Source organism: Clostridium pabulibutyricum (assembly GCF_058242705.1).
Genome location: NZ_JBZAYZ010000011.1, coordinates 1 through 57,671, shown reverse-complemented (window position 1 = coordinate 57,671; position 57,671 = coordinate 1). Strand labels below are relative to the sequence as shown.

Sequence of the window (57,671 nt, the reverse complement as noted above, 5' to 3'; positions counted from 1 at the left end):
AGCCATAGACAAGACCATCGCAGATCCTGTTTTCTCTGTAAGGTAAAAAATGATCGCCATTTGCAGGATGGCACTAGTGATTAATGATACTGCCTGCCCTGCCCATATTGTATAAAACTTAAGTTTCCAATTGTTGTATTTTTCCATTTATATCATCTCCTGCATATTATTTTGCTTGAATTTCTATTTTGAATAGCATTCTAGGCAATAAAAAATGCAGGTCTATGTCCACAATGTGGCTTTTGGTCTGCATACATACAATTTGGAAACATTCATATTAAAGACATAATTAAATAAAGGTATAGTTAAATAACTTATATCTCACCGTAACTAATGAATGCTCAATATCGTATAAATAAGCACAACAAAAAAGCCTATCATCGGGGATAGATTCTGCTTTTTTTATTGCCAGCTTATCTTAAACGCATTGAGGCTGTCATAGTTTCGGTTCCTCCTAAACTCTTATTTGTATCAGCATATATTTTAACACAATAAGTTGTATTAAACAACGTTTAAAATTGAAAAAAAGCCACGGACAGTACAACAAACATATACATCCCAGGAAGATAATATTGATTTAATTATAGATTACCTGAATATACCGATAAGCCATGCTTAATACAATAAACAAATAGTTTGCCACCGGTAGTTATAGGAAACCTACAAGTTGGACTTTGTTCTGGGTACAAGCGATTTAGAAATACTCTGTCACTTTTAACATAGGCCACAAAAGAAAGATAATGATCTTTGGTCATTGGATGGTCAAAAGTGACAAAGTAATCAGTATCTATTTCCTCTACCGTGATTTTTGGTGCAATAGTTGCAACAGTAGGCAAGATACGTTCTAACTTTCTTCCGCAGCAGAAGATAGAGGCACTTCCTGTGCTCACCAAAATATTTCCACAGGAAGGACAAACGTAAAAACGTACTTTATCAATATTGCCGCTATCCGGCTTATTTGATGTGATTTCACCCTCCATCATCTGTTTCATATCAACACCCAAAATAGTAGATAGTTCTGGCCACAGCGATAGGTCAGGACATCCTAAACCACATTCCCATTTTGAAACAGTTTTATTTTGAATACCCAGTGCATCTGCAATATTTCTCTGGGTAAGGTTTTTTTCCTTTCGTAGCTTGGCAATTAAATTGCCTATTTTCACACAATCCATGCCACCACCTCCATTTCTGCTTAGTATATCATACTACATGAACCTTGCGATTACTTGTACCAATCTTGCTGGAAGCTGCTTCAAATCGGTTATATCCAGTGTGTTTTCAGCACCGTAAAGTTCTCGGATAGCCTCCTTATCCTGTCCAATAGCTGCAGCTAGGAACTGGATGCCTTTTCGCCTAAATTCCTGCAAAGTATCTTTCATATCATACGCTGCCTTTTCACCTGAATAATCAGGCATAGCCTTAGGCTGCCCGTCACTGATGCTGATTATTAATTTGGATTTTTGGGGCGCATTAAGCAATCTATCGGAAATAATGCGCAATGCCATACCATCCCGATTGTTGCTGCGAGCCTGAATGTTCATAAGAGCATATTTTTCATTTGCATCTTTGCTTTCAAAGTCTACATAGGCATAGACAGACATTTGCTCCAGCTTGGAGCGGTCTGCTGTATCCCCGTAAACCATTATCGGAATGCCACACCCTTTGCAGAATTCGTATAAGGCGACAGCTGCCTGTTTTGCTGCATCCAAACGACCAAAGGCTGACATTGACGCTGATTCATCAATCCTGAGAGCAACCGCAATAGAGGGTTCTTCCTCAGGCGGACGCTTGCGGGCAAATGTGCGAAAATCCATAGAGGCAACCTGATCCGCGCAAAATTTTGTGCCATACAACCTCGATTTCGCGAATTCAGCAGATAATTCATGCTCCAACAGCGGATTTGTTTTTCTGATTAATTCCCGAATAACTGGCATCAAAGTTGTCATCATACGGTTATACTCTTCCCTGTTCTGGTAGGTAACTTCCGGACGATGGACAATCAGCTTAATATCTTCATGGACACTTCCTTGAACACTTTGCCGTGCTTCCCTGTTCAACTGTTTACGAAATTCTTTTTTTTGTAATTCGGTTGTATCTGATTTATCGAGCTCATGATAGAATGGAGTGCCATTTTCCCCATTATCATTGCTTGAAATATCAGTATTTTCATCACTGCTCGTATCAGAATGCCCCTCACTGTCTTCTGATTTTCTCAGACGCACTGCATTTTTATCAGCTTGATCTGTCTTGGCAGAGAATTCTCCGTTTTCGGAAATATTAAGTTCCATTACTTCAGGATTTTCTCCGTCTTTTTGCGATTGACATATGTGATCCATTTCCTCAAGCTTTTCTGTCAAGCCATGACTAGCCAGTGCCTGCTCTAAAATAACAAGCTCCTGCGGATCGGTCGTGATTTTGTATAACACCTTATAATATAAACTTTTTTGGATTGAGGCACCACTTTGAACGGCATCCACCCAAAAGATATAAGAACGCATACCGGCCACACCTTTAATGGCATTGGCGCGGGCTGTCTCATCCAGCACCATAATCGTTTCAGCTAAAAGAGATAGTACAGGTTCAGATTCATAACCGGTCTTAGCTTTAACCCGCTCCATCATCACTTCTTTAGGCGGTAAATCTAGTTTTTCTGCATGCTGCACTCGATCTCGCAAAGCTTCATTTAAGGGCCGGAAGCCATTGTAACCGCGGTTTGTTGTGATAACCGCAATAAAATCAGGGTGACGATGCGCGATACGAGTTGGCAAGTTTAGACTGCCATCTGGTTCTAATGCGGAATTTAGCGCCATTAAAACAGCAGCATCCCGAATCACTGTCGGTTCCTGAATCTCCAAGAGCCATCCATTTTCATATGCACGAACAATTTCAGAAGGATAATAGCGATATTCAACCTTATCAGAATGACCATCTTCTTCTGACAGCACCGGAAGAATCGAACCCAGGACATCGGATTTATCCATATCTGCAAAACAGGTTACTTTCGTATAAGGCAGGTTAAAATCAGCAGATAAAGCTTTGGCAATCTGGGTTTTTCCCGAACCAGCATCCCCTTCCAGCAAAATGGTGCTAATTTTCATTTCACCGCGATTCCAATTTCGTACGATCTCTTCATATATTCGTTTTTCTGCTTCACTTTCAATATGTGAAGGCGGCTTTTTCCAGACAAGCGACTGTTCCTCTTCAGTCAGCTGCCTGTCCGGTGACAAAATACAAGTCTTTTTCATTGTTAGTAACACTCCAACTCTTCTAGTATGCGGCTAAGCACTCGTTGACGTTCTCCAATTATTTCTCCTAAATCATTTAAACTTTGGGCAAATGCTTTGATGTCCTCATTGATATTTTGATTGTCTACACACACTTCTACTGGTAATACCCCACCTTGTACTCCAACTCGTTCCACTGTGGGTTTTTCCGGGTCATATAAAAGGGGGAGTCGGTAAGCCTCCTTGAAGTAAAGCAATGTCCTGGACAAAAAAATCATCAAATCAAATATTTGATGGATGGGCAGCTCCTGGGCCAAAATCAATTCACCATCTTTATCATTTTTCCAAATCTGTGCGGCAATCTGCATTTTTTTATTTTCTTCCAGCATAGGCGCACCTAGCGTTAAACGTTTGATGTCAGATTGATAAGTATTTCTGCCATCTATACGGTCATAATCATTTGACACCATAACAACTTTTTCATTCATCGCCATATCCTCCTTGCATTTGGATCAGCAGCGAGACACTGTTCTCTCAAACTTTCTAATTTTGCTGTATGATCTTCATGTGGGTCATCATACTTTAACACTTTAATAACTGATAGTTCAAAGCCTTCAGAGCCATATTTGTTCCAGAGTTCCTGTAATCGTTTATTAGGATGCCAGTTGGCTGCCAATTTCATATTAGTGCTGTTAAAGTCTGATTTTGTATCTTTGGAGATACCCAAAAATACCTCGCCAGTTTCTTTACAACGGTAAGATATTACTCCCATTTCAGGATGTCTGTTTTTATAGGCTTCTAAAAGCTCTTTTTTTCTTTTTGTATCCATCATTTTCACCTCGACTCTAGTATAAAACAATGTATCTCAAAATATAATCCACGCTCCGTAGACCATATGAATGCAGAATTTTCCAATAGACAGTATTTTATAAAAATAGTAGCTTGTGCAACTTGCCGTTAAGTTTTTTTCAATTTCCTGTATGACATAAGCATTATAAAAACGAAAAGCCGCCAATCAAGAGCTGTTTCCCTTAATCAGCGGCAAGTCTTATATCTAATTTTCTATATCTATTGCAATACTTGACTTAAATTCCACCTCAATTCTGTCATCATGCACCGTAACCCTTTCAATAAGCCACCTTACTAATTGCTCATCATACTCCTCCAACTCACAGGATTGTTCATTCAAGAAATCAGTCATTTCAGCGATTCGTTGCCTTTTTCCTTCTCGCTCTGCATTTTCAACTAGTGCATTTTGCTTCAATTCACGAAGCCGATAAATTTCATCAGCCACATCTTCATAGTCATTCTTGGACTTTGCTTGGATTAGAAGCTGTTGTTGCAATTCTTCCAATTTGCCATCAATATCAACGGTGGCATTATCATTTTCTTCATTAAGTACGGTGGCTATATTTTTCTGTAACGTTGAGAGGAAGGGTTCTTTGTTAGCCAAAAGTTCGTTAATAGCCTTGACCACTGCTGTCTGTAATATTTCCTCGTTTATGGTAGAGGCCGTACATTCAGACCCTTTTTCCTCCAAACGGCTGACGCATCTCCAAACAATAGACTTGTAACCTCGGTTATTCCAATGTACCCGTCTGTAAATATTACCGCACCGTTTGAAACCGCGAATTTTCACGCGCTACCCCACGCCCGTTTCCGGGGCAAAAAGTGGTAGAGATTTAGCCCCCCCTACCGCATAAACTGCAGATAATCTCAAAAGTTAAGCTAATCTTAGGATTTCGTGAGATTTTTTGCATCTATATAAAACCGTTAATCGGCATAGTTTTCAAATTTGAGTATTAACCCTTTTTTAGAAAAGAGGTGAGTGTTTTAATTTATCTGTCAGTCAAGCGAATGATCTGACAATTAGCTGTTATTCTGTCTAACAGAGTCTGACAAAGATGTTTGTCTTCCACTACATCTAACCATGTAGATATTTCTCGATTGGTAACAAAAATGATACTTCTTGTTTCATTAAGAAAAGTAACTGCTCGATAAAAAGCCTGCAACTCTGACCTGGTTGGTGCTAGATAAAATACATCATCAATAATAATCAAGTCGCATTCCCGCATATAGGAGAAGGTTGCGCCTGCTTTTAGGTTTATATCTTTGTTCTCTACGATAGATACAAAAGTATCAATGGATGCATAATAAGTTTTATGTCCCTTGTCGATCGCTGTTTCTCCAAGATGAACAGCAAGACTAGTTTTGCCTGTCCCGCATTTACCAAGCAGAATAACGTTTTGTTCTTCATTGAGCCACGTCAGATGGGATAATTGTTTTATCTGCCATTCCAAACCTTTGTTTAAATTCGATAATTCAAATACCTTGTTGGGAAGTTTGCTTGCCCTCCTTAGCTTGATCTGTTTTTGTCTGGCTCGTATCTCTAGTTCTTTTTGTAATATCATCTGAAGATAATCTAGGTTGGACAGTTTCTCATCATTCAAATCAATATATCCCCTGGCAATATTCCATAGATTTAGCTTCTTAGCCAACTCGCGGATTTCAGTTATATCAGCCATCGATTTCCCTCCTTATCTCCTTGCTACGTGTCAGATGGTTGAAATACTGTTGATTTGGTAAGAACTTCTTTGCTATGTGCTCACCATGCTTATACATCATGTAGGCCAAAAGTTCATATGCATTGCAGCGTTCAATCTCAATGCAGTATCTTATCCCGTCAAGCATTTGCTCCATCGAATAAAACTTCGTCATGCGATTTAAGCGAATGCAATGGCTATTAGAATATTTTGGTTGTTCCTGTTCCATGTGCTGTATAAATTCCTGAGCGATTTCATGCTCTGCAAAATATTGTTTTATAAGAGCATGAGAAACCCTGTTTCTGTTATTATTTCCTTCAGGTTTGAATATCTGTCCAGTATCTTCTGTTGCTGGATACTTAGCTAATAATTCATTAGTATCAGTATCATAAAATAGAAGTATTTCACCATCATCCTCAATACGTATACGTTGATGTGCATCCATCACACCGACATCAATCTGATAACGATTCCCTTTATAGCTGACCACTCCATTGGAATCAAAGGATGCTACAGTACTTGATACCTCTGAATATGGTTTAACATGAAAAAGCTGTTTTTGTTCATCAATAAACATTTCTCGTGGCACTTTTCTAGTCACAGTATGAACTCGCCCGTTGCCTTCTCTATCCAACCATGCAAGAGCTGCACTATTAAGACTGTCAATTCCGGTGTACACCCTCCCCTCTAGAAAGCTTTGCTTGACATATCCAATTACCTCTTCTACCTTACCTTTACTCTGAGGATCTCTTGGCCTGCATAATGAAACACTGTAGCCAATACGCTTAACATATTCTTCAAAGGCCGGTACAAATATAATATTACCTAGATTTTCGCTAACCACATAGACCCGATCAAGATCATATAGAATTGTCTGTGGTCTTCCTCCAAAATATTGAAATGCATAGTTATGAGCTTTTATGGCTGTTTCGGTCGTGAAGGGATCCGGTGAAAAGTAAACAAATTTCATTCTGCTATAACTCAGAACCATACAAAAGAAATATACCCTTACAATTCTTCCATACATATCTTTAAGTTTATATTGACCAAAATCAGCCTGAGCTTCATATCCTGGTGGCGAGACTTCACGTGGCGAGATTTTCCGCTTACTGGTATGCTGATACCCGTGCTGTTCCCTTAAAGCTTTCATGTAGCGATAGAAAGTAGCTCGTTTAACTTGTAAATCAGGAAAGGCTTCAATTAATTTAAGATAAATATTGGTATCTCGGATTTGTGGGCATATTTTCAATTGCTCTAATATGTACTGTCGATAATTATCCATATGGTGCTTTTCCTGTTCAACTTCCCTGGCATAATCTTCCTTACTCATATTCCAGTATTTACTGACAGAAGTATAGGTGATCCCCAGCGCTTTAGCAGTTTTGGTCTGGGCAAGTCCGAGTTCTTTGTATTCTTGGATTTTTTGGTATTGCTCGATACCGATCATGTGTTTTCCTCCTTTAGTTTGTTATTAAAGCTAGAATACATGTAGCAACGCAAACATAGGCATCACCTCCCCGGATGCTTTTTCACTAAAATAAGGCTTTTGGGTCATTTACTGACTTCAAAAGCCTTATTTATAACTCAATATTAAATTATTATGTTAACATAGCGCTTATATATTTGGTAAGACAATAAATCTGGTATGTTCATATAAGTCGAATTTTTTGAAATATTGTTCTCCTTTAATATTTGTACTTTTATACAACAGATTAGCTCTTGAGTCAGTCTAGAAGATATCTAATTATCTCTCATATATACAATCTTGTATGGTGTACGGTCAGAACAGTAAATCATTATACATTCATACACCTTATCCAGCCCTTCTTGAGAAACTCTCTCTTCTCTTTTTTATCTAATACCTCCGAACAACTTTCCCAATCTATATGTTCAACTCCCATATTGTACCTATTCTCAAATGGATGTTTTTCGGGTACATTATCTATTATCTCAAGAGCCTTCTCTTGCTCTCCTATGGCTACATTTATCCATACATCTTCGAGAACATCTGGCAATTGTCCAAATACATTATATATATTTCTTAATCTCTGAGATAATAAGTTATGAACCCTGTCTTCTACTGAATCTTTATATCTCATATTATAGACAAAAATAGTATCATGCACTTGTCCAATCCTTTGTATTCTCCCTTTCCTTTGCTCTAATCTTGTAGGATTCCAAGGTAAGTCAATGTTAATTAATGACCCAAGAGTTTGTAAGTTTAAGCCTTCACTTGCAGAATCTGTTCCAACAAGTATCCTCAAGTCTCTACTTTTTACCATTGCTTTTAGCTCTTCTTTATCTTTTCTCTTAAATACTCCATCTATAAAAATACCAGACTTATCTCCTCCTGCATATAAGCCTATAGTTTCTCCATCAAACTCCTTTGAAAGATTCTCAGCTATCCATTTTGCAGTATCAAAGTATTGAGAAAATATAATTGTACCCCTTTCAATCCAATTTTCATCTCGGAGTAGCTCCACTGTTTTATCATACTTAGGGTCTGTTGCTTCACTGGTTTCAAGAGCTCTTACATACCTTTCTAATAGTTCTGTTTCCATAGGTGTAAGATTTTTTATATCAGATTCAATTTTAACCTCTTCTTCTTCCTCTGCTATCTCCTCCGATATTTCATCAAAGGATGTATTCCAACTATTCAACATTTTTAATCCTGTGTTTTTCCCTGCTTCTATAGAGCTTCCTAATTTGCCCCTACTGGCTCAATATTAATTGCAGAACGCTCTATTTCATTTTCAAGTTCCTTAAAAGATTTTTGTAAAAGTTGGGAGCCTTCTTCATATGTAGCTTGTAAGTCAGAGACAACAATACAAACATTATGAAGTTCTGCTTTGCCTACTGCATTAAACAAATTTGCAAGAGCTGTCGTTGTAATATCTGCTACTGTACCTGTTCCTACCGGTATTGTTTTTGCATTTTGTAGATAAGGTGGAAGCTCATCAAGTAAAATTAAAGTTGGAGTATCACTTTTAAGTAAGTTAATCCAAGCGGATTGTCCTGGAGCCATTAAAGGTGTATAAAAGGTATTAAACAACTCTTTTTTACCAAGTTGTTCTGCTATTTCTCCCCATATTCCGAATTCTAAATAACTTTCCCTTCCTGTATAAGCTACTACTCTTATGTCTGAATCTACATTGGCATACTTACCATTTAAAATACTTTTTCTTATCTCTTTGTTTTTCGCGAGGACTCCAAGTGCAACCATATTGTGCGTTTTTCCCCCGCCCATAGCTTGAGTTAGTTTAACCAGACCACTTGATGCTTTCCCTTCAAATCTCTTAAATGCAGTATCAAATAATAGTTCCATTCCTTCTGTAATAAAAGTTTCTTCAAAAAATTGCTTGCCGTCTATGGAACCGTCCAGTAAATTACTTAGGTCAAGTGTATCGTCTCTTTTTGTCTCATCAAATACACTTTCCCTTGGCTTACAAGCTTCAAATAAGGTTTTCATTTTTATTTACCTCCTAAGTAACGTCTAATATTAATTCTGTTTTTTATCCAATATTGATTTGAAAATCATTCTCTTAAAAAAACATCAATTTTAAATCATAATTATAATTAATAAAACGCTTAATACTTGAGCAACATCTTTCTGAGTTTTATTATCATCAATCTCTTTAGGAATAGAATTTCTCCAATGTAGCCCTCCCGATATCTGCAATGGTTGGCTAGGCATTCATTTCCTAGTTATCATGTTGTGAAACAAGCATTAACTCCGTTTGGTATCATCCATTTCCATGATATCACAGACGTCGCATTTTAACGCTATACAGATTTTTTGTATTATTTCTGTACTAACATTTTCATTTTTACCAAGCTTTGTTATCGTAGCAGAACTAATACCTGCAAGCTTCTGCAAGTCCTTCTTTTTCATATCTCTATCAATAAGAAGCTTCCAAAGTTTTTTATAACTAATTACCATTGTAATCACCTCTATCTATGTATAATTACATAATATCATTGGCCTCATTATATTGCAAATAATTTCTTTACATCCGCGCGATTTTTGATTTCTACTTAGCATTTATAATTCTAAACCCAGTATAGGACAAGTTTATAAGATATTACATCCATCTTATTATCTCAACTCTAACAAAATCATCTATTACGGCAACTCAATTTAACCGTTTACGGCTTAATTTTGACCAAAAATATACCCCCGATATGTTCCCATATACACATATCGAGGGTATAAATTGAGTTGATAGAATTGCTATCACTTTATGATACCCAGAATCTTCAATGCTTTTCGATCTTATATCTTAGACATACGCAAATAGCTTCTACATGCACCAACCTATCTGGATTGATGTTTTATGCTGATTCTTACTTTTTCTACTACATTTTTTCTTTTTCTTAGTGGAATCGTGCTTCTTTATACTACATCTAATATTAGTTGCGAATTATAACATCTGTTTGGAGCTTAATATTGGTATGCCAGAAGTTATATTCATCTAGCTTTTGGCTTGCTTCATTATAAACTGGTTTTGTTCCGGTCGGATCCTTAATAGTTACAATGAGACAGAACTCTTGGCTTGGTACAGTACCTTCCATTTGAGACTTAACTTCTATGTGATCTCTGTAAAGACCTTTTATATTAAGATACCAATTCTTGTCCTTCGTTAAGTACTTAAGCTTGTTACCATCAGTCATTTCAGATAAGTCGACTGCATACTTCTTGACAGGATAATACTTATCTCCATACTTAATCAGTAATCTTTCTTTAAGAGCAAATTCATCCGTATTGCTTCTCATTTTCTTCTTGCTGTAATAATTTTCAAGAAGCACATTCTGAGAACCATCTCGTCCTACTGGATTAAGAATATTTCTTTTGGATGTGTCCCTATCCTTCTTAGCATCATATGTACCCATTTTAATATCTACATTAGATTGGCAATACTCTGCTCTCTGTGTCGAGTCAAGAATTGGGTTGTATACCAAGGTTACAATGATTTGTCCCGTAAAGTAATCTCCATCCACAAGACATTCAGGCATAGGAAAGTCCATTATATCAATGTACTCACCCTTTGCAATTTCATCACGCAAGATCAAGGTAACTTCGTGAGGTGAATTATATAAAATTTCTCTTACAGACTGTGGTTTCCCGAATCCCACTTGATTTACTCTTTCAGTTACTGGAACTCTTAGATTTTCTGAATAACTTGCAGAATGGACAATCAAGGCCTTGATTAATAAGGGATCAAACTCTTCTTCCATTTCTTGATGTAAACCTGCCGCGAGTGATGCAATACGAGGTGTAGAATAACTTGTTCCCACTGATTGACAGATTGCACCATCCAATCCGAATGATCTCACCCCTGTTATAACCATCCTTCCTGAAGCATCTACACCAGCATTTCCGCCATAATGTACTATTTCTGGTTTAATGATGTAGGATGGTCCACGGCCAATTCTTGTAAATGGTGATGGATTATCAACCTCAGCTAACTCTAGTGCGGATTTTTTATGTGCAATAGATCCGACCACTATAGATCTTACACTGTCAGCGCCTTGATGGATCTTTCCTTTTGGATGACCCGTCTTAAAATTTTTACAGTTTCCCGCAGATTTACAGATTAAAACTCCATACTGATCCTGCAAAGCATCTAGTGCAACAGCAAAATCGGAGAAGCTATATTCATCCACTTCATTGATAATGCTAATTGACAGATTCCACACTTTCACATCTCTGTAATGGGCTTTGACAGCCTCTTGGATGTTTCGAATTAACTCATCTTCTTCGATGCCTTCCTTATCAGTATCTGGATAAACACAAGCATCCAGAACTTGAACACCCTCAGTACCGACCCACTTTTTGCCTTCCAAGTGATCACCATAGATAACTACTCCTGAAACAAAAGTTCCATGATCTTTTTTTACATAAGGTTCTGGATATGCAGTATATCGCTCTTCTACAAGCCATGGTTTCACATGAGGAATATCAGCTATTCCGTTATCTAAAATGCCCACTATCGCATACTTTTTTCCTTCTTTAGGAGTTAAAATGTTAAGCGTTGCTTCATCTTTTTCCATATCAAGAGCAACTGTATATTTTGGCATAGGCTCGATGGAAAAAATAGCTTCAAAGATTTCATTTTTATTAAGAGTCATAAACTCATCAAGTTTAACACCCTTAACATTGTAGACTACATGGCTTGGTGAATAATTGGTTCTGATTACTTCGTGGCCAATTTGCTTCATTGATCTTTCAAAGTAGTTTCTAATTGCTGTATTTTGCTCGTAATTTTGAAAATCAATGAGTTTAACTTTATAGTCAACAGACTCAGCAATTTCGCTCTTGGCAATTATAGGTTCAAAGTCAGATATGTTTTCAATTGCAGATATTGCGTGGGCATATCGCTGAGTATTCTTTAAGCGCTCAAGTATTTTATCTACTTCTCGAGAGTCATCTACTTTGATAATTAGCTCATCTTCATCCGCCAATCCTAATACATTATTATCTGTACCAGTCCTAAATAAGTTGCTCACTTCACGTCTATGGGTTTTTGCCGTTGCATCGTCGATAATTCTAGTCTTGAAAACGAATGGAATTAAAGAGTTATCCCTTTCCTTCTTTAACACTTTCGTCCTAAACTCCTGAAATGTATCAACAAAAACTCTGGACTTGATCTGTAGTTCTTCTGGACTTAATACGAATTTAGGTGGATCTCCTCCTCCACCAGCTTCAACTCTCATATTGTCTACTTCTCTTTTAGCAAAAAATTTAATTGGTAATCTTTCATCAGCCATTTTTACACCGCCCCTTCTTTCACTCTGGAGAGTTCGCTACATCTCTCACCTTCCTAATCGAAAAATCATAGTTATCGCAAATTTCCTTTTGTGTCACCCCATATTGCAACAGGTATTTAATAAAATCATTCTCACTGATAATCTTATGGTTTCTATATAAATACACTTCATGCAATATATCCCAATTATGAGTCATATCCTTTTTGTTTATGATGGATTTCTTTATTGCGTTACTTACTACTGTTTTGACATCTGCATGGCTAATACCATCTAAGGCGGCTGCCAGCATTTCCAGTTTCTTTTCATTCTCCATCACATTACTGTTTGTATTCTTTGTATACAACTTGATCAGCTGCATGATCTCTTCTTTGTTAGGCTTCTCTAATGTAATAATCTTAGAGAATCTTCTCCAAACAGCTGGATCCAATAATTCATGATGATTGGTTGCTGCAATTAAAATACTGTTTTGACTAAAATCATCAATATTTTGAAGCAAGCTGTTCACAACCCTTTTTAACTCTCCCAGTTCATGCTTGTCATCCCTAAGTTTTGCTACAACATCAAATTCATCAAGGAATAAGATACAGTCTCTTTTCGAAGCATAGTCGAAAATTCTCCTGATGTTCTTTGCTGTGCTTCCTAAGAGTGATGAGACCAGACCATCAAGTCTAACGGTCACAAGTGGTAACCCCGTCTTATATGCGATAAATCTTGCCACCGTTGTTTTCCCACACCCGGGTGGACCATACAATAACAACGAGCTAACCATATCAATTCCAGCTCGTAAAATCTCATCCCTTTGCCAATAGCTTTTAATAAATTCATCGATCTCATCATGAACATAATGTTTCAATATCGGTACCTCAAATGATTTATCCGGGATAAAGACATCCACCATTTCCATACGGCTTTCAGAATCCACTGGCTTAGTAGAAAAATCATCTAAGGAGGCCATTCTAGTTTTTTTATTCACTAATAGAGAGCGTATTTTCTTGGCTAGAGAATCATCACTAGATTTTTCCAGGTTCTCTGCTAGAACTTGGGCATAATTATATACCTTCTCTTTATCACCAATCATTCCACCTTCAATAATTTTCACAATCTCTGTGTACATTTTTCATTCCTCCAGACATACATATTTTAACCCACTGTCGTTCATTTTGTCAATGTATTTGTTATTATTATAAGCATTTTCGTTATTTGTAATCCGTTTTTGTTATTTTAACTCCGTTATCTGTAATTTCGACTCGGTTTCGTTACTTTTTCAGGAGTCAGTCATTCCTCAAAATAAAAACAACCAAGAAACCTTTTTCAATAAAAGCTTCCTAGTTGATCCATTTACACACTTAGATTGATGTGTATTGCTGATATCTATTCATAACATCTTCTGGTATGGTAAATTTCAGATTTTCTTTTTCATCAAAGGCCTTATCACCAGTTTTCTAATATAACTGTAGAAAACTTCTTTTCTCTCACATATAAATTTACCTAATACAGAATTACTCTTCGACCCCTAACAAAACTCTAGCAATTCTTTACCTTCATCAAACTCTCTCTTAATTCTTTCATCAAATCCTATAATTTGGGGATTATGATGGTATTGGTAACCCTGACATTTCCTTCTACCCCTAAGCTCCATATATCCATTTCAGCCATTCTCATTAAAAATTCTGCACGTAATAAAAAAACACTCTCCAAAAAGACTCTAGTACATCTATATCTTTTTTAGGTATTGCTCAAAACAAGTGAGTAGAAATCTCCATAAGTCTTCTGATTCGCTCTATCAATATATCGAGGAATGTTAAGATTAAATCTTTGGCTTTGATTGATTTCACTGTAAGGAATTATTCTCGAATATTTAGAAATTAATATAAATCCGTTGAAACAGTCCATAATTTTTCGGATATCCAGTTCACATATCAAAGCAGTATATACATTTCTCTTTTCACAAAAATCCAAAATTAGTGCACGCACCATTCAGTTAGGTATTATTTACATCCATCCTATCTCCTCAACCCTACTAATTTATCTATTCTGTCCACTCACCCCTACCTAATCTCAGACTCATTTTTACCACAAAAAAACACCCTCGATATGTTTCCACGTACCAATATCGAGGGTTTAAATCGAGTTGACAGATTTACTTTTATTTTATGAAACCCAGTATTTTCAATGCTTACGAGCTTTATTTCTTAGACATCAAGACTACCGTCTCAACGTGCGCCGTCTCCGGGAACATATCAACAGGCTGAACTTCAACCACCTTGTATCCAAGAGTTTCCATAATTCCAAGATCCCTCGCCAGAGTTCCAGGGTCGCAGGATACATATACCATCCTGTCGGGCTGCATCTTGGCCACTGCATGAAGCAAACTTTCATCGCAGCCTTTTCTAGGGGGATCCACAACCACAACATCCGCCTTGATTCCACGTCCTATCATTTCAGGAATAACAACCTCGGACTTTCCTGTAATAAACTCTGCATTTGAAATCTTGTTGACCCGTGCATTTTCCTTTGCATTCTCTATGGCTTTCTCGACTATCTCAACACCATACACCTTTTTTGCTCCATTTGAAAGAAAAAGAGATATGGTGCCTGCTCCGCAGTAGGCATCAAACACCACATCCGATTGTTTCAAGTTTGCATATTCAAGTGCCTTTTTATACAAAACTTCAGTCTGTACAGGATTTACCTGAAAAAACGAAAGAGGCGAAATTTCAAATTTCAGTTTTCCTATATAATCACTTATAGTATCATTTCCAAATAAAATATTACATTCTTTTCCAAGTATTACATTCTCTCTTCTTTTATTCACATTCTGTACTATACTCTTAACATCAGGAACTTCTGACACAATGGCATCCACAAACTCCCCTGCATGTGCAAGTTGTCTTGATTTCGTAACAAGCACAACCATGACTTCCTCCGTTGAAAAACCTGTTCGCACCATTATACTCCGCAAGTTTCCCCGACCTGTTTTCTCATCATAAATTGCTACTTTGAATTTGTATATCCAATTCCTTGTAATTTCTACTATCTTGTCTGCAGTTTCATCCTGTATCATACAACTCGCCATGTCAATGACTTCATGGGTCCTTCTTGCATAAAATCCTATGTTAACCTGTCCTTTTTCACATTTCACTGGAAGTTCAACTTTGTTTCTGTATCTATAGGGATTATCCATGCCTATGGTATCGTGAACCAGAACATCTCCCATATGAATTTTACCTATTCTTTCAAGACAATCCACAACTCTTCTCCTCTTGAAATCGAGCTGTACCTCATATGACATATGCTGAAGCTGGCATCCCCCACATCTTTTATAGATAGAACACACCGGCTCTGTCCTTTCCGGTGATGACTTCATTATTTCTTCAATTCTACCATAAGCAAATTTCTTGCTCACCTTGACTATCTTGACTTTTATTTTTTCACCTTGAATAGCTCCCTGAACAAATACGGTAAACCCGTCTATTTTGCCTACTCCCTCTCCTTCATAGCCCATTCCATCTATATCCATAACATATTCCATGTTCTTTTCAACCATATCTAAAACCACCTGCCAAATTTAATAAGTTTACCCAAAAAAATAGCACCCAATATAAAAAAAAGGTGCATAAAATATAGAATCAGTTGTCTCTTCTTTTCTTTGACTTAATTCTAACCATATGTTATCATATTATACATTATCTTTGTATAATATTTCAATTAATTTTTTATTAATTTTAATTTAGGTAAATTCGAGGATAACCTTTGTACAGGATTATCCTCTATTTCAAGCTACATTACATTCGTTCTTCCGTTATAAACAATTCCCCTTGTAGTATCCATAGTTACAAAAGCTCCTGTCTTAAGAACCTCCATAGCACCACCGGCACTGCATATTATAGGAATTTCCTTTGTTATGCATTCAATTGCCATATGTGACGTAAGTCCTCCATCTTCAGCTATTACACCCGAAACCCTGTCGAGAACTGCTATATATCCCTTATCCAAATTTTTTACAACCAGTATGTCATCCTGCTCAATAACTTCTTCTGCTTCCTTTGGATTATTTACTATTTTCACAGTTCCATATCCAGGTCTTACCCCAGCTCCAGTTCCACTTACAAGTATGTCGCCTACTACGTGAACTTTAAGCATATTTGTAGTTCCGGAATAGCTTACAGGTATTCCTGCCGCAATTACAACAAGATCTCCTTTTTTTACATAACCTGTTTTTAATGAAATCTCAACAGACTTTTCTATCAATTCATCTGTGGAATCAAATTTTCTTGCAAGTATAGGAAATACTCCCCAGTTAAGTGCAAGCTTTCTAGCTACTCCTTCACTTGGTGTAACTGCAATTACAGGACACGAAGATCTGTACTTTGAAACCATCCTTGCTGTATGTCCGCTCTGTGTAGCTGTTATAATTGCAGTGGCCTTAAGTTCAGCTGCCGTTGCACATGCTGCATAACTTATAGCATTAGGCACATTCTGCATGTGAGCTTCCTTCTTTTTCTCAAGAAGTCGTTCATATTCTATACTTGATTCTACAGACTGTGCTATTCTTGACATTGTACGAGCTGCATCAACTGGATATTTTCCATTTGCCGACTCGCCGCTTAACATTATTGCATCTGTACCATCAAGTATAGCATTTGCTATATCTGAAGCTTCTGCTCTTGTAGGTCTCGGATTTCTTATCATGGAATCAAGCATCTGTGTAGCTGTTATTACAGGTTTTCCTGCTTTGTTGCACTTTTTAATTATACTCTTTTGTATGAGAGGAACTTTCTCGATTGGAATTTCCACTCCCATATCTCCTCTTGCAACCATGATTCCATCGGAAAACTTTATTATTTCGTCTATATTGTCTACGCCTTCCTGATTTTCAATCTTCGAGAATATGAGTATATCCTTTCCTCCATTTGATTCAAGGACCTTTCTTATTGTAAGGACGTCCGATGCCTTCCTTATAAAGGAAGCTGATATCATATCAACTCCAACTTCACATCCGAATTTCAAATCTTCCTCGTCTTTTTCAGTAGTAGCCGGAAGTTTTATAGAAACACCTGGAACATTAACTCCCTTATGGTTGCTTATAACTCCAGTATTTTTTACTACACAGTTAATGCTTTTTCCCTCTACATTTTCGACTTCCATGCCTACAAGTCCATCATCTATAAGTATGCTATCGCCTTTTTTTACATCTTTGTAAAGTCCATCGTAAGTTATGTAACATTTAGTTTGATCACCGACAATTTCATCTCCACAAACTACTGTAAACTTTTGGCCTTCTTTTAGTTCAATTTTATCCTTGTTGAAATTACCCGTTCTTATTTCCGGTCCTTTTGTATCAAGTATGATAGCTATTGGCTTATTATATTTTTTTCTAAGTTTTTTTACCCTGTTTATTCTTTCTTTGTGTTCTTCATGATCTCCATGGGAAAAGTTATGTCGTGAAGCACTCATTCCTGCTTCTATAAGTTTTGACAATATTTCTTCGGTATCACTAGCGGGACCTATTGTAAAAATCATTTTAGTCTTTTGCATAGCTTACTCTCCTTATCAAACTAAATTTTATCAACCATCTATTTTATTATAAAACATTAGCTAGGCCAATGCATTAGCTATTTCATATAATTTATCATCAAACCGTTTGGTTTCTTCAAGAGCCTCGTCAATATCAACATCTATGACCTTTCCTCCTCTTACTCCAACTACTCTTGAGGATTTGCCCTCTTCTATAAGTTCAACTGCCCTGAAGGCAAGCTTAGATGCTAAAATTCTATCCTGGCAGGTAGGACTTCCACCTCTTTGAATATGTCCAAGTTTTGTAGCCCTTGCTTCAATACCAGTAACATCTTCAATTTTTTTGGCAAGCTCTTCCGCTCCGCCTATTCCTTCTGCAAGTACTACGAGATTGTGCATTTTTCCTTTCATTTTTCCCTCGAGTATGTTTCTGCAAAGTTCATCCTGATCGTATCCTTTTTCAGGGATTATTATATTTTCAGCTCCTCCTGCAAGTCCTGCATAAAGAGCAATATCTCCGCAGTTTCTGCCCATAACTTCAACAATACTTACACGTTCATGGGAAGTAGACGTGTCTCTTAGCTTATTAATTGCATCAAGTACTGTATTTATGGCAGTATCAAAGCCTATAGTATAATCTGTATAAGCCAGATCATTATCTATAGTTCCCGGTAATCCTATAGTTGCTATTCCAAGTTTCGATAGAAGCTGAGCCCCTCTGAATGAACCATCTCCACCTATTACTACAAGGCCGTCTATACCAAATGTCTTCAATATATCAGCTGCTCTTCTTCTTCCTTCTTCAGTCTTGAACTCAGAACATCTTGCCGTTCTTAGTATTGTTCCCCCACGCTGGATTATATCCGCTACACTTTTTCTATCCATTGGAGTTATTTCACCATTTATAAGGCCATTATATCCCCTAAGCACGCCCATAACATTAAAACCTTTGTCTACTCCAGCCCTTACAACTGCTCTTATGGCAGCATTCATTCCTGGAGCATCCCCTCCACTTGTTAAAACAGCTATTGTTCTCATTATATTTATACCTCCTATGACCGCATGGACAATTTTTGTCCCACACATATCATGACATCTTTGTTGACATCTACTAATTATGTTCTTTATTATAACACAAATTCGACCCTATTTCACTATTTCACAAGTTTTAATTTGCAGAAAACAATGACACATATGTTTACTTATTTTTACGAGTAGTTTAGCCATAAAACACTAAAATTATTCACTTTAAAAGACCTATATAAGTTTTACATTTTTTTCTCCAAACATCTTCTCTATATTTGCAACAACTTCATGCTCGTCTTTAACCCACAGCTCGCTGTCAAGCCTGAACTTATGTCTTTCATTTTTAGTACATATGTATATAGGGACATTTCCCCTATGTTCAGTCACTGCCGTCTTCAGATGCGATATGGCATCCTTTATCTGATTTTCACTTTGAATCAAAATATATAATTTTTTAGTGTCTATCCTCACCATCGGTTCCATTGTGTCACACAAAACCTTAGGTTGTTCCTCCTCACGCATGCTGACTCTTCCCTTTACTATTATGAGTGAATCTTCATGCACAAGATTCCTGAACTTCTGAAATACCTTTGGAAATATTATAAGCTCTACAATTCCATATAAATCTTCGAGGCTCGCAAAAGCCATCATGTCATTGTTCTTTGTAATCTTACGTGAAAGCTCCGATATTATTCCACCGATTATGACTTTATCTCCATCCTTGACTTTCGATTCGGTAATAGTACCATCTTCCAGAGTAGTATTTGCAACTATATCTGAAATCTTTATGCTTGTTTGGAGCTTCAATGTTTTCTCGTACTCGTCAAGTGGATGTCCTGACAAGTAAAGTCCTGTCATTTGCTTTTCCATGGAAAGCAAATCCCTCTTGCTGAATTCCTCCATTTCAGGATAGCGAATTTTTAAATTATCATCCTGAACCGTAGAAAAAAGACTTATCTGCCCCTTTATATTTTTCTTTCTGGAATTTGTAATTCCCTCAATTACCTTTTCATGTACGGCAACAAGTTTTGACCTGTATATTCCAAAGCAATCAAATGCTCCAGACTTTACAAGACTTTCAACAACTCTCTTGTTTATAGCTGAAACATCTATACTGCTGCAAAAATCCACAATATCTTTAAAATGTCCATGCTTTTTTCTTGATTCAACTATGCTGTTTATAATATTCTCGCCTACATTTTTTACAGCAGAAAGACCAAATCGTATACTGTTACCACTTACTGTAAACTTTGCAAAGCTTTCATTTATGTCCGGAGGAAGAACCTCTATGCCTAAATCCTTTGCAAATCTTATATAATAAGCAACCTTTTCACTGTCACCTTTTACGCTGTTAAGCATTGCAGCTGTATATTCAACTGGATAATAACACATCAAATATGCAGTCTGAAAGGCAACAACTGCATAAGCTGCTGCATGTGATTTATTAAAAGCATAAGATGCAAAATCCATCATAGAATCAAATAATTTATTTGCAATCTCTTCCGATATCCCATTTCTAATGCAGCCTGGGACTTCAACTTTGTCGTTCTCTCCAACTATACCATAAACAAAATTATGCCTCTCTTCCTCCATCACATGATGCTTTTTCTTGGACATTGCACGTCTAACAAGATCACTTCTACCCATTGAATATCCTGCAAGGTCACGTACTATCTGCATTACCTGTTCCTGATAAACCATACACCCGTAAGTTACCGAAAGAATGTGCTCGAGTTTCGGCGTCATATATTCTATATCTTTCGGATTTTTTTTATTTTTTATATACTTTGGTATTTCAGACATAGGCCCTGGTCTATAAAGACTTATCCCTGCAATAATATCCTCCAATGAATCCGGCTTCAATTCTTTCATAAATGATGTCATCCCTGGTGATTCAAGCTGAAATACTCCAGTAGTCCTGCCACTCCCTATCATGCTGTAGACTTTCTTGTCATCATAATCCACACTATCCAAGTTTATATCTATGTTTCTATTTTCTCTTACCATGGCAACTGTATCCCTGAGTACCGTCAATGTCCTGAGTCCAAGAAAATCCATCTTTAAAAGTCCAAGTTCCTCGAGGGTGCCCATTGTAAACTGCGTAACTACATTGTCATCATTTTTCTGAAGCGGAACATAATCTACAAGAGGCTTTGAAGATATTACAACTCCTGCAGCATGAGTTGACGTATGCCTTGGCAGTCCTTCAAGCGCCCTCGCCACATCTATAAGCTCATGTGTCCTGTCTTCATCCTCATATGCTCCTTTGAGTTCAGGGTTCATTTCAAGTGCCTTGTCTATGGTTACATTATGCCCTGAAATTGGCGCAGGAATCATTTTTGCTATTCTGTCAACCTCTCCATACGGGTAATTCATTGCCCTTCCAACATCCCTTATACAGGCTCTTGCCGCCATAGTACCAAAAGTTACAATCTGTGATACGTTTTGTTTTCCATATTTTTTCACAACATAGTCTATTACCTCGCCGCGTCTTTCATAACAAAAATCGCTGTCTATATCCGGCATAGACACTCTCTCCGGGTTTAAAAAACGCTCGAATATAAGATTATACTTTATAGGATCTATCTTCGTTATACCAAGTGTATATGCTACTATAGAACCTGCCCCACTGCCCCTTCCGGGTCCTGTCATTATGCCTTTTTCCCTGGCAAACCTTATGAAATCCCATACTATTAGAAAATAGTCCACATACCCCATCTGATTTATTACTCCAAGCTCATACTCCAGCCTGTCTTTTAAATCCTGAGTTACCGTCTTGTACCTTCTCTCAAGTCCCTTGCAGCATAAATCCCTTAAATACTCGTACGCATCCTGATTCTCAGGCAGTGGAAATTTTGGGAGCTTTGATTTGTGAAATTCATAGTCGAAATTACATTCTTCAGCTATTTTAACTGTATTTTCAAAAGCTTCAGGAATATCCTTGAACATATCATACATCTCTTCTGGAGATTTCAAGTAGAACTGATCTGATGGGTATCTCATCCTATCCTGATCTTCCACCGTTTTTCCAGTTTGTATGCACAAAAGTATATCATGTGCCCTGCTGTCACTTTTATTTATATAATGTACATCATTTGTAACCACCATGGGTATCTCAAGCTCCCTGGACATTTTTCTGATCTCTCTGTTAACCTTAAGCTGATCCTCTATTCCATGATATTGAAGTTCAAGATAAAACCCGTCCTTAAAAGTACTTCTGTAAAACTCCGCAGCTTCCTTTGCACCTTTCAGATTGTCATCCAGTATGTTTGCCTGAACTTCTCCGCTCAAACATGCACTCAATGCAATAAGTCCGCTGCTATGATTCTTCAGATAATCATGATCAACTCTTGGCTTGTAGTAAAATCCTTCTATAGAGGCTGTGGAAACTATTTGCATAAGGTTCCTATATCCAACTTCATTTTTCACAAGAAGTACAAGATGATAGTTGCGATTTTTGCCATTATTACTCTTAACATGCATTGATCCTTGTGAAACATATATTTCACATCCTATTATTGGTTTTATTCCATTGGCTTTTGCCTCTTTGTAAAAATCAACACATCCATACATTACTCCATGGTCAGTTATGGCCATGCTTTTCATACCAAGTTCAGAAGCTCTTTTTAAAAGATCTGGAATTTTTGCAGAAGAATCAAGCAGAGAATATTCCGTATGCTGGTGAAGACTTACCCAACTAATATCATCATTCCCCATTTTCCACAGTACCTCCTTTCAGTTCAAATTAAATTTACGGCTGTGTTCAGCTTTCAAAGTCAACAGATACAGAAGAATCAAGCATTGGTTTTAAATGTGCAAGCACTTCATTTACATGTACCGGATGAACCTGATATGCGTCCATATCATTCTTCGAATCAAATTTTGCGACAAGTGCAATATCATAAGATCTTTCCGACTTTACCACATCGGTACCAACAACTACACTTTTCAAAGTAGGTATTTTGCCGTCAACCCTCATCAGTATTTGAGATGCCTTTTTAATATTTTCGCGGTTTCTGTCCTTCAATTTGAAAAAGACTATATGAGTGAACATTTTAACCCCTCCATATAAATATATTTTACTAATAATATATTTTATTATCTTCTCAATATTCGTGCGGACAAAATTGACTTTCCAACTATTTCTTTTTTATTATTGTACATATCTATTTCAACTTTGCATGAATTTCTGCCTATGTCTATTATATCGGAATATATATCCATGTTACTGTCTATCTGCACAGGTCTCATAAAATAAGTGTTTATGCTGTCTACAAGTATATTTATATTGTTCTTTTGCCTGAGTGTCATAATTCCCATTGTAGATAACAGCATGTTAAGTGAACTCCATGAGGCTGTTCCTATTGGATCAAGCATCTCCGGAGTTATTCTTCCATGAAAATAAATTCCTTCGGATTTTGTTTCAAACTCGAACTCTCTGAGCACAAGATCTTCAAGGGTCTCCCCCGACTGCGGCTGCCTCGTCATATACTGAAGCGCTTTTATAACATCACCCCTTGTAACAACCCCAATCAGCTTTTTCCCATCTACAACAGGAAAGAGGTCTATTCCCTCCCACCCCATTATATGTGCTGCATAGGCCACCGTGGTTTTAGGCGTTAAAGTTATTGGGTTTTTATGCATCATCTTGCTTACACTCTCGTCATCTGGAGTTTTTCCCGGGACATCTTTAAGCGTTATTATACCAACAACCCTTTTTCTAACATCTACTACCGGATATCTTTCATGGTGAGTTTCCTCAACATTCTGTCTCCATGTTGATATTTTATCCGAAATAGTAAGATACTGCGGCTCCCCCTGCATTATATCTTCTATGAGCAATATGTCTTTCTTTATCATATTTTCCGAAATGGCTTTATTTATCATACTTGCCACAGTAAAAGTATCATATGTCGTGGATATAAGAGGAAGACACCTCTTGTTTGCAAGTTCTCTTATTTCATCACTACAGGAAAAGCCTCCTGTTATAAGTACACCGGAATTATTCATAAGAGCAAGCTTCTGTGCTTCTTCCCTGTTTCCTACTATTAAAAGACAATCCTTTTTTATATACTTTTCCATTGCATCTATTGTCATTGCACCTATGACAAAACAGTGAAGCACCTTGTATATTCCGTCTTTCCCGCCAAGCAGGGTACCATCAACTATATTTATTACCTCTCCATAGGTAAGCGCATCTATGTTCTTCTTTTCGACTTTCTCTATCCTTACAGTCCCAACTCTTGGAATGGTTGTAACTATTCCAAGAGTGTCGGAATCCTTTATTGCCCTATATGCCGTTCCATCACTTACCCCTAAGTCACTGGCTATACTTCGTACAGATATTTTGGTTCCTACATCCAATGATAGTATATACTTTATTACATCTTCGTGCTTCGACATGGATTACTCCTACCTTTCTTCTTTTCTAAGTTCTTCAGCTATTTTTTCAATTCTTCTTAGTCTATGGTTGACCCCTGATTTTCCAACTGGGGGATTGAGCATTTTTCCAAGCTGTTTCAATGATTCGTCAGGATATTTCAGCCTCAACTGTGCTATTTCCCTTAAATTAGCCGGAAGACGCATAAGTCCTATTTCTCTTTCAATCAATTTTATGCTCTCCGTCTGTCTTACAGCTGCATTTACAGTTTTACTGAGATTTGCCGTTTCACAGTTCACCAGCCTGTTTACATTATTCCTCATGTCTTTCATTATTCTGACATTTTCCAATTCAAGAAGTGACGAATGCGCCCCTATAAGTCCAAGCAAATTTACTATTTGCTCGCCTTCCTTAAGGTAGACTATAAAGCTGCTTTTCCTCTGAATAACTTTTGAATTGAGCCCATAATCATTTATAAGCCTGCTCAAATCGCACGCATAATCATTATTGTGGGTTACAAATTCAAGATGATATGTCTTTTCAGGATTGCTTATGCTTCCTCCTCCAAGAAATGCACCTCTTATATAGGCTCTTTTATATATATCCTTTTTAAAAAAAATCTCCGGTATGCTGTAATCGAGTGAAAAAATATTTCCATCTTCCTTAAAAAGTCCTATTTCAGCCAGCAGACTTTTAACATGTACCTGTTCCATTATAACAACAACGTATATATTGTTTTTTTTTAGTGAATTGTTCTTTTTCATAAGTATCTTGGCATGTATCTCGAATTTGTCCTTTAGAAGCGTAAATACAAATCTGGCTATTGCTGGATTTTCCGTGGAAACCTTGAACCTGAATTGCCTGTTTGAACCAAACATCAAAGTTCCACTCACCTTCATTATTGCCGATAATTCAGCTGCGGCCTCTTCCCTTCCCATGTCCGTGTATCTGCATATTTCATTTTTTACTTTTACTGAGAATGACATATAATCTCCTACCTATTATTCTTTTTCTGCTTGATTCTTTCAGATAAATAAAAATACTCAATTATCTTCTTTCTGTCAAACAAAAGTTTTTTGTCCATTATAGTTTCTATAAGGATAGAAGCCAACTTTTCAGAATTATGTCTTATAAGGTCACCCTTTACACTTATAAAGTCACCTTCTATCGGTTTTACACCAAGCCTCTCAAGAACTTCCTCGTCTATCTTTACAAGATGCGAGGCCTCTTCATGATATTTTCCTTCAAGATTCCCACTTATTTTTCCGACATTTGCAATAGTACAATCAATTATACCGCTGCCTCCATGCTTGTAAATGGCCTTTATATGATCCCCGACTGAAAACCCATCTGTTTCACCTGGCTGTGTCATTATATTTGATATATATATCTTTATTGCCTTGGTCTTGTGCAGTGCTGAAGATATTCCATCCACCAGGAGATTTGGAATAATACTTGTATAAAGGCTCCCCGGTCCAAGAATCACTGCATCGGCTTCCATTATGGCAGAAACGGCTTCTTTCAGAGCTTTTGCCCCTTTTGGTTCTATGAAAATCCTATTGATTTTCGTATTATTTTCTATGGCATATTCAGGTATTCGTGATTCGCCCTCTACAATTTTTCCATTTTCATACTCTGCCTTAAGCACAAGATTATCCAGTGTAACAGGCATAACTTTTCCCGTAACTGCAAGTACGGAACTCATTTTGTGGACAGCTTCTTCAAAATTTGAAGATATGCCATTCATCGCTGCAAGAAACAAATTTCCAAAGCTTTGATTTTTGAGTTTCCCATCCTTGAATCTGTACTGCAGCAGATCTTCCATCAAAGGTTCAGTATCTGCAAGTGCAAGAATACAGTTTCTTATATCTCCAGGCGGCAGTATTCCAAGATCTTCCCTTAAATCTCCCGAACCTCCGCCATCGTCGCCCACAGTTACTATAGCAGTTATATTGGATGTATAATATTTTAATCCTCTAAGCATTGTGGAAAGACCTGTTCCTCCACCAATTGTAACTATTTTAGGCCCTTTTACCAGAAGTCTTTTTTCATATATGAGATTTTCAATCTTTTTGGAACTAAAAGATACATTGAGATATCCTCTATTTATAAGTGCTATTATTGAACGCATGCCCTGTGTTACAGAAATATACAACACAAAAATACCGGAAATAATTAAAAATACATAGAAAGAAATGTAATAAATACTGTAGAATCTCCTGTTTATAAATTCAATTACTCCGAATATTATAAAAAGCCCTCCCATGGCTCCAAGCATAATCCACCTTTTAACTTTTATTCCAGGTCTAAGCCAACCCGCAATTCTCATAGTTTTTTACCACCTTTATTAACATCCTCTTCAATGTCTCTATGATCTATATTTACCCTATGACCATTTTCCTTCAGTCTGTCATAAATTGCATTTGCAATTGTTACAGACCTGTGGCGTCCTCCGGTACATCCTATTGAAATAATAAGCTGCCTCTTACCTTCGCTTACATAATACGGTATCAAAAACTCAAGCATGTCATAAAGTTTATCCACAAACTGATTGGTTTGTTTAAAACCCATTATATAATCAACTACAAGTTTATCATTTCCAGAGTGGCTTTTAAGTTCTGAAATGTAAAAAGGGTTTGGAAGAAATCTAACATCAAAAACAAGGTCTGAATCCAGCGGAAGTCCATATTTGAATCCAAATGAAAGTACTGTTATCATAAGTTGATTTTCAATCTGACCTTTCTCTGCATATATACCCGTTATTTTCTCTCTTAGTTCTCTCGTAGCCAATTCTGATGTATCTATTATATTATCCGAACGGTCTTTAAGCTCTCTAAGTCTGTTTCTCTCCATCGTTATTCCATTTAATATTCTTCCTTCAGGTGCAAGCGGATGCTTCCTCCTGGACTCCTTGAATCTTTTTATAAGTACCTCGTCAGACGCATCGAGAAACAATATTTCATATTTATAATCATGTCGTTTCAAATACACAAGACTTTCAAATATGTCATCGAAAAACTGCCCGCCCCTTATATCTATAACCAATGCTATCTTGTTTATCTTTCCATTGGTTTGATAACACGCTTCAGCGAATTTTGGTATTAGGGTAGGAGGAAGATTATCCACACAAAAATATCCCAAGTCTTCTAGATTTCTTACAGCTTGAGTTTTACCCGCTCCTGACAAACCTGTTACTATAACAAATCTCATAACCAACCCTCCTGTTCATAACTAATGCTTTTTTTAATTATAACATAAAAAATAGAGAATCTAAACTTGATAAATCAATAGATTCCCTAGAGGTAAATTAGTCTTCTCCTATGATTCTTACTTCAGTATAAAGATCAACGTCAAATTTCTTCTTTACAGTAACCTGTACTATCTTTATAAGATCGAGTATGTCTTTTGCTGAAGCATTTCCTTTGTTTATTATAAATCCAGAATGTTTCTCAGAAACCTGTGCATCACCTACACTTGTTCCTTTAAGCCCACTGTCCTCTATGAGCTTTGCTGCAAAATGCCCTTCTGGTCTTTTAAACGTACTTCCTGCCGAAGGATATTCAAGAGGTTGTTTTTCATTTCTCCTTCTGTTCAAATTCTCAATTCTGTCATATATCTTTTCATGTTCTCCATTTTGAAGTTTGAAAGTTACCTCAAGAACAGTGTATCCGTATTTCAATATCGAACTCATTCTATATCCAAGTTCCAGCTGCTCAAGATTTATATTCTTTACTTCGCCATGATTATCTACTATACATACGCTTTCTATTATGCTGGATATCTCTCCGTTATACGCCCCTGCATTCATTGCAACAGCGCCTCCAACACTCCCCGGAATTCCGCAGGCAAATTCAATTCCTGTAAGATTGTTTTCAAGTGCCGTCTGGGATATATCTTTTATCGCCGATCCGCTTCCTGCAATAATTCTTTCTCCATCAACCTTTATATTATTCAATTTGGTAAGTTTAATTACAATTCCCCTTATACCACCATCTTTTACAAGTAAATTAGAACCATTTCCCATTATGTAGTATGGTACCTTTTTCCGTTTGCATATATCAATAACAGACAAAACCTCTTTGGAATCTTCAGGTGTTACAAGTATATCCGCAGGTCCTCCAACTTTAAAGGAAGTATATTTTCCCATAGTCTCATCTATCTTTATATCTTCTTTTTTTAAAAAACTCTCCAAATCGCACGCAAACTGTCTATATTTATTCATGTTATTCCTTTCTCCTCGAAATCTAAAATTTAAAATCTTAATACAGTATAATTTATACATCTTTTTTAATCAAGATTGAAATAAAACTAATCATTATCTTTTTCAAAAAAATCTACAATACTTTCGGCCGCCCGTTTATCAATTGATGGTGTGTCAAGCAGCTCCTTGAAAGCAGCCTTTTTTATGTTTTCTATACTTCCGAATTTTTTTAGAAGTTCCTTCCTTCTCTTTGCACCAATATGCGGAATGTCGTCCAAAACAGAATGAAGAACCCTCTTATTTCTTAAAGTTCTATGATAAATTATAGCAAATCTATGAACTTCATCCTGTATTCTTGTAATAAACTGCATGAGACTTGAATGCTTCTCAACTGGAAGCTCTATATTATTATAGATAATTCCCCGTGTTTTGTGATTATCATCTTTTACCATTCCGCATACAGGTATATCTATATCAAATCCCTTAATTACTTCAAGTGCCACATTTATCTGCCCTTTTCCTCCATCCATCATTATAAGGTCCGGGAACATACAAAACTTTCCGGCACTCAGTTTCAGGTTTCTTTCCTGTATCCTGCGAATTTCATCAAGACCGTGACTAAATCTTCTCGTAAGTATTTCCCTCATGCTGTCATAATCATTTGCCCCTTTTACGGTATCAATTTTAAATCTTCTATAATCACTGTGCTTTGGAAATCCATCTTCAAATACCACCATGCTTCCAACAGAATCAATGCCCTGAATATTTGAAATATCATATGCTTCTATCCTATGCGGTATATCATCAAGTCCAAGCAATTCGGAAATCTGTTCAAGATTCTTCTTCTGTCCGCTTTTATCCCGAAGTATCTTTGTTTTAAAATTTTTAAGCATTGTTGCTGAATTTTTCCATACAAGTTCAAGAGTTGATTTTTTATCACCTCTATACGGTATCTTTATTGATACCTTGGAATCCTTCTTCATTCCCAGCCATTTTGACAGAAGATCACTATCCTCTGCAAAAGGCACATATATAATTTTGGGTATATGTGCAGTTCCGCCATAAAACTCTCTTATGAAATTTGATATTATCTCTCCCGGTGGAAGCCCTGCAGTGTTCTCTATAATATAGTGTTCTCTTCCGATTATTTTACCGTTTCTCATAAAAAATACCTGTACACAACTATCATTGTCATCAGAATATATATTTATAAAATCTTCATCTTCGAAATTTCCAGTTATAATCTTTTGCTTCTCAGTTACCTTCTTTACAGAAAATATCTTATCTCTCAAGGTTGCAGCCTTTTCAAACTCCATATTTGAAGAAGCTTCTTCCATATCACCTTTCAATTTGTTTATTATATCCTTATCCTTCCCCGAAAGAAGATCTATAATCTCGGAGACTATTTCGCGATAATCCTCTGCATTTATATAACCGGCACATGGTCCCCTGCATAGTCCTATAAAATAGTTCAAACATGGCCTTACTTTTTTCTTTTCCGGCATTATTTTCATTCTGCAGCTTCTTACTGGAAAAACTTTTTTTATAAGTTCTATTGTTTCATATACAAAGGATGGATTGGGAAATGGTCCAAAATACTTTGCTCCGTCTTTTCTTATATTTCTCGTGATTATAATCCTTGGGAAACTTTCATTTGCCGTAACTTTTATAAAAGGATAATGCTTGTCATCCTTCAACAATATATTATACTTCGGTCTATACTTCTTTATAAGGTTGCATTCCAGGATAAGAGCCTCGATTTCAGAATCTGTAACTATATACTCAAATTCCGCTATATTCTGAACCATGGCTCTAACCTTCCCCGAATGGTTCTTCGATTTTTGAAAATACTGTCTTACCCTATTTTTAAGTATTTTAGCCTTTCCAACATATATAACCTCTCCTGAAGAATTTTTCATAATATAAACTCCAGGCTTATCTGGAAGTACTTTTAATTGGTAATTAAAATCAAACATTTTATATTATATGACCTCCCGCCAGTCTATTTATAAAATATACTTGGTATTTTATAAATTGTAAAGAGGAGTCCTCCAATCATGAGAAGCTGCTCTATGGCCGAACCGATTTTAGAATTTGTCTTATATGTAAAGGGAAACTTGACTTTTTTATTTCTGAAAGGATAAAAGAGAGGTATACCCCTGTCCGTACACATATCACAGATAAGATGCATACCGTAGCCTATCATGAAATAATATATCAGATATGGTATATTATACATATTCCCAATATATCCCGCAATAAACGAAAACATGGACATTCCTGTCAGACTGTGGGTAAGTCCATTCCTATGTGAAGATACGGCTATCAGGATAAGGGCTATACCTATTGCTTTTACTATTGGTCTGTTAAGGTAAAGATAATCGTACCAGAGCAGAATTATTCCCAGGCATCCATATACCGTAACTTTTGTCATCTTGTTTCTAAATGGAAGAATGTATTTGTTTATTATACTTTTGGGATGATCCACATCTGGAAGTGCCGATGAAAATGCCGTTATAGCCAATCCTATATAGCTAAATCCCCCTGGAATTATTTTATATATAGATAAAAAAGCAAGCACTCCTATCCCTATATGAGTTTTACCCTTCATTTTTTCTCCTTTTATAAAACTTTAACGTGTTAAATATCCCTTACAGTGAGTATATTATAACATTAAATCAATTATAATATTACTTTTCACAACAAAATTTTCCGGGAAATACTATCATATAAAAACATACGTTCATAAAAGACATTTTTTAAAACACTAAATATGATATAATGCAATTAATTATATTAGTAAAAACTTGAAATTACAAAATCTGTATGCTTAAATTTCTGAGTAGATTAACTGATAGGAGTAAACTATGTATAAGATTTTGATCGTTGAAGATGATGCTGTAATTGCAAAGTCGATAAAAGAATATTTAAATGGCTGGAACTATGAAGTTGAGTTGATATCCGACTTTAAAGATATAATGCAGGAATTTATAAATTTTGACCCCCATCTCGTTCTTCTGGATATATCGCTGCCATTTTTTAATGGTTATCACTGGTGCAGTGAAATTCGCAAAATATCAAAAATTCCAATCATATTTATTTCGTCTATGTCAGAAAATATGAACATCATTATGGCTGTAAACATGGGAGGTGACGACTTTATATCCAAACCTTTTGACTTAAGTGTACTCGTTGCAAAAGTTCAGGCATTACTAAGGAGATCATATTCTTTTGGAGGCAAGATGGATATAATCGATCATAAAGGTATGGTGTTAAACTTGGATGATGCAACTATCGAATACAATAATAACAAACTTGAACTTACCAAAAACGAGTTTAAAATCCTTCAAATTTTGTTTGAAAACATAGGCCGTGTAATTCCAAGAAATATTATTATGACAAAGCTCTGGGAAAGCGACAGTTATATAGACGATAATACCTTAACTGTAAATATGACACGTATTAGAAGAAAACTTTCAGACATTGGCATTTGTGATCTCATAAAGACCAAAAAAGGTATTGGATATATGGTGGAATAATTATGAAACAAAATTCTTTTTTATGGATTCTATTGTGGTATATTAAAGACAATAAAAAATTAATAATAACCTGTACCGTCTTCTTAACTATTTTTATCACAATCTTTTCTCTTTATTCTATAACACTTGAGCCAATTCTGTATGCTTTATTATTGTCAATGACTATTACTGGAATATTTGCAGTTTGTGACTTTGTCATTTATTTTAAAAAACATAGAAATTTAAATGTTTTAGGGAAAAATATTAATATAAATTTAGACGGTCTTTCAGGTGCCAAAACTTTAATTGAAGCAGACTATCAAAATATATTAAAAATATTCCATGAGCAAAGTACCAAACTAATTTCAGATATAGATATTAAGCGCACAGAAATGATAGATTATTACACTCTCTGGGCACATCAAATCAAAACACCAATTGCTGCAATAAAACTTTTGCTCCAAACTGAATACAATGAGCAAAACAGAGAACTTTTAGAACAAGTTTTTAAAATTGAGCAATACGTGGAAATGGTACTGTGCTACTTGAAAATAGACAATTCTTCATCTGACTTAGTAATAAAGAATTATGATTTAATGCACATTATAAGACAGGTTATAAGAAAATATGCTCCTATATTTATAAGAAAAAACATAGCTCTTGATCTAAGGGAAATAAATTGTTCTGTTTTAACAGATGAAAAATGGCTTGTATTTGTACTTGAGCAAATATTATGGAATGCATTAAAGTATACAAAAAGCGGAAAGATATCAATATACATGGATGATAAAGAAAAAAAGGCTCTTGTAATTAATGATACCGGCGTTGGAATCTCAGAGGAAGACCTTCCAAGAGTATTTGAAAGAGGTTTTACTGGTTATAATGGCCGTATGGATAAAAAGGCCACGGGAATCGGGTTATACCTCTGCAAAAAAATACTAGATAAGCTTTCACACACAATAACCATCACCTCCGTTATAGACAAGGGTACAACAGTAAAAATTCACCTCTTTTCTGAGCATACTATAATCGAATAAATACATCCTTACAAAAATGTAAGTTTAAAGAGCGAAGTGTAAGCCAAAATTATGGCAGACACATCTCTCTTTTTTTATAATAATCGTATAGTAAAAATTGAGGAGGAAAAAGATGAAACTGTTAGAGGTAAATAATTTAAAAAAGATATATTCAACAAGATTTGGCGGCAATCAGGTTAAAGCACTAAACAATGTCACATTCTCAGTAGAAGAAGGTGAATACGTGGCAATCATGGGTGAATCGGGCTCTGGGAAAACTACATTGCTTAATATGTTAGCATCTCTGGATAAACCAACCAGCGGGAAAATTATACTTCAGGGCAAAGATATGGTGGCAATAAAAGAAAGCTTAATAACTGCATTTCGAAGAGAAAATCTAGGTTTTGTATTTCAGGATTTTAACCTTCTTGATACATTTTCTTTAAAAGACAATATTTTTCTTCCACTGGTTTTATCCAGAAAATCATATAAAGAAATGGAGAAGAAATTAAAACCAATTGCACGCACACTTGGAATAGATTCTTTACTTAATAAGTTTCCTTATGAAGTATCCGGTGGTCAAAAACAAAGAGCCGCTGTTGCAAGAGCACTGATTACAGACCCAAAGCTTATTTTAGCAGATGAACCAACGGGTGCACTTGATTCAAAGTCAACGGATCATCTCTTAGACTTATTTTCAAAAATTAATAATGAAGGCCAGACAATTGTTATGGTCACTCACAGTGCTAAAGCAGCCAGCCGTGCAGGAAGAGTTCTTTTTATAAAAGACGGAGAAGTATTCCATCAAATTTACAAAGGATCTATGTCAAAAGAGCAGATGTTTGAAAAAATCTCAAATGCACTTACAGTAATAACCACTGGAGGTGGTAAGCATGAGTAAGCTATTTTATCCCAAGCTTGCAGTTATAAATATTAAAAAAAACAGCAAGACATATGCTCCATTTATTCTGACATGTATATGCACTATTATAATGTTTTATATAATGCACTCAATGTCAATAAATTCAGGATTAAATAAAATTGTCGGATCATCCAGTTTAAAACTTCTGCTGTCTTTTGGTACAAAAATAATCGCAATTTTTTCAGCAATATTCCTTTTCTATACAAACGGCTTTTTAATCAAAAGACGTAAAAAGGAAATAGGTCTATATAATGTACTTGGACTTGAAAAAAAGCACATTGCAAAGATACTATTCTTTGAATGTATCTTTACCTCGGCTATAAGTTTGACATTGGGAATTGCCTTAGGAATAATATTTGACAAGTTAATGTTCCTTTTACTTATAAAAATTCTCAGCTTCAAAGTTGTCTTTGGTTTTTCTATTTCAGTGCCATCCATAATTAAAACATTAATTGTTTTTGGTATAATATTTCTTGCAACATTACTATCTAACCTGTTTCAGATTAAAATATTAAAGCCAATCGATCTTTTAAAGGGATCTAATCAGGGTGAGAAGGAGCCAAAATCCAAATTAATTATAACTATTATAGGTTTAGCTGCCCTTTTAGGTGGATATAGAATAGCTCTAAATGTCGATTCTCCGCTTAAAGCACTTACTTCGTTCTTTATTGCAGTAATTTTAGTCATGATAGGCACTTATGCTCTATTTACGTCAGGCAGTATATCAATGTTAAAGATGCTGCGTAGAAATAAAACCTTTTATTACAAAACTAATCATTTTATATCTGTTTCAGGTATGATGTACAGAATGAAACAAAATGCAATAGGATTGGCAAATATATGTATTTTAAGTACTGCCGTACTTGTTATGCTTTCAACAACTACCTCTCTATATGCGGGTATGGAAGATATTTTAAAAATAAAATATCCTAGAGAGCTTTCAATAAAAACGGATAATTTAAATAAAGCTAATATAAACAAGATAAACAATATTATAAATCAGGAATTAAAATCTAATAAGTTAACTACAAAAGATGAGTTTCACACATACAGCAACTCTATAACAGTTGTAGAAAAAAGCGGGAATTTTTTATCAGAAAATGGTTCTTCAAATAATCAAAATTCGTATTTACTGGTAACAATTCCAATATCAGATTACAACAGAATTGAAAATAAGAATGTAACTTTAAAAGATAATGAAGCTCTGCTGTTTTCAAAGACAAAAGGTTTTAAAAAAACTTCAATAACTATTGATAACAAGACTTTCAACATCAAAGAAAAATTAAATACACCTTTAAATTTTTCAGTAGATTCCATGACTATGACCGATGTTATAGATACTTACGTACTATTTGTAAATGATATAAATTTCACTCAAAAAAATTCTTCCAACGAATATACTACAGCTTTTAACTTAAATGGTACAGAGCAAGATATATCCTTGATGTCAGATAAATTAAACAAAGCTTTTTCACAAAACACAATACACGCTTTAGTTTCAGATTCTGTATCTGGCAAACAAGATTTTAGCTCTGGATATGGCGGCTTGTTTTTCATTGGAATATTTTTAGGAGTACTATTTCTTATGGCAACAGTACTTATCATTTACTATAAACAGATATCAGAAGGTTTTGAGGATAAAGAACGTTTTAAAATACTCCAAAAAGTTGGTATGGATAAAAGAGAGATTAAGAAAACCATACGAAGTCAAGTATTAATGGTATTTTTTCTTCCCCTGGTTTTCACCATAATCCACATTGCTTTTGCTTTCCCAATGATGTCAAAACTACTTGCTCTTTTGATGCTTGAAAATATAAATTTATTTATATTTTCAACAGCAGCAACAATACTCATCTTTGTAGTAATCTATACCATAGTATTTTTACTAACTGCAAAATCATACTACAAAATTGTTGAATGATATTAATACTGGATGTTAAGCGTTAATGCTTAGCACCCAGTAACTTTACTCATATCTTATTTTCTATTGCATTTACAATTTGACTGTCTACTGTATCTGCTATGTTTAAGAGTATATCCTCCACTCCCTTGGCTTCAAACTTTCCGTATTCACCATGATGAGATAAAATAGAATAACATATGTCATCCAATTCTTCAGGGTCAAGCACATTTCCCACTTCATTATTTATTTCAATTAAGTAGGCAGCCCCCATTACTATATGGTCAAGCTTGATTGACTTCCTGCGTATTATTCCATTATAGTCATATTCCTTTATTTTCATAACATCATGCACAACAGCCTTAAGTATCATCCTGTCTTTGTTTATAACATCCTTTGCATCCATGTAAAATGGGTTATCAATATAATTGCTCAAAATACTTTCCATTGTTTTCATTACACCAACCGTGTGTAAAAATAAACCGCCGCGCTTATTTCCATGAAATTTTTCAGCTGCAACACAAGTCAAAAATGCCTTCCATCTGTCGTTATTATAACCTGATGCTCCAGTGGCTGCTATGGCAATTTTTCTGTATTTATCCTCAAGTTTATTTACTGTATTGATAAAGTAGGTTATAAGTTCATCTGGCACATCATACAAAGGTATAAAAGAACAATAGTCAACATCTTCTGTTACAACATGAATAGAAGGACTTTTTATCTGCATGCTTCCATTAAAGCTTCCAGCATAGCCTTTTACTCTTACAATGCACCCTTCCTTTACCGAATCCATAAGTTTTTGATAATTGTCCCAAATTGGAAATGCAATTGAACAGGTATTGTCCTGAATTATCATTATAATATATGGATTGCCATCTTTTTTATGACCTATCCTCTTATCGCTTACCATCCCCAAAACTTCAATATTGTCACCATTTACCAATTTAGATATATCTTCTATTTTCATAAAAGACTAACTCCCCTCTTTGTCTATTTATCACCATTCTCATTAATTGAAATGACAAAAGAGAGGTATACCCCTGTCTGTACACATATCACAGATAAGATGCATACCGTAGCTTTCGTCATCTTGTTTCTAAATGTAGAATTATATTTATTTATTATACTTTTATAATATTACTTATTATAATAAAATTCCCCGGGAAATTACATCATATATAAAATTTTTATAATTATTTTTGCAGCGAGGTTGCTATTACCTGGGATGCAATGGACGCCGCGAGTACTCCTCCCTGTCCTCCATTCTCAACAATTACTGCAACTGCAACCTGCGGATCATCATAAGGTGCAAAACCTATAAACCAGGAATGAGGTGGTGAACCTGCTCCCATTTCTTCATTATCGGCAGTTCCCGTTTTTCCTGCAACCTGTATTCCGTTCAGTGATGCCTGGGTTCCAGTACCATAGTCAACTACGGACTTCATCATGTTTTTCATGGTATTTGCAATATCAGACGATATTATCTGCCCTGCAGACTCCGGCGATATTGTCTTTACAACTTTTCCGCTGTTTGTAATTACAGAATCTACAAGATGAGGTTTCATCATTGTTCCTCCATTTGCTATAGTACTTACTACAACCGCCATTTGAAGCGGACTTGCAAGGTCACTGCTTTGACCTATTGCACTCTGTGCTATACTTCCTTTTTCATAAGACTTCAAAGTCGGAAAATGACTTTGCTCAACAGGTATTCCATCTGTAGGAATGGTTTTGTTGAAATAAAACTCTTCTGCTGTCCTCTTTAAATTATCATTTCCAAGCTCCAGCCCAAGCGTTCCAAAATATACATTGCTGGAATGAGCATATGCCTGTTCAAAATCAATACTTCCAAGTACTTCACCATTGTAATTGTGAAGCTGGTAATCTGAGCCTATTTGAACAGAGCCTGTGTCATTTATTGTTTTATTTTGCACATTTCCTATATTTTCAAGAGCACTTACAGCAGTTACTGTTTTGAAAGTCGATCCCGGAGGATAAAGCCCTGCAGTTGCCCTGTTAAGCAAAGGCCTGCTGGAATCCTTATTTATATCCGACCATATTGAATCAAGATCGTTCGGATTAAATGAAGGCTTTGAAACGAGAGCTATAACCGCCCCTGTTTTTGGATTAAGCACAACCACAGCACCTTTGTTGTTTCCCAAAAGGTTGTATGCTTCTTTCTGCGTTGCAGAATCCAGTGTTGTTTTTACACTGTTTCCCACTTTTTTCATTGACTTTCCTTTGTTCTCGATAAGACTCTTCAAACTATCCTTTACATCTGTAGTCATAAGCTCCTGATCATATTTTCTTTCAAGACCTGTTATACCATACTTTTCATTAACATATCCGAGAACATGGGCAAATATCGATCCTCCCGTATATTCTCTTTTTTGAGTCTCAGCACTCACAGGATAACTTCGTGTAAGTGCTGTTCCATTTCTATCATAAATCGTTCCCCTCAGTACTTCATTTCTTTTTATCCATAGTCTCCTATTGTAATTACTGTTTACTATGCTTGGTCCTTCAACCATTTCAAAGTATGTCATATATGAGATCAAGCCTATAAAACACAGCAAAAATACAAACATAACTTTTTTTATATTGTTAAGTATATTATTCATATTATCTGCCCTCCTCTGATATTTTTTGAATTATACCCAAGGAAAAAAATGTTATAAGCATTGAACTTCCTCCATAACTTACAAGTGGCAATGTTACACCTGTAAGAGGTATGGCATTCATGACTCCTCCAACTATTACAAGTACCTGTGATGCAATCATTGAACTATACCCTACTGCAAGCAGTCTCGAAAATTTATCACTGCAATATACTGCAGCTCTCATACATCTGTAAAAAAGCAAGAAATACAATATTATAACTGCAAATCCCATAAGTACGCCAAGTTCCTCACACAAAGTGGCAAATATAAAATCTGTAGTGTTTATGGGTACATATTCAGGATGTCCAAGTCCAAGTCCTGAACCTGTAAGCCCTCCCGATGCTATAGAAAACATAGATTGTACTATCTGATAACTCTGATTGTTTGCATAGGGCCATGGATTTCTCCATATCATTACTCTCGTACGAACATGCCCGAACATATGATAACTCAAAACCGCACCTACCCCGGCAAGCAGAATACAAATTATTACATATCTGAATTTGGATGTCGCTATGTAAAGCATTGTTATTGATATTCCAAAAACTATAAGCGCCGACCCAAGATCTTTTTGAACCACCATGAATCCAAGACTTATCATAACAGCGGCTCCTGGAATAATAAGGTTTTTAAAACTCTTGTAGTTTTTAAGTTCTGCCGCAAGATATGCCACAAGAGTCAGCTTTCCAAACTCCGAAGGTTGAAATTGAAAACCTCCAAGTCTAATCCAGTTCCTTGAACCGTTTATTTCAGTACCGTGAATAGTACCAAGACTCATAAATAGCAAAGTAGCCACCAAATATATATATTTATACTTGCTAAAGCTTACAGTATCCGGCATTAAAACAACTATCAGTATGAATCCTGTAACACCTACTGCAAACCATATTATCTGTTTGATAGATACCTCCATATTTATCCTGTAAAGCATGACCATTCCTATAACGGCCAAAATACTTGAAAAAATAAATATGTATTTATCTCCATCCGAGAAAAACTTTCTTATTACAAAATATGAATAACCTATGAGAAGGCATGTAACCACTGCCATTATCATAGCACCTTTATCAAAGGGCTGTTTTATTACAGCCAGGTTAAAAAAACAGACAAAACACAAAAAGTATGTATATCTTAAAAGTTTTTTTTCATCCCTAGTAGTATCCATCTCGCTTCACCACCTATTAATTAGTCACATGATTTATCTTATAACCTTAAAAGACGTACCTCCTATTTTTATTTCATCTCCGGAATTGAGAGAATGACGTCCGTTAAGTTTTTTTCCATTCAAAAGAGTTCCGTTAGTACTCCCCAGATCTTCTATAATACAGTCTTTTCCGTTCTTTACATATAACCTGGCATGATGTGATGATGCATAAGGATCTTCAAGTCGAAGGTTATTGTCACTCTTTCTTCCTATGGTTATTTCATTTCTCACAGGTATAACAGCACCCCGTCTGAGATTAGAACCTTTTGCAGCTGCAATAACTTCAAGTCCGAAGGATTTTCTATTTGATGTTTTGGATTTCTTACCTCCGTTTTTTACATCTTTGTACATTATGCCTAAAGACCAGAATATTATAATATATACTATTCCTATAATTACAATTTTAAAAATCAAACTCAATTTACTTAGATCCATTTTCAATATCCTCCCCTAAAGATGAAACGACTAGCATTGTAAGCCTGCTTATGCTAGTCGTCATGTAGATTATAACATTTTTTTTAGATATTGTCCTGTATAAGACTTTTTATTTTGTATTATTTGATCGGGTGTACCTGTACATAATACGTTCCCACCTTTTTCTCCACCTTCAGGACCAAGATCTATTATATAATCCGCACACTTGACAACATCCAGGTTGTGCTCTATTACAACTACAGTATTTCCTGTATCTACAATTCTCTGGAGTATATTTACAAGTCTGTTGACATCATCGGTATGAAGTCCCGTCGTAGGTTCATCTAATATATAAAGTGTTTTTCCCGTACTTCTCTTTGACAGCTCATGTGCAAGTTTGACTCTCTGTGCTTCCCCTCCAGAAAGCTGTGTAGATGGTTGTCCAAGCCTTATGTACCCAAGTCCAACATCAAACAGAGTCTGAAGTTTACTTTTTATCCTCGGTATATTTTTAAAGAATTCCAGTGCTTCTTCGACCGTCATATTCAGCACATCGTCAATATTTTTTCCCTTGTATTTCACCTGCAGGGTTTCCCTGTTGTATCTCTTGCCCTTGCAGACTTCACAAGGTACATATACATCAGACAGAAATTGCATTTCAATTTTTATTATACCGTCGCCGCTGCATGCCTCACATCGTCCGCCTTTTACATTAAAACTGAATCTTCCAGGCTTGTAACCTCTCATTTTGGATTCAGGGGTATTGGAGAATACTTCCCTTATTATATCAAACACACCTGTATATGTAGCTGGATTGGACCTCGGAGTTCTTCCTATTGGATTTTGATTTATGTCTATGATTTTATCTATATTTTCGACGCCGAGCATTTCTTTGTATTTTCCTGGATTTACCCTCGACCCATTTATCTTCTTGTTTAGTCCCTTATAAAGCACTTCATTTACAAGAGTACTCTTTCCAGAACCTGATACTCCTGTCACGCAATTAAATACTCCAAGTGGTATAGACACATCCACATTTTTAAGATTATTCTGATTTGCACCTTTTATTGTTATAAACTTTCCATTTCCGGGTCTCCTTTTTTCCGGAAGCTCTATCTTCTTTTTCCCACTTAAATACTGCCCTGTAATCGACTTGTGGCTTTTCATTATATCCTGAACAGTTCCACAGGCAACTATTTCACCGCCATGCTCTCCTGCCCCAGGACCTACATCCACTATGTAGTCCGACGCACGCATAGTATCCTCGTCATGTTCTACCACAATAACCGTATTTCCCACATCTCTCAAATGTTCAAGTGTCTTTATAAGTCTGTCATTGTCTCTCTGGTGAAGACCTATACTAGGTTCATCCAATATATAAAGCACACCTACAAGTCCCGATCCTATCTGTGTCGCAAGTCGTATTCTTTGTGACTCACCACCTGATAATGTTCCCGAAGCTCTTGACAAAGTAAGATAATCAAGCCCTACATCAACAAGGAACCTCAATCTTCCTTTTATCTCCTTGAGTATCTGATCTGCTATTATGGAATCCCTCTTGGATAATTTTATATTTTGAAAAAATTCAAGTTCGTCTTTTATAGACATACTTGAAAGCTCTTGAATATTCTTATCTTTAACCTTAATGGAAAGCGCTTCGGCATTTAACCTGGCTCCCTTGCATTCAGGACATGGATTGTCACTCATGTAACTTTCTATTTCACCTTTTATGTAATTTGAATTTGTATCCATATATCTTCTTTTTAAATTATTTACTATTCCCTCAAAGGCATGATTGAACTCCATTTTTCTTCCATCTTTTTCATACTGGACCTTCACACTTTCTCCTTTGAGTCCATAAAGAATTATATCCAAAATGCTTCTGTCAAGCTGTTCAACAGGTGTGTCAAGTTTGAACTTATACTTCTTTGAAAGTGCTTTAAGTATGCTGAAAGTCCACGATCCTTCTTTCAAGCTTCCACTTTTCCATGGCATTACAGCTCCTCCAAGTATACTCTTGCTTTTGTCGGGTATTACAAGGCTCTCATCTATTTCAAAAAGAGTTCCTAGTCCATCGCATGTATTGCATTTTCCAAAAGGAGAATTGAAGGAAAAAGTTCTAGGCGTAATTTCTCCTATGCTTATACCACAGTGAACACATGCAAATTTTTCACTAAAAAGTATATCTTCTCCGTTAACAACATTTATAATTACTATTCCATCTGATAATTTAACAGCAGTTTCTATCGAATCTGAAAGTCTGCTTTCTATCTCTTTTTTGACAACCAACCTGTCTACAACAACTTCTATAGTATGTTTTTTATTTTTATCCAGATCTACTTTTGTTTCCTCAAGATCAAAAATTTCTCCGTCGATTCTGGCTCTTACATACCCATTTTTCTTTATGTTTTCTATAACTTTTACATGCTGGCCCTTTCTTCCTTTTATAACTGGAGCAAGTACCTGTATTTTTGTCCTCTCAGGCATTAAAAGCACCCGGTCAACCATCTGATCTACTGTCTGTTGTGTTATTTTTCTTCCACACTTCGGACAGTAAGGCACTCCTATCCTTGCATAAAGCAATCGCAAATAATCGTATATTTCAGTAACTGTTCCAACCGTAGAACGCGGGTTTTTGCTCGTAGTTTTCTGGTCGATGGAAATTGCGGGTGAAAGTCCCTCGATATACTCCACATCCGGCTTGTTCATCTGCCCCAAAAACTGCCTTGCATAGGCAGAAAGTGATTCCACATACCTTCTTTGTCCCTCTGCATATAATGTATCAAAAGCAAGAGAAGACTTTCCTGAACCCGACAATCCGGTAAAAACTATAAATTTATCGCGCGGTATTGTCAAATCTACATTTTTTAAATTGTGAACTTTGGCGCCTTTTATGATTATGTTTTCTTTCATATCTAAAACTCCTTAGTTTACCATAAATATTTTTTCAATAGATTCCTAGTTTTTCTCCTTCTTGAGTTTTTCTATTACATCCCTCAATCTGGCCGCTTCTTCAAACCTGAGTTCTTTTGCAGCTTTTTTCATCTGCTTTAAATTTTTGTCTATAATTTTGTCTATAGCTTCATTGTTTCCCTTCAAAGCTTCATCCAGACTATTATATTCGTGTTTTTCCTCCATGGCAACTGTTGCTTCTATAACATCTCTTATATCTTTTATTATTGTTTTTGGAGTTATTCCATTTTTTTTATTATATGCCATCTGTATTTTTCTTCTTCTATTCGTTTCAGTAATTGCCTTATTCATAGAGTCAGTTATTGTATCAGCATACATTATAACCTTGCTCTCCGAATTTCTTGCCGCTCTTCCGATTGTCTGTATTAGTGACCTTTCAGATCTCAAAAAACCTTCTTTGTCAGCATCAAGTATTGCGACAAGGGCAACTTCCGGTATATCAAGCCCTTCTCTCAAAAGATTTATACCAACAAGGACATCAAATTCACCTTTTCTAAGATCTCTTATTATTTTCATTCTTTCTATTGTAACAATACCCGAATGCATATACCGTGCTTTTATATTCATATCCTTGAAATAGTCTGTCAAGTCTTCAGCCATTTTCTTTGTAAGTGTTGTAACAAGCACCCTGTATCCATTTGACACAGTTTTATTTATGGCAGTATACAGATCATCTATCTGACTTTTTACAGGTTTCACTATAATTTCAGGATCCAAAAGTCCCGTAGGCCTCAGTATCTGTTCTGCAGTGTTCTGTGAATGTTCCTTTTCATAATCAGCAGGCGTGGCACTTACAAAAACAAGCTGGTTTATTTTCTTTTCAAATTCATTAAACTTCAAAGGTCTGTTGTCAAATGCAGATGGAAGTCTGAAACCATAATCAACAAGCGATTGTTTTCTCGACCTGTCCCCCGCATACATTGCTTTTACCTGCGGAAGAGTAACATGACTTTCATCTATAAACATAAGAAAATCTTTTGGAAAATAGTCTATGAGCGTCTTTGGAGGACTTCCTTTTGCTCTTCCGTCAAGTATTCTCGAATAGTTTTCAATTCCACTGCAATAACCTACTTCTCTCATCATTTCTATATCAAAATTTGTTCTTTGTTTTATTCTCTGAGCCTCAAGAAGTTTATCCTCTGCCATGAGTTCAGCTACTCTGTCTTCAAGCTCCTGATCTATTTTTTCTATAGCAATTTCAAGTTTTTCCTTTGAGGTAGCAAAATGAGACGCTGGAAATATGGACACATGATTTCTAATTCCCACAGTATCTCCTGTGAGTGCATCAAATTCCTTTATCCTATCTATTTCATCGCCAAAAAATTCGACTCTTATAGCATGATTGCTCGACGATGCAGGAAAAATGTCCAAAGTATCTCCCTTTACCCTGAAACTTCCTCTTACAAAATTTATATCGTTTCGTTCATACTGTATATCCACAAGTTTCCTTATTACCTTGTCTCTATCTTTCAGCATGCCGGGTCTAAGTGAAATGGTAAGCTTTTTGTATTCATCCGGATTTCCAAGTCCATATATACACGATACCGAAGCCACTACTATTACATCTTTTCTCTCAAGCAGCGCCGACGTGGCAGAATGTCTCAATTTATCTATTTCATCATTTATAGAGGCATCTTTTTCAATATAAGTATCCGTTTGCGGAACATATGCCTCCGGCTGATAATAATCATAATATGAAACAAAATACTCAACACTGTTGTCTGGAAAAAATTCTTTAAATTCAGAACAAAGCTGTGCTGCAAGAGTCTTGTTATGTGCAAGTACAAGCGTAGGCTTTTGAATCTTTTCTATTATATTTGCCATTGTAAATGTTTTTCCCGAACCAGTTACTCCAACAAGTGTTTGAAACTTATCTCCATTAGTTATTCCCTTTGATATGCTTTCTATTGCCTGAGGCTGATCTCCTTTAGGCTTGAATTTAGAATGTATTTTGAAAATTCCCATTTTCTAATCATCCTTACCCTTGTTTTTTATTTTATTCAGTACATCTGAAAATTTATTGTTATTAAGTTTTACAACCATACTATCCTTCGGTACACTTCTTGGAACAAAAACTATTCCAAGCCTCTTTTCACTATTCATTTTATTATATGTAAGTTGTTCAAAATTACCTGCATCCCTCTTGACTTTAAGCCATATGAAATTTGAACATTCCCGTATTACTTCACCTATTTTGTCTTCATTTTCAATTTTGGTGTCATTTATTTCAACAAGCAGGTCACCACTTTTTATTCCCATATCATTTGCAGGCGAATTTGGCGCTACTGCAAGTACCATTATTCCTTCTTCACTGCTTATATACTTCGGCTTTCCAACAGTTTCAGCATATCTTTGTAAAAGTATCATGCCTTCATGTGCAGCTGGTGCCATCACAAGAACAAGTACCTTGAAGAAAAGATTAATACTTGCAAACTGTGCAAAAACAAATATTAATATTGAATATCCTATTAAAACAATTCCCGAAACAAATGACTTCTTTTTTACATCTTTCGTAAATGTGACTGAACTGTACCCAATTATTGCATAAAAAGGTACAAGCATAAGCACGGCATCCTTTAAAATTCCATATATAGACGAACTTTTCAAGAGAGGCCACCATGATGGAAATTCTGTCATTTGCCAGGATGATACTGATCCAAGTGACTGCTTATTAAGCACAAAAAATATGGCTACTGGAATTATCCAGTATCTTTGAAGTGCAAAGCCTCCTATTATTCTTCCCTCTTTGTTTGTAAAAACAGGAATGCTTCCTCTTTTACCATCTGTCATAACAAGTATTCCCTCTATAAGATGAAGTATTGCGACCATACTCATAAGTGAAACAACATCTATATTCAAAAAATCCAGCCCTGGTATCTTGAAATAAAAAGATATCTGTCCCAAAACAACACTTGTAAGTCCAATCAAAGCTCCTGAGTAGGAAAAACATATGAATCTTGGATTGAAAAACATAAAGACTATTGACGCCAGAAAAACCAGATCAACTGCAGAACTCTCGTCAAATGCTATGCCGAAATACGACATCAATATACTTCCAAAGGTTCCAGCAAAAATCCCCATGCCAAGCTGTGATACAGTAAGTTCAAAAGGCGAATTTATCCTCTCTCCAATTATCATTTTCTGCATAATTGAAGTTTGTGAATTCTTTCTATATAATACAAAGACCATGATAGCCAGGACAAGAAGAAGGTACGGTTCTGTAAGTGCATAGGCTATAGACCTTAAAGTGTACATCAATATATTCATGTTGGAAGTCAATGCTCCTCTCTATAAATCACGCATAAATTTAAATTAGACAGAATTACGTCTGTCTAATTTAAAATCTCAAGTATATTATAATAATATATTTATGTTTGGTCAAAGTTATTAATCACTTGATTTAATTTATTTTGCTCTCTGCCGTATTAAGAGCTTTATTGAATTGCGGATCAACGTCCCTGTTGTAAACTTTATTTTTCAAAGCAGCAGGATACACCACTTTTAGATCAGGATTTATTCCTTTCTTTTGCACATTTTCACCATTTGGAGTATACCACTTTGATATTGTTACTTTAAGTGCAGTGCTGTCTCCTGTATCAAACATAGTCTGAACTACACCTTTTCCAAAGGTCTTTTCTCCAACAAGAGTACCTTTCTTGTAATCTTTAATTGCTGCAGAAAATATTTCCGATGCACTTGCAGTATTTCCATTCACAAGTATTGTTACAGGAATATCGTAGAAATCTCCGCCCTTGGATTTATATTCCTTTTTATTGTTATACTTGTCAACTGTATATAATACAACCTTGCCTGAAGGTATAAAATTTGAAGCCATATCAACACATTGATCAAGAACTCCACCTGGATTATCCCTTAGATCGATTATAAGTGATTTCATTCCTTTTGACTTTAGTTCTGAAAGTTTGTTTTTGAAATTTTTTGCAGTATTTTCATCAAACATCGATACTTGAACGTATCCTATATCATGCTTCAAAATTTCTCCATCCACAGTCTGCATATCAACCTTTGCCCTCTTTACATTCACATCAAAGCTTCCTTTTCCCTGCCTGTAAACTGTAAGTTTGACTTCAGTGCCTTCTTTTCCCTTCATTATTGAAACTGCCTTTTCAAGCTGTTTCCCGCTTACGGCTACTCCATTTGCCTTCTGTATTATATCTCCCGACTTAAGCCCCGCTTCTTCAGAAGGTGTCCCTTTAAACACACTTTGGATTTGGATTTTATCGTCCTTAGACATAACTTGAATTCCTATTCCACTGTAATTTCCCTCTGTTTCAGTATTAAGCTGCTCAAATTCCTTTTTATTCATAAATACTGTATATGGATCATTCAAAGAAGCTGTCATTCCTTTCAATGCACCTTCAAGAAGTACATCATCACTCACTTTACCATCATAGTATTTATAAAGAGTATTTCTAACTTGGAATATTTTTTCAAATTTTCCTATCACATCCCCCTGTCTTATCTTCCAAAAATTATAAGTTCCAAACATAGTAGCAAGATTGGTTGCAATAACAATTACCACAGTACAAAGTATCCACTTCTTATTTTTTTTCAAGCTATTCCACCTCTTTTAAGTAACACCAATATTATAACGTCCCACGTATATTACTTATTACATATATTCAATAATTATAACACTAAAAAATTTAATTATGCAAAGCATTAAAATTTAATTATAAATTTGGCATGCGGACGAAGTTCTCGCCTGCATGCCCTTCCAATAAATGCGGTTAAACCGCAAGAAATTTTCTCATAGAAAGTATACTTCCCAGTGATCCGATTAAAATTCCACACAATATAAACAAAGCAAGTATATTAGTGTATACATACTGCGGGCTCACAAGCTGCATAAGTACTAGTGACGATGAAAATTTCGCATACATTATCCTGTACAAATAATACAGCACAATGTCTGAAATAAACGCTCCTATGACACCTATAATCATTCCTTCAATTATAAACGGCCACCTTATAAACCAGTCTGTAGCACCTATGTATTTCATTATACCTATTTCACGTCTTCTTGAATAAACCGTAATTTTTATCGTATTGCCAATCAAAAACAGTGAAACTCCCACCAGTATAATCAATATAACAATTCCTATCCATCTTATTGTACTGGTTATCTTTATAATTTTATCTACTACTCCTCTTCCATCCTTGATAACTTCTATACCAGGCATATTATCTATGCTCTTAACTACCTCAGATACAATTTCAGGAGTCTTGACTTTTACTATATAAGAGTTTGGAAGCGGATTATCCTTCTCAAGTCCATCAACAAGAGATTTATTCTGCTCTCCAAGTTGATCTTTGAATTTGGTAACAGCTTCTTTTTTTGTTTCATAATGCAGTGAAACTATTCCTGCTACAGAATTTATCTTATCCTCTATCGCTTTCTTCTGCTTCGTAGTTATACTATCTTTTAAAATAACTTTTACCTCAACCTTGGACTGGACTTCAAGTACACCCTGCTTTACGTTTAACATTACAACAAGAGACAAGCCAAGTATAAAAAGAGTAGCTGCAACTGTTGCTGCTGCTGCAATACTTATAGTTTTATTTCTTTTCAAGCTTTTGAAAGATTCATCTATAAAGAACTTTATGGTGCTAATCCTCATATCCGTATGCCCCCCTCTGTTCATCTCTTACTATAATACCTTTTTCGAGAGCCACAACCCTTTTTCTCATATTGTCAACTATGTCTTTGGCATGAGTAGCCATGAGTACAGTTGTCCCAGCATGATTTATATCATTAAGTGTATCCATTATATCAAGCGATGTATCAGGGTCCAAATTACCTGTAGGTTCATCTGCTATAAGTATCGACGGATTATTTACGATTGCCCTTGCAAGAGATATTCTCTGCTGCTCTCCACCAGACAATTCATGCGGAAACGCCTTGTATTTCTTTGCAAGTCCAACAAGTGACAGCACTACAGGAACCTTTTTTCTTATTTCTCTTGGTGATTCCTCTATTACTCTCATTGCAAAAGCAACATTTTCATATACATTCAATGTAGGTATCAGCCTGAAATCCTGAAAAACTACACCGAGTTTTCGTCGATAGATAGGTATTTTCTTCCTCGATAGTCCAGTTATATCTTGTCCATTTACTGTTATATCTCCACTCGTAGGATCAACTTCTTTTAACAACATCTTAATAAAAGTAGTTTTGCCTGCTCCACTTGGTCCAACTAAAAAAACAAATTCGCCTTTCTTGATCTTAAGGTTTATATTAGATAGCGCAAATATGTTATTATTATAGACTTTGCTAATGTTCTTGAACTCTATCATTATACCTCTCCTTATATCTATCTTCTCAAAGTTTTAACATATGGTTCATTATAACATAATAGCACAAATAATTAAAAATTAAATTATTAAAATATTGGCAGAAATCCTGGACATTAAAAAAATAAGGGCTTATTTTCGCCCTTATTTATAAAAACTGTTTATTGAATTCCTATACTTACCAAAAGTGCGCTATCCACTTTCTTCATATCTTCTTCAGTCATATGACCTATTTTTTCTTTCAATCTTCTCTTATCCAAAGTTCTTATTTGTTCAAGCAATACTACCGAATCCTTATTCAACCCATAGGCTTCTGAAGAAATCTCTACATGAGTCGGAAGTTTTGCTTTATTTATCTGAGAAGTAATGGCTGAAACTATAACAGTAGGGCTGTACTTATTTCCAATGTCATTTTGAATAATAATAACAGGCCTAATGCCCCCCTGTTCTGAACCTACTACAGGGCTTAAATCAGCATAAAATATATCTCCTCTTTTCACTACCGTTGTCATTAGGCAAATCACTCTCCGAAAGCTTCGCTTCATATTCTTTAAATTCCTTTATGTCACATGCAAAGCCCATTTCCGCAAACTCAAGATTAAGTTGTGCCATTTCCCTATATCCTCTTTCCATAGATGATATATTATCTAACCTTTTTTTCTCCTTAATATATAATATGATAGCTTCCTTAATAAATTCACTTCTTTTTTTGCAATCTTCCTTAAGTGCTCTATTAAATTCATCATACAGTGTCTCCGAGAGGCTAACTACTAATCTCTTTGAATTTGACATTTAAAAATTAATACCTCCTATTAACGTAAGCAAAAGATATATAACAATAAAATAATTATATCTATAATAGGTGTGTATGTCAAAAAAAATTCATATTCTCTCATTATTCTCCCTATTTTTTAAACATATCTTCTACTAGACATATACTATATAGATTAATTTGTGAGATTTTCAACTTAATATGTATTTACAAGAATATTATGTAATAGGATAGTATTATTTTCAATGTTACACTATATAATTCTTTACTTTTATTATTTCGCTATTTTCAATATATACTCTAGGAAGTCTTTTAGACATCATGCACAAAACTTCATAATTTATAGTCCCGAGTAATGCAGCAATATCGTCTGCATTGAATTTTAGGTTTCCTTTCTGCCCCATAAGTATAACTTCATCACCGACATTCACATTTCCAATATCGGTTACATCTATCATGCATTGATCCATACATATGTTGCCGATTACTGGTGCAAATTTATTATTTACAATGACTTTTGCACTGCCTGACAGCATTCTTGAATAACCGTCCGCATATCCAATAGGCAAAGTTGCAACTATCGTCTTTCTTCTTGATTTAAATTTTCTTCCATATCCTATATACGAACCTTCGTCTATAGTTTTAATATGAACTATCCTGGCTTTCAAAGTCATAACTGGTTTAATATCAAGGGCCCTCTTGTCCACTTGATTTGACGGGTAATATCCATAAATTATTATTCCGGGTCTTACCTCATCGAAATAAACAGATGGGACTTCCATTATTGCAGCACTGTTAGCCAGATTTTTCATATTTACCTTTACTGGTCTTTTTGTTATTTCGCTGTAAAACTGTTTATATTTTCTAATTTGTACGTTAGTATACGACTTGTCTGATTCATCCGCCGTTGAAAAATGGGAAAACAAACTTTCAATTTCTATATTAGGAAGACTGCTTATTTCATATACGCTTTCTATACCTGACTCATCAGGCATAAAACCAATTCTGCCCATTCCCGTATCCAGCGCAATATTTATTTTCACCTTTTTGTTTAGACTACATGCTATTTTAGAAATGCTGCAGGCACATTCATAGGATGATACTGCTGGTTCTATGTCATATTTTATCAGGGTATTCAACAAATTATCTGGAGTTATGCCAAGCACCATTATAGGACACTTTATACCCTTTTTTCTCAATTCTACAGCCTCATCAGACAAAGCAACAGCAAGTTTTGTAAATCCATTTTTCAAAAGTATAGATGAAACTTCAAAAGCACCATGTCCATAGGCATCGGCTTTCACAACACCCATTACCTCTCTGTTTCCCACTTTGTTTTTTATCTGTTTGGCATTGTATATTAAGTTATTAATGTTTATTTCCACCCAGGCAGGCCTGAAAGATTCTTCCACTTCAACTCACTCCTTATTTTTCAGCAGTACTTATGTCAAATAAATTATCTTTAAGTTTTACGTTTTGTTTAAAATTATCATACTCAACTTTTACTCTTTTTTTATTGTCAGAATCGTAAATTATCAAATACTTCGGAGAAGCACTTGAAGAATTTACATACAGCTGTGCCTTACATATGTTTTTATTGTTTCCAGGAATATCCATGCTTATAATTTGATATTCCTCATTATATATTTTTTTAAATGAATTTTCAACTTTTTCATTTGTATATATAAGATGAACATACTCATCTATAAAACACAATTTAAACAGGCCATCGAAATTTTCATCTGTCTCATAGCTACTTCCATTGTTTAAATCCTTCACATACATCCTGTTCTTCTTATATATAATAACTCTATCTTTTCCAAGTTCAAACCTATCGCCGTAATCATTGCTGTAAAATTGCCTTCCGGTATAATTGATTTTTTGCTTGTCATTTTTTATCTGTATTTTTACATTACAACTGTAACTTTGAAGATTCTTGAGATAACTTATTATATCTTCAGCATTCCTGCTTTTTTTACTGCAGGATGTCAGAACGCATATTGCAGAAACAACTACAACAAGACCTATCAGCAGCTTTCTACCCATTTTATTCCTCCAAATCATGTAGTTCACTACTAATAGTATTCTAATAATCCTATTTGTATTACACTATGAAAATATATCTTTTACCACATAAGGTATTTCATTTATTACATCGCTTGCAACTACTGAAAACATATTTGAAGACAACCTATCGCCACACATGCCATGAACATACACTGCCATGCACGCAGCTTCAAAGGCATCGTATCCCTGCGCAGAAAATCCTGCAATCATTCCAGTTAGGCAGTCACCCATGCCTCCTGAAGCCATTGCACTGTTTCCAGTTGAATTTATAGCTGCTTTAACTCCATCTGTAACTATAGTATCATGCCCTTTGAGCACAAGAATGACATTGTTTTTTGAGGCAAACTTTTTTGCCGTATCAAGTCTGTTTTCTTCAATATAATCTATACTCATTCCTGTAATTCTTGACATTTCACCAGTATGGGGAGTCATTACTATTTTACATTTTCTGTTCCTGATCATACCAATATTGTGACTTGCACAATTTATTGCATCTGCGTCCACAACCACAGTCTTCTCTGAATTCGATAGAGTTTTCTCAAGTATATTCAAAGTATCTTCATTATCACCCATTCCAGGCCCTATTGCTACTGAATCAGACTTTCCTACAAAGACTTCAAGCTCTTTCCCATTGTCAATTTCCATTGTCATTGCCTCTGTAAGCTTCGCAGCCATTATGTCACGTATATCCTCCCTGCATGCAAGAGTGACAAGTCCAGCTCCACTTCTTACTGCTGATTGAGTGCTTATATACGCTGCTCCTGAAAATCCTCTCGAGCCTGCAATTATCAATGTTCTCCCAAAATCACCTTTATGTCCGTACTTATCCCTTTTTTTAATTATTGATTTTATATAACCTCTGTCTATGACAAAATCCTGTATATTCAATTTCTCAATAACATATTCAGGTATTCCTATATCTTCTATACTTATGTATCCAGTAAACTTTCTAGAATCATATTTTAGAAAACCCTTTTTTAGCGCCTGGAAGGAAACTGTCTTGTCTGCCTTAATACAGTTTCCAAGTACCTTTCCAGTATTGCCATCAAGACCTGACGGAAGATCTATAGACACAATATATCTTGAATAATTGTTTATGCAATCTATTACATTATAGTATACACCTTCCACATCCCTTGAAAGTCCGGTACCAAATATCGCATCAACACATAAATCAGTATTGCCTACAGCTTTTCTCAAGATTTCAATCTTCTCAAAACTGTCTACCTTGCATATCGGTATACCGATATTTCTTATTATATTGTAATTTGTTCTGCAGTCACCACTCATTCCATCTTCATTCCCAATTAAAAACACATTTACTTCTTTTCCCATGTTATACAAATGTCTTGCAACTGCAAACCCATCACCGCCATTGTTTCCTTTACTGCAAACTATAGAGAAGGAATCAAATTTGTCTCTACAAATATTTTTGACCACCTTCAATGCCGCGTTCTCCATAAGTATAAGACCTGGAATACCAAGTCTGTTTATACAATAACTATCCATACTTCTCATAGCATCAACATCTGCAACTTTCACTTCAAATAACCTCCTCAATTACAACAAAGGCTATGGCATTTTTTATCTCATGAGATATGCTTAAACTTATCCTGTACTTTCCATGTTTTCCTGCTATAGCATCCGCCTTATTGCTTAAAAGCATGCAGGGTTTGCCTGATGTACAATGCTTTACACTTATGTCCTTAAAACCAAAGCCTCTAAAACCTGTTCCAAGGGCCTTTGAAACAGCTTCTTTGGCTGCAAAATGACCTGCAACAAACTCCGCTCCAAAATTTTTAGAACGAAAATATTCGATTTCACTCTCATTAAAAAGTTTTTTAATAAAGCTGCGATGTCTATCCATAGCTCTTTTTACACGCGATATTTCAACTATATCTACACCAATACCAATAATCAAAACACCATCTCCATATTTTAATTTTACTTTATATATATAATAAAGTAAAATACACTAGTTAAAAATCCAAAGACAAAAGGATAAATGCACAGCATCTATCCTTTTGTCTCCCCCTAAACTAAATTATCAATATGCCATTGATTTAATCTGTATGTCAAAATCACCGATATATTTATCTACATAACCACCAATTACATCAACCAGATGTATCGGTGAAACCCTCTTATCGTACAATAACCTGATCAAATTATGTACCTTATGCCTGTCAGGGCTTATATCCTTCACACAGTTTCTACATATATCTGTAAGCTTGTTGTCCAATATATCCTGTCTTTCCACTTCTATACCATAAGATTGAAGTGAAATAACATCCTTATTAAAGGTAATATTTATCTTATTTTTAATTAGTCTGTAAAAATACAACCTTTTTACACCATCATCAAATTCTGTCCTTGTTAGATCCTCTACTACCATACATTACTCCCCCCTACATATAAATTTAAAAGTACAGTAAGTTACAAAAACATGTTATCACACATCATAAAAAAATTATGTCACTTTATAATAAGCAGTCATATAAATTATCTCTATTATATGACACTATAAATTAAGTAATTCCATAAAAAGCGATTTACATGCTCATTTAACAATCACGGGGAAGTTTTTTACTATATAATGAACTCGAATATTGTAATACAGTGTAAACCATTTTTTGTCCACATTGGAATGCAAGTACCATTCCACAAATGAGCCCATTATTTTACACTATTTTATAATTTACAACTGTATCTTTTCCGGACGAAACGGTTGAACCTACATTGTTATACCCTATACTTGATATTATATCTATGTTTGTAATAATCACGGGAACTATAACAGAGTATCCTTTTTTTTCTACATACTTTCTGTCAAACTTTAGTATCGGCGTTCCTTTTTTAACTTTGGTTCCCTCTTCGGCAATTCTTTCAAAGCCTTCTCCATTAAGTTGAAAGGTATCTATTCCAACATGCACTAAAACTTCAACTTTATTGTCCAGTACCATTCCAAAACCATAATTTTTTTTAAACACAACAGACAATTCGCCATCTTCAGGTGCCGTAATTATATTCCCCTCAGGCTGTATTGCCACACCGTCTCCTACTATCCTATTTGAAAATACTTTGTCTGGAACCATTGAAATATCAAGAACTTTACCATCAACAGGGGCAAATAAATTAAAACAAGAACCGGATTTAAACATAAACAATATTCCTCCATAAATTATAAAAATAAGAGGCATAATTAAAATTATACCTTCTACTTGCTGAAAACAACATAGGTACAAGTATATATTTGTATGCAATATTTGTCAATACAAGCCTATTACTGAATTTACCCACAAAATAGACATGCATGGATCCATTACTTGAAATCCATGCATGTCTATTTTGTTTGTGTTTTCCTTAAGCAAGCTTTTTCATTATATCATACAATTTCTTTACATCCTCAGTTCTTGTTTTTCCAGTTTGCTTGTCTATAATCGAAGTATATACATGAAGCATAACTTTCTTTACTCCTGCATCTAGGCATGTCTTCAATATTTCCTCGAAATTCTTCGTATCTATTCCGCCTGTCGGCTCTATCATAGGAAGATCATGTCTTGCGCATGCCTCCGCAAGTGCTTTAAGCTCTTCTATGCTCTTCAATCCTCCCATAGGGAAAAACTTTATTGAGTCTACTTTCATATCCTTCAGCATCAATACTGCTGTGTCTGCATCTACAACTGCATCTTCTGCCTTGGAACTTAAAAGACCTGTTGAAATCTTGACTTTTCCAGGAGTTCCGGTAGGGCTTACAAGAGAATTTACCATTGTATTTTCTGCATTGTTTGCCATAAGCATTCCTCTTGCCACAGGTGCTCCTGTAAATACTTCATTTACATGTCCCGCATCCGTTGCTGCTGCTATCTTTGCCGCCTTTTCCCACTGGCTTGGATCTCCTGCTCCAAGTCCTACTGATACCGTAGGTATCTTCTCAAGCCATCTTTTTACCTCGCAAATTCCTTCATCAACTGAATTAAACTGTTTTGAGAGCACTCCTACCGCAACGTGTCCATCTGCTGCATCAACTACTTCTGCTGCATTTTCTACATCCTTTGCAAGAACATTTATTGCAACTTTGTCTTTATAAAAGCTTATCTTTTTTCCTGCCATAATTGTAATCTCTCCTTATTTATCTATTTATGATTTCCTTTAATCTCTTCACTATAATTTCCTTGTCTCCCTCAAGCATAGGCCTTGGGTCAAAACTCATGAATCCAAGATTAACCTTGTGGTTTCTCCCGTATATTATCGGGTTTCCAGAGCTCAGTTCTTCTGCAACATGCTCCGCATTCATACCGAGAGCTGCCTCGTCCACCTTTACCTCTGCCCTGTATATCTCTCTTCCTGCTTCGTCTTTTATAATTTTGCACTCCAAACCATCTATCTTATTTATTTCATCCTTCAGATAATTTACAATGCTCTTCTGTCTCTCTACCTGTTTCTTTTCATCTTTATTCGTATACAGCTCAAGTGCTTTTAAGAGCCCCATTATACTCTCTTTTCCAACTTTCATGGCTCTTCCTATTCCCTTGTACTGCTTCTTTGCATAGGAGATGTACTGCTTTTTCCCTGTTACAAAGCCGGAGGTTATTGCCTCTATTGCTTTTGCTCCACTGTATACTACAAGATCAGCACCGGTTTTAACGTATTTTTTCAGGTCTTCCTCCGCAGCTGCATCTACCAGTATAGGAAGGTTGTGTCTGTGTGCAATTTCAACCATGTCTTCAAGGGAAACCATTCCCTTCTGAACGCAGTGGTGTGATTTTACATACATAAGTGCCGCAGTCTTGTCATTTATTGCATTTTCAATGTGCTCTTTTTCTACTAGATTTGAATATCCAACTTCTTTTGGCACACCGCCTGCAAGTCTTATCATTGTTGTCATTGGAGCACCATAGTCAACTGCATGTCCTTTTTGAATTATTATCTCGTTTTTCAGTCCGTCGCTTTCAGGAAGTCTCTGAACCAGGTCAATCCTTCCTTTTGTTATAATTCCAGCTATGGAAAGGACTATTGCCGCAGATGCACAGGATGTTACGCAGGAATCTTCGGCTCCAGTATACTGTGATACTATTTCTCCTGCCCTGTCAAACAGATCATCTATTACTACATAATTCTGTCCGCCCTGCTTTGCAAATTCTGCTGTTTCGTCGCTTATAGTTGATACACCCAGAAACGTCATCCTTCCAGATGCATTTATTACTCTCTTCAAACCTATTTCTTCGTAAACGCTCATAAATTTCCTCCT

49 protein-coding genes (1 of these 49 running past the window's edge) are annotated in these 57,671 nt (G+C 35.7%); 4 read left to right on the top strand and 45 right to left on the bottom strand.

Annotated elements, in window-relative coordinates; genetic code table 11:
• The 25 genes from mef(A) to AC4CVH_RS11770 all read right to left on the bottom strand — a co-directional run.
• Window positions 1-147, bottom strand: partial view of a macrolide efflux MFS transporter Mef(A) gene (gene mef(A), locus AC4CVH_RS11890; protein ID WP_490787973.1) — the 5' end (the start) only. 1,071 nt of this gene lie to the left of the window's left edge; only the first 147 of its 1,218 coding nucleotides appear in the window; its start codon is at window positions 145-147; the stop codon falls past the left edge of the window.
• Between the two features lie 434 nt (window positions 148-581).
• Window positions 582-1,172, bottom strand: a complete 591-nt coding sequence (locus tag AC4CVH_RS11885; RefSeq protein WP_095142683.1) for a helix-turn-helix domain-containing protein — start codon at window positions 1,170-1,172, stop codon at window positions 582-584.
• A 33-nt stretch (window positions 1,173-1,205) separates the two neighbouring features.
• The gene (locus AC4CVH_RS11880; RefSeq protein WP_251246527.1) at window positions 1,206-3,245 is read right to left on the bottom strand and encodes an AAA family ATPase; all 2,040 of its coding nucleotides are present in this window, start codon (window positions 3,243-3,245) and stop codon (window positions 1,206-1,208) included.
• Window positions 3,246-3,247: 2 nt separating this feature from the next.
• Window positions 3,248-3,712, bottom strand: coding sequence for a DUF6530 family protein (locus tag AC4CVH_RS11875; protein WP_490787972.1), 465 nt, complete (start codon window positions 3,710-3,712; stop codon window positions 3,248-3,250).
• Entirely contained in the window at window positions 3,709-4,053 is a 345-nt protein-coding gene (locus AC4CVH_RS11870; RefSeq protein WP_176458991.1) for a GIY-YIG nuclease family protein, read from the bottom strand. The genes AC4CVH_RS11875 and AC4CVH_RS11870 overlap by 4 nt, the downstream gene beginning before the upstream one ends.
• Window positions 4,054-4,278: 225 nt before the next feature.
• Window positions 4,279-4,863: a recombinase zinc beta ribbon domain-containing protein gene (locus AC4CVH_RS11865; protein ID WP_490787971.1), complete on the bottom strand. Its 585-nt coding sequence runs from the start codon at window positions 4,861-4,863 to the stop codon at window positions 4,279-4,281.
• A gap of 199 nt (window positions 4,864-5,062) precedes the next feature.
• Window positions 5,063-5,749 (bottom strand): ATP-binding protein, encoded by a 687-nt coding sequence (locus AC4CVH_RS11860; RefSeq protein WP_490787970.1) that lies wholly within the window; start codon window positions 5,747-5,749, stop codon window positions 5,063-5,065.
• The gene (gene istA / locus AC4CVH_RS11855; protein ID WP_490787969.1) at window positions 5,742-7,214 is read right to left on the bottom strand and encodes an IS21 family transposase; all 1,473 of its coding nucleotides are present in this window, start codon (window positions 7,212-7,214) and stop codon (window positions 5,742-5,744) included. The genes AC4CVH_RS11860 and istA overlap by 8 nt, the downstream gene beginning before the upstream one ends.
• A 349-nt stretch (window positions 7,215-7,563) precedes the next feature.
• Window positions 7,564-8,430 (bottom strand): helicase-related protein, encoded by an 867-nt coding sequence (locus tag AC4CVH_RS11850; RefSeq protein ID WP_490787968.1) that lies wholly within the window; start codon window positions 8,428-8,430, stop codon window positions 7,564-7,566.
• Window positions 8,431-8,468: 38 nt separating this feature from the next.
• The gene (locus AC4CVH_RS11845) at window positions 8,469-9,236 is read right to left on the bottom strand and encodes a DUF499 family protein (RefSeq protein ID WP_490787967.1); all 768 of its coding nucleotides are present in this window, start codon (window positions 9,234-9,236) and stop codon (window positions 8,469-8,471) included.
• Between the two features lie 258 nt (window positions 9,237-9,494).
• Entirely contained in the window at window positions 9,495-9,707 is a 213-nt protein-coding gene (locus AC4CVH_RS11840; RefSeq protein WP_069194802.1) for a helix-turn-helix domain-containing protein, read from the bottom strand.
• 470 nt (window positions 9,708-10,177) lie between these two features.
• Entirely contained in the window at window positions 10,178-12,535 is a 2,358-nt protein-coding gene (locus AC4CVH_RS11835) for a S8 family peptidase (protein ID WP_490787966.1), read from the bottom strand.
• A 19-nt stretch (window positions 12,536-12,554) separates the two neighbouring features.
• Window positions 12,555-13,649, bottom strand: a complete 1,095-nt coding sequence (locus tag AC4CVH_RS11830; RefSeq protein WP_069194804.1) for an AAA family ATPase — start codon at window positions 13,647-13,649, stop codon at window positions 12,555-12,557.
• Window positions 13,650-14,720: 1,071 nt separating this feature from the next.
• Window positions 14,721-16,082, bottom strand: coding sequence for a 23S rRNA (uracil(1939)-C(5))-methyltransferase RlmD (gene rlmD / locus AC4CVH_RS11825; RefSeq protein ID WP_490787965.1), 1,362 nt, complete (start codon window positions 16,080-16,082; stop codon window positions 14,721-14,723).
• 233 nt (window positions 16,083-16,315) lie between these two features.
• Window positions 16,316-18,073: a pyruvate kinase gene (pyk, locus tag AC4CVH_RS11820; RefSeq protein WP_490787964.1), complete on the bottom strand. Its 1,758-nt coding sequence runs from the start codon at window positions 18,071-18,073 to the stop codon at window positions 16,316-16,318.
• Window positions 18,074-18,133: 60 nt separating this feature from the next.
• Window positions 18,134-19,090 (bottom strand): 6-phosphofructokinase, encoded by a 957-nt coding sequence (gene pfkA / locus AC4CVH_RS11815; protein WP_490787963.1) that lies wholly within the window; start codon window positions 19,088-19,090, stop codon window positions 18,134-18,136.
• 219 nt (window positions 19,091-19,309) lie between these two features.
• Window positions 19,310-22,795 carry a DNA polymerase III subunit alpha gene (locus tag AC4CVH_RS11810; RefSeq protein WP_490787962.1) on the bottom strand — a complete coding sequence of 1,162 codons (3,486 nt, stop codon included), beginning with the start codon at window positions 22,793-22,795 and terminating at the stop codon, window positions 19,310-19,312.
• A gap of 46 nt (window positions 22,796-22,841) precedes the next feature.
• Entirely contained in the window at window positions 22,842-23,132 is a 291-nt protein-coding gene (locus AC4CVH_RS11805) for a Dabb family protein (protein WP_490787961.1), read from the bottom strand.
• A 44-nt stretch (window positions 23,133-23,176) separates the two neighbouring features.
• Window positions 23,177-24,481: a DRTGG domain-containing protein gene (locus tag AC4CVH_RS11800; protein ID WP_490787960.1), complete on the bottom strand. Its 1,305-nt coding sequence runs from the start codon at window positions 24,479-24,481 to the stop codon at window positions 23,177-23,179.
• Between the two features lie 9 nt (window positions 24,482-24,490).
• On the bottom strand, window positions 24,491-25,444 hold the full coding sequence (gene whiA, locus AC4CVH_RS11795) for a DNA-binding protein WhiA (protein WP_490787959.1): 954 nt from the start codon (window positions 25,442-25,444) through the stop codon (window positions 24,491-24,493).
• An 8-nt stretch (window positions 25,445-25,452) separates the two neighbouring features.
• Complete coding sequence (locus AC4CVH_RS11790; protein WP_490787958.1) at window positions 25,453-26,787, bottom strand: gluconeogenesis factor YvcK family protein; 1,335 nt, start codon at window positions 26,785-26,787, stop codon at window positions 25,453-25,455.
• A complete protein-coding gene (rapZ, locus tag AC4CVH_RS11785; RefSeq protein ID WP_490787957.1) occupies window positions 26,784-27,668 on the bottom strand; it encodes an RNase adapter RapZ in 885 nt (294 codons plus the stop codon). The genes AC4CVH_RS11790 and rapZ overlap by 4 nt, the downstream gene beginning before the upstream one ends.
• Window positions 27,669-27,765: 97 nt before the next feature.
• The gene (gene murB / locus AC4CVH_RS11780) at window positions 27,766-28,680 is read right to left on the bottom strand and encodes a UDP-N-acetylmuramate dehydrogenase (protein ID WP_490787956.1); all 915 of its coding nucleotides are present in this window, start codon (window positions 28,678-28,680) and stop codon (window positions 27,766-27,768) included.
• A gap of 86 nt (window positions 28,681-28,766) precedes the next feature.
• A complete protein-coding gene (gene uvrC / locus AC4CVH_RS11775) occupies window positions 28,767-30,635 on the bottom strand; it encodes an excinuclease ABC subunit UvrC (RefSeq protein WP_490787955.1) in 1,869 nt (622 codons plus the stop codon).
• Window positions 30,636-30,661: 26 nt separating this feature from the next.
• The gene (locus tag AC4CVH_RS11770; RefSeq protein ID WP_490787954.1) at window positions 30,662-31,270 is read right to left on the bottom strand and encodes a metal-dependent hydrolase; all 609 of its coding nucleotides are present in this window, start codon (window positions 31,268-31,270) and stop codon (window positions 30,662-30,664) included.
• Between the two features lie 256 nt (window positions 31,271-31,526).
• Here AC4CVH_RS11770 and AC4CVH_RS11765 point away from each other — a divergent pair, with 256 nt between their 5' ends.
• The 4 genes from AC4CVH_RS11765 (at window position 31,527) to AC4CVH_RS11750 (ending at window position 36,036) form a co-directional block, all read left to right on the top strand.
• Window positions 31,527-32,198: a response regulator transcription factor gene (locus AC4CVH_RS11765; RefSeq protein ID WP_490787953.1), complete on the top strand. Its 672-nt coding sequence runs from the start codon at window positions 31,527-31,529 to the stop codon at window positions 32,196-32,198.
• Window positions 32,199-32,200: 2 nt separating this feature from the next.
• A complete protein-coding gene (locus AC4CVH_RS11760) occupies window positions 32,201-33,214 on the top strand; it encodes a sensor histidine kinase (protein WP_490787952.1) in 1,014 nt (337 codons plus the stop codon).
• A 112-nt stretch (window positions 33,215-33,326) separates the two neighbouring features.
• Complete coding sequence (locus AC4CVH_RS11755) at window positions 33,327-34,094, top strand: ABC transporter ATP-binding protein (RefSeq protein WP_490787951.1); 768 nt, start codon at window positions 33,327-33,329, stop codon at window positions 34,092-34,094.
• Window positions 34,087-36,036 carry an ABC transporter permease gene (locus AC4CVH_RS11750; RefSeq protein WP_490787950.1) on the top strand — a complete coding sequence of 650 codons (1,950 nt, stop codon included), beginning with the start codon at window positions 34,087-34,089 and terminating at the stop codon, window positions 36,034-36,036. The genes AC4CVH_RS11755 and AC4CVH_RS11750 overlap by 8 nt, the downstream gene beginning before the upstream one ends.
• 49 nt (window positions 36,037-36,085) lie before the next feature.
• Here the strand turns inward: AC4CVH_RS11750 and AC4CVH_RS11745 are convergent, their stop codons facing one another.
• From AC4CVH_RS11745 to AC4CVH_RS11650, 20 genes are all read right to left on the bottom strand, one after another.
• On the bottom strand, window positions 36,086-36,982 hold the full coding sequence (locus tag AC4CVH_RS11745; protein ID WP_490787949.1) for an OB-fold nucleic acid binding domain-containing protein: 897 nt from the start codon (window positions 36,980-36,982) through the stop codon (window positions 36,086-36,088).
• A 226-nt stretch (window positions 36,983-37,208) separates the two neighbouring features.
• On the bottom strand, window positions 37,209-38,636 hold the full coding sequence (locus AC4CVH_RS11740) for a peptidoglycan D,D-transpeptidase FtsI family protein (protein WP_490787948.1): 1,428 nt from the start codon (window positions 38,634-38,636) through the stop codon (window positions 37,209-37,211).
• A gap of 1 nt (window position 38,637) precedes the next feature.
• Window positions 38,638-39,840, bottom strand: a complete 1,203-nt coding sequence (locus tag AC4CVH_RS11735; RefSeq protein ID WP_490787947.1) for an FtsW/RodA/SpoVE family cell cycle protein — start codon at window positions 39,838-39,840, stop codon at window positions 38,638-38,640.
• Between the two features lie 33 nt (window positions 39,841-39,873).
• On the bottom strand, window positions 39,874-40,314 hold the full coding sequence (locus AC4CVH_RS11730; protein ID WP_490787946.1) for an FHA domain-containing protein: 441 nt from the start codon (window positions 40,312-40,314) through the stop codon (window positions 39,874-39,876).
• A gap of 69 nt (window positions 40,315-40,383) precedes the next feature.
• Entirely contained in the window at window positions 40,384-43,206 is a 2,823-nt protein-coding gene (gene uvrA / locus AC4CVH_RS11725; protein ID WP_490787945.1) for an excinuclease ABC subunit UvrA, read from the bottom strand.
• A 45-nt stretch (window positions 43,207-43,251) separates the two neighbouring features.
• Window positions 43,252-45,231 carry an excinuclease ABC subunit UvrB gene (uvrB, locus tag AC4CVH_RS11720; protein ID WP_490787944.1) on the bottom strand — a complete coding sequence of 660 codons (1,980 nt, stop codon included), beginning with the start codon at window positions 45,229-45,231 and terminating at the stop codon, window positions 43,252-43,254.
• A 3-nt stretch (window positions 45,232-45,234) separates the two neighbouring features.
• Entirely contained in the window at window positions 45,235-46,533 is a 1,299-nt protein-coding gene (locus AC4CVH_RS11715) for a PDZ domain-containing protein (protein WP_490787943.1), read from the bottom strand.
• A 133-nt stretch (window positions 46,534-46,666) separates the two neighbouring features.
• Window positions 46,667-47,842: a S41 family peptidase gene (locus AC4CVH_RS11710; protein ID WP_490787942.1), complete on the bottom strand. Its 1,176-nt coding sequence runs from the start codon at window positions 47,840-47,842 to the stop codon at window positions 46,667-46,669.
• 175 nt (window positions 47,843-48,017) lie between these two features.
• Complete coding sequence (ftsX, locus tag AC4CVH_RS11705) at window positions 48,018-48,908, bottom strand: permease-like cell division protein FtsX (protein WP_490787941.1); 891 nt, start codon at window positions 48,906-48,908, stop codon at window positions 48,018-48,020.
• On the bottom strand, window positions 48,898-49,584 hold the full coding sequence (gene ftsE, locus AC4CVH_RS11700) for a cell division ATP-binding protein FtsE (protein WP_490787940.1): 687 nt from the start codon (window positions 49,582-49,584) through the stop codon (window positions 48,898-48,900). Before ftsE ends, ftsX begins: the two co-directional genes overlap by 11 nt.
• A gap of 158 nt (window positions 49,585-49,742) precedes the next feature.
• Complete coding sequence (locus AC4CVH_RS11695) at window positions 49,743-50,093, bottom strand: type II toxin-antitoxin system PemK/MazF family toxin (protein WP_490787939.1); 351 nt, start codon at window positions 50,091-50,093, stop codon at window positions 49,743-49,745.
• Complete coding sequence (locus AC4CVH_RS11690; protein WP_490787938.1) at window positions 50,053-50,373, bottom strand: CopG family ribbon-helix-helix protein; 321 nt, start codon at window positions 50,371-50,373, stop codon at window positions 50,053-50,055. The genes AC4CVH_RS11695 and AC4CVH_RS11690 overlap by 41 nt, the downstream gene beginning before the upstream one ends.
• 228 nt (window positions 50,374-50,601) lie before the next feature.
• A complete protein-coding gene (gene alr, locus AC4CVH_RS11685) occupies window positions 50,602-51,765 on the bottom strand; it encodes an alanine racemase (protein WP_490787937.1) in 1,164 nt (387 codons plus the stop codon).
• A 13-nt stretch (window positions 51,766-51,778) separates the two neighbouring features.
• Entirely contained in the window at window positions 51,779-52,399 is a 621-nt protein-coding gene (locus AC4CVH_RS11680; RefSeq protein WP_490787936.1) for a germination lipoprotein GerS-related protein, read from the bottom strand.
• 63 nt (window positions 52,400-52,462) lie between these two features.
• Complete coding sequence (locus AC4CVH_RS11675) at window positions 52,463-53,962, bottom strand: NAD(P)H-hydrate dehydratase (RefSeq protein ID WP_490787935.1); 1,500 nt, start codon at window positions 53,960-53,962, stop codon at window positions 52,463-52,465.
• A gap of 1 nt (window position 53,963) precedes the next feature.
• On the bottom strand, window positions 53,964-54,341 hold the full coding sequence (acpS, locus tag AC4CVH_RS11670) for a holo-ACP synthase (protein WP_490787934.1): 378 nt from the start codon (window positions 54,339-54,341) through the stop codon (window positions 53,964-53,966).
• 126 nt (window positions 54,342-54,467) lie between these two features.
• A complete protein-coding gene (locus AC4CVH_RS11665) occupies window positions 54,468-54,815 on the bottom strand; it encodes a DUF6514 family protein (protein WP_490787933.1) in 348 nt (115 codons plus the stop codon).
• 286 nt (window positions 54,816-55,101) lie between these two features.
• On the bottom strand, window positions 55,102-55,581 hold the full coding sequence (locus AC4CVH_RS11660; protein ID WP_490787932.1) for a PTS sugar transporter subunit IIA: 480 nt from the start codon (window positions 55,579-55,581) through the stop codon (window positions 55,102-55,104).
• Between the two features lie 202 nt (window positions 55,582-55,783).
• Complete coding sequence (dagF, locus tag AC4CVH_RS11655) at window positions 55,784-56,533, bottom strand: 2-dehydro-3-deoxy-phosphogluconate aldolase (protein ID WP_490787931.1); 750 nt, start codon at window positions 56,531-56,533, stop codon at window positions 55,784-55,786.
• A gap of 19 nt (window positions 56,534-56,552) precedes the next feature.
• Window positions 56,553-57,659: a DgaE family pyridoxal phosphate-dependent ammonia lyase gene (locus AC4CVH_RS11650; RefSeq protein WP_490787383.1), complete on the bottom strand. Its 1,107-nt coding sequence runs from the start codon at window positions 57,657-57,659 to the stop codon at window positions 56,553-56,555.
• Window positions 57,660-57,671: the final 12 nt, after the last annotated feature.

Bases quoted from the DNA above. Each gene is read 5' to 3' on its own strand.
- AC4CVH_RS11840 (WP_069194802.1), bottom strand. From the start codon at position 9,707: ATGGTAATTAGTTATAAAAAACTTTGGAAGCTTCTTATTGATAGAGAT.
- AC4CVH_RS11650 (WP_490787383.1), bottom strand. From the start codon at position 57,659: ATGAGCGTTTACGAAGAAATAGGTTTGAAGAGAGTAATAAATGCATCT.
- AC4CVH_RS11810 (WP_490787962.1), bottom strand. From the start codon at position 22,795: ATGGGGAATGATGATATTAGTTGGGTAAGTCTTCACCAGCATACGGAA.
- istA (WP_490787969.1), bottom strand. From the start codon at position 7,214: ATGATCGGTATCGAGCAATACCAAAAAATCCAAGAATACAAAGAACTC.
- pfkA (WP_490787963.1), bottom strand. From the start codon at position 19,090: ATGAGAACAATAGCTGTTTTAACAAGTGGAGGGGATGCTCCAGGAATG.
- rapZ (WP_490787957.1), bottom strand. From the start codon at position 27,668: ATGAGATTTGTTATAGTAACAGGTTTGTCAGGAGCGGGTAAAACTCAA.
- ftsE (WP_490787940.1), bottom strand. From the start codon at position 49,584: ATGATAGAGTTCAAGAACATTAGCAAAGTCTATAATAATAACATATTT.
- murB (WP_490787956.1), bottom strand. From the start codon at position 28,680: ATGAATAAATATAGACAGTTTGCGTGCGATTTGGAGAGTTTTTTAAAA.
- uvrC (WP_490787955.1), bottom strand. From the start codon at position 30,635: ATGTTTGATTTTAATTACCAATTAAAAGTACTTCCAGATAAGCCTGGA.
- AC4CVH_RS11830 (WP_069194804.1), bottom strand. From the start codon at position 13,649: ATGTACACAGAGATTGTGAAAATTATTGAAGGTGGAATGATTGGTGAT.
- AC4CVH_RS11690 (WP_490787938.1), bottom strand. From the start codon at position 50,373: ATGTCAAATTCAAAGAGATTAGTAGTTAGCCTCTCGGAGACACTGTAT.
- AC4CVH_RS11740 (WP_490787948.1), bottom strand. From the start codon at position 38,636: ATGAATAATATACTTAACAATATAAAAAAAGTTATGTTTGTATTTTTG.
- AC4CVH_RS11885 (WP_095142683.1), bottom strand. From the start codon at position 1,172: ATGGATTGTGTGAAAATAGGCAATTTAATTGCCAAGCTACGAAAGGAA.
- AC4CVH_RS11850 (WP_490787968.1), bottom strand. From the start codon at position 8,430: ATGTTGAATAGTTGGAATACATCCTTTGATGAAATATCGGAGGAGATA.
- AC4CVH_RS11695 (WP_490787939.1), bottom strand. From the start codon at position 50,093: ATGACAACGGTAGTGAAAAGAGGAGATATATTTTATGCTGATTTAAGC.
- AC4CVH_RS11880 (WP_251246527.1), bottom strand. From the start codon at position 3,245: ATGAAAAAGACTTGTATTTTGTCACCGGACAGGCAGCTGACTGAAGAG.
- AC4CVH_RS11790 (WP_490787958.1), bottom strand. From the start codon at position 26,787: ATGAGAATTGCGGGTTGGCTTAGACCTGGAATAAAAGTTAAAAGGTGG.
- AC4CVH_RS11765 (WP_490787953.1), top strand. From the start codon at position 31,527: ATGTATAAGATTTTGATCGTTGAAGATGATGCTGTAATTGCAAAGTCG.
- AC4CVH_RS11860 (WP_490787970.1), bottom strand. From the start codon at position 5,749: ATGGCTGATATAACTGAAATCCGCGAGTTGGCTAAGAAGCTAAATCTA.
- uvrB (WP_490787944.1), bottom strand. From the start codon at position 45,231: ATGGGAATTTTCAAAATACATTCTAAATTCAAGCCTAAAGGAGATCAG.
- AC4CVH_RS11750 (WP_490787950.1), top strand. From the start codon at position 34,087: ATGAGTAAGCTATTTTATCCCAAGCTTGCAGTTATAAATATTAAAAAA.
- AC4CVH_RS11665 (WP_490787933.1), bottom strand. From the start codon at position 54,815: ATGGTAGTAGAGGATCTAACAAGGACAGAATTTGATGATGGTGTAAAA.
- AC4CVH_RS11715 (WP_490787943.1), bottom strand. From the start codon at position 46,533: ATGAATATATTGATGTACACTTTAAGGTCTATAGCCTATGCACTTACA.
- AC4CVH_RS11875 (WP_490787972.1), bottom strand. From the start codon at position 3,712: ATGAATGAAAAAGTTGTTATGGTGTCAAATGATTATGACCGTATAGAT.
- AC4CVH_RS11730 (WP_490787946.1), bottom strand. From the start codon at position 40,314: ATGGATCTAAGTAAATTGAGTTTGATTTTTAAAATTGTAATTATAGGA.
- AC4CVH_RS11760 (WP_490787952.1), top strand. From the start codon at position 32,201: ATGAAACAAAATTCTTTTTTATGGATTCTATTGTGGTATATTAAAGAC.
- AC4CVH_RS11805 (WP_490787961.1), bottom strand. From the start codon at position 23,132: ATGTTCACTCATATAGTCTTTTTCAAATTGAAGGACAGAAACCGCGAA.
- rlmD (WP_490787965.1), bottom strand. From the start codon at position 16,082: ATGGTTGAAAAGAACATGGAATATGTTATGGATATAGATGGAATGGGC.
- AC4CVH_RS11745 (WP_490787949.1), bottom strand. From the start codon at position 36,982: ATGAAAATAGAAGATATATCTAAATTGGTAAATGGTGACAATATTGAA.
- AC4CVH_RS11770 (WP_490787954.1), bottom strand. From the start codon at position 31,270: ATGAAGGGTAAAACTCATATAGGGATAGGAGTGCTTGCTTTTTTATCT.
- AC4CVH_RS11680 (WP_490787936.1), bottom strand. From the start codon at position 52,399: ATGGGTAGAAAGCTGCTGATAGGTCTTGTTGTAGTTGTTTCTGCAATA.
- AC4CVH_RS11660 (WP_490787932.1), bottom strand. From the start codon at position 55,581: ATGTTTAAATCCGGTTCTTGTTTTAATTTATTTGCCCCTGTTGATGGT.
- AC4CVH_RS11735 (WP_490787947.1), bottom strand. From the start codon at position 39,840: ATGGATACTACTAGGGATGAAAAAAAACTTTTAAGATATACATACTTT.
- pyk (WP_490787964.1), bottom strand. From the start codon at position 18,073: ATGCAAAAGACTAAAATGATTTTTACAATAGGTCCCGCTAGTGATACC.
- AC4CVH_RS11845 (WP_490787967.1), bottom strand. From the start codon at position 9,236: ATGAAAACCTTATTTGAAGCTTGTAAGCCAAGGGAAAGTGTATTTGAT.
- dagF (WP_490787931.1), bottom strand. From the start codon at position 56,533: ATGGCAGGAAAAAAGATAAGCTTTTATAAAGACAAAGTTGCAATAAAT.
- AC4CVH_RS11835 (WP_490787966.1), bottom strand. From the start codon at position 12,535: ATGGCTGATGAAAGATTACCAATTAAATTTTTTGCTAAAAGAGAAGTA.
- whiA (WP_490787959.1), bottom strand. From the start codon at position 25,444: ATGTCATTCTCAGTAAAAGTAAAAAATGAAATATGCAGATACACGGAC.
- AC4CVH_RS11870 (WP_176458991.1), bottom strand. From the start codon at position 4,053: ATGGATACAAAAAGAAAAAAAGAGCTTTTAGAAGCCTATAAAAACAGA.
- uvrA (WP_490787945.1), bottom strand. From the start codon at position 43,206: ATGAAAGAAAACATAATCATAAAAGGCGCCAAAGTTCACAATTTAAAA.
- AC4CVH_RS11800 (WP_490787960.1), bottom strand. From the start codon at position 24,481: ATGTCGAAGCACGAAGATGTAATAAAGTATATACTATCATTGGATGTA.
- ftsX (WP_490787941.1), bottom strand. From the start codon at position 48,908: ATGAGGATTAGCACCATAAAGTTCTTTATAGATGAATCTTTCAAAAGC.
- AC4CVH_RS11755 (WP_490787951.1), top strand. From the start codon at position 33,327: ATGAAACTGTTAGAGGTAAATAATTTAAAAAAGATATATTCAACAAGA.